This window comes from Paeniglutamicibacter sp. MACA_103 (assembly GCF_045798555.1).
GTDB lineage: Bacteria > Actinomycetota > Actinomycetes > Actinomycetales > Micrococcaceae > Paeniglutamicibacter.
The window spans coordinates 1-56,322 of the sequence record NZ_JBIXLN010000012.1; the positions used below are offsets into that span (position 1 = coordinate 1).

A 56,322-nucleotide genomic window follows, 5' to 3' on the forward strand; every position below is an offset into this window, starting at 1 on the left:
CGGGGCGGCCCTGGTGAAACTAGCTGCTGATGTCGGACTTCGTGATGCGGCCGCCCGGGCCGCGGGAGTCGTCCCCGGCCTCCTTGAGCTTGGCGCGGATCTCCTTGGGCAGCGAGAAGAGGATGTCTTCCTGGGCCGTGGTGACCTCCTCGACGCTGGCGTAGCCGTACTCGGCGAGCAGTGCCAGGACGTCGCGCACCAGGACCTCGGGCACCGAGGCGCCGGAGGTCACCCCGACGGTGGCCACGCCCTCGAACCAGGTCTCGTCGACCTCCGAGGCGTAGTCCACTCGGTAGGCGGCCTTCGCGCCGTATTCCAGGGCCACCTCGACCAGGCGCACCGAGTTCGAGGAGTTCGAGGAGCCGACCACGATGACCAGCTCGCTCTGCGGGGCCACGGCCTTGATCGCGGCCTGGCGGTTGGTCGTCGCGTAGCAGATGTCGTCGCTCGGCGGATCCTGCAGCTTCGGGAAGCGGGCGCGCAGGCGGCGCACCGTCTCCATGGTCTCGTCGACGCTCAGGGTGGTCTGCGAGAGCCAGATGAGCTTGTCGGGGTTCTTGACCTCGATGGTGTCTGCCTCGTCGGGGTTGTTCACGATCTGGGTGTGCTCCGGCGCCTCGCCGTAGGTGCCCTCGACCTCTTCGTGGCCTTCGTGCCCGATCAGCAGGATCTCGTAGTCGTCCTTGGCGAAGCGCACCGCTTCCTTGTGCACCTTGGTCACCAGCGGGCAGGTCGCATCGATGGTGCGCAGGTTCCGGTCCTCGGCGGACTGCACGACGGCCGGGGAAACGCCGTGGGCGGAGAAGACGACCAGCGCGCCCTCGGGCACCTCTTCGGTTTCCTCCACGAAGATCGCGCCGCGCGCCTCAAGGGTGGAGACCACGTGCAGGTTGTGCACGATCTGCTTGCGCACGTAGACCGGTGCGCCGTAGTGCTCCAACGCCTTTTCCACCGCGATGACTGCTCGGTCGACGCCTGCGCAGTATCCGCGCGGGGCGGCCAGCAGGACATTGCGCTCGCCCTCGATGGGCGCCGCGGCGGCGATTTCAGCCGGTGTGCGACGGGTGCGCGGGATCTTGGGCATCGGAAGGGAGACCTGAACGGTGGAACTGGTAGCCATGGGTCCAAGTCTACTGGGGCGCGCAAAATCGGGGGTGGGGATTCCGCCACCGGCCTAGCGGCGTCGTCGGCCGGTCCGCTGCCCAAGGACCGCGTGCAACAGCGAGGCGATGGCGGCGATGTTGCGCAGGGGTGTTGGGATTCTCACGTTGCTCCTGTCGGTTCGGCGCCGGGCCGCGGTGCGTCTGCGCCCGGCGGAAGCGTTTTGTCCCCCGTTGCTGGTATCAATGGGTGTTGGTGTAGTTTCGAATCCCGGCACCAAGGAAGGCGCGCACCCACGTGGATCAAGCACAAGAAGCACAAGGTTCGCTGCCGCGCACCGCCGCGGCCACCACCCCGCAAAACCCCTGGCCGCTGCGGGTGTTGAGCGAAAAATTGAAGCAGCACATCGAGAACTCCCCCGAATCCTGGGTGGAGGGCCAGCTGCTGGAGGCGAATGTCCGCAACGGCCACGCCTACCTGACGCTGCGCGACGTGGATGTCGACTACTCGTTCTCGGTGACGGTGTGGGCCTCGGTGATGCGCTCGCTGGACACGCCCCCGGAGGTCGGCTCCCGCGTGGTGGCACGGGTCAAGCCCAGCTTCTACGCCAAGACCGGCAGGCTGTCCCTCAACGCCTCCGACCTGCGCCCCGTGGGGCTCGGCGACCTGCTGGCCCGCCTGGAACGCCTGCGCCGCTCGCTCTTTGACGAAGGCCTCTTCGACCCTGCGCGGAAGCAGCGGCTGCCGCTGCTGCCGGGCCGCATCGGGCTGATCACCGGGCGCGACTCGGACGCGGAGAAGGACGTCGTCCGCAACGCCACGCTGCGCTGGCCGGCGGTGGCCTTCGACATCCGCAACACTGCGGTCCAGGGAGTCAACGCCGTCGGCGAGGTCATGGCCGCGCTGCGCGAGCTCGACGCGAACCCGGACGTCGAGGTGATCATCATCGCCCGCGGCGGCGGCGCGCTGGAGGACCTGCTGCCGTTCAGCTCCGAGGACCTGGTGCGCGCGGTCGCGGCCTGCAGCACCCCGGTGATCTCCGCCATCGGGCACGAGGCGGACCGGCCGATCCTCGACGACGTGGCCGATGTCCGCGCCTCGACCCCCACCGACGCGGCAAAGCGGGTGGTGCCGGACCTGGCCGAGGAGCTGGCCAACCTGGCCCAGGCCCGGAACCGGCTGGACCGGGCGGTGCGGGGGAACGTGGAACGCGAGACCCAGCGCATCTCCGCGCTGCGGGCCCGCCCCGTGCTGGCCAACCCCGGCTCGATGGTGCAGGTGCGCCGGGAGGACGTCGTCCGGCTGGCCCGACGCAGTACCCTGGCCATGCGCACCTCGCTGGCCCGCGGCCACGACTCGATCGCGCACCTGCGCGCCCAGGTCCGCGCCCTGTCCCCGCAGCAGACCCTGGACCGCGGCTACGCGGTCGTCCAGCTGGACTCCGGGGACATCGTCCGCTCCGCCGCCGACGCCCCCGAGGGCAGCAGGATCCAGGTGCGCCTGGCCCGCGGCCGCCTCGCCGCCACCGTCACCCACAGCCACACCCCGGAAGAAGGAAACACCCCATGAACCCCGAAGCAGCAAATTCCGACATCGCCGCGCTGAGCTACGAACAGGCCCGCGAGGAACTGGTGGCCGTGGTCGCCCAGCTCGAGGCCGGGGCCGCGACCCTCGAGCAGTCCCTGGCCCTGTGGGAGCGCGGCGAGGCGCTGGCCGCCCGCTGCGAGGCCTGGCTGCAGGGCGCCACCTCGCGCCTGGATGCCGCACGCGGACCCGAGTCCGAATAGTCCCGCACCGCACGCCCGGCTCCAGGCTCCCGGCACCCGGGCACCGGGCACCCGGGCGCAGCGGGCTAGGACGCGGCCAGGCGCCTCTTTTGTTCGGCCACGTCGAAGTCGGCGGCCGGCCACTGTGGGTCGATGGCCTTCAGCGCCTCGGCAAGCAAGGTCGCCACGGCCAACCGGGCGTACCATTTCCGGTCCGCGGGAACCACGAACCACGGCGCGTCGGGCATGTGGGTGCGCCGGATCGCGGTTTCGTAGGCGTCCATGTAGTCCGCCCACACCTCGCGCTCATCGATGTCGGCGGGGTTGAACTTCCAGTGCTTGTCCTCGCGTTCCAGCCGCTCGGCCAGGCGCGCGCGCTGCTCGTCCTTGGAGATGTGCAGCATGACCTTGATGACGGTGGTGTCCTTGTCCGCCAGCTGCGCCTCGAAATCGTTGATGGCGCCGTAGCGGCGCTCGATCTCCTCGGCCGGCGACAGCCCCCTGACCTTGTGGATCAACACGTCCTCGTAGTGCGAGCGGTCGAAGACGCCGATGAAGCCGGGCCCGGGAAGCTGCTTGTTGATGCGCCAGAGGAAGTCGCGCTTGGCCTCCGCGGCCGTGGGTGCCTTGAAGGCGTGGAGCTTGACTCCCTGCGGGTCGACGGCGCCGATGACATGGCGCACGATGCCGCCCTTGCCCGCGGTGTCCATCGCCTGAAGGATCAACAGGACCTTCTGCGGGGCGCCCGCACGCGAGGCGGCAAACAGGCGCTCCTGCAACTCGCCAAGTTCGCGGCCCACCGCGACCAGGTCCCGGGCTCCGCTGGCCTTGTCCCCCGTGTAGCCGGGGGTCGAGGACGGGTCGATAGCACCCAGCTCGAAGTCCGCGGAGGCCGCAAGCGCGGACCGCGCGGCATCGGCAAAGGAAACGGGGCGTGACTTGGATTTCTGCTTCTTGCTCATGGTTCCAACCTTCAGGCTCGGGGTTCGTGGAAATCAGCGTACGGCATGGGCATTAACAATCGGCGCGCTGCCCCGCCGGCGGAGCGCCAGGCGTTGACCTGCCCGAACCCATCTTCGTTGTGCCCGTAGCGCGCGTTGCGTGCCCCTTGCGGTCCCCCGCCGCCTGCGCACCGGTCCCACGGCCCCGGGCGCCGGCCGGGATGGGCGCGCCTCGGTGCGGGCACGCAAAAGGGCGCGCCCATCCCGGCTCCCTGGGCAGCCCAGGGGGTTGGGGACGAACGCGCCCGATGTCCCGTGCGGTGGCATGGGACCGCCGGATGCCGTTAGACGGCGATCTTGCCCTCGCGCAGGTCCTCGAGGAACTCGGCGATGCGGCCGATCGCGTCCTGCAGGTCGCGCACCGCCGGCAGGGTGACCAGCCGGAAGTGGTCCGGGGCGACCCAGTTGAAGGCGGTGCCCTGGGTGACGAGCATCTTCTGCTGCTTGAGCAGTTCCAGGGCAAAGTCCTCGTCGTTGTGGATCGGGTACATCTCACGGTCCAGCTTCGGGAACAGGTACATGGCGCCCTTGGCCTGCTGCACCGAGACCCCCGGGATCTCGTTGAGCATCTTGTAGGCGATGTCGCGCTGTTCCTTCAGCCGGCCGCCGGGCAGGATCAGGTCGTTGATCGACTGGTAGCCGCCCAGCGCGGTCTGGATGGCGTGCTGGCCCGGCACGTTGGCGCACAGGCGCATGTTGGTCAGCAGGTTGATGCCCTCGATGTAGTCGCTGGCCAGGTGCTTGGGTCCGGAGATGGCCATCCAGCCGGCTCGGAAGCCGCAGACCCGGTAGGCCTTGGAGAGCCCGGAGAAGGTCAGCACCAGCACGTCGTCGGCCAGCGAGGCGGTGTTGATGTGGGTGGCGTCGTCGTACAGGATCTTCTCGTAGATCTCGTCGGAGAACACGATCAGCTTGTGCTTGCGGGCCAGCTCCAGGATGCCCTCGAGCGTGGCCTTCGGGTACACCGCGCCGGTGGGGTTGTTGGGGTTGATCAGCACGATGCCCTTGGTGCGCGGGGTGATCTTCGCGGCCATGTCCTCGAGGTCCGGCAGCCAGCCCTCCTCCTCGGTGTTGAGGTAGTGCACCGGGGTGCCGCCGGCCAGCGAGACCGAGGCGGTCCACAGCGGGTAGTCCGGGGCCGGGATCAGCACCTCGTCGCCGTTGTTCAGCAGCGCGTTCAGGGACAGGGTGATCAGCTCGGAAACCCCGTTGCCTAGGTACACGTCGTCCACGCCGATGGTCTGGATGCCGCGGGTCTGGTAGTACTGCGAGACCGCGGTGCGGGCCGAGAAGATGCCGCGCGAGTCCGAGTAGCCCTGCGCGTTGGGCAGGTTGCGCATCATGTCCACGAGGATCGCGTCCGGGGCCTCGAAGCCGAAGGGCGCGGGGTTGCCGATGTTCAGCTTGAGGATCCGCTGGCCCTCCGCCTCCATCCGCTGGGCGTGTTCCAGCAGGGGCCCGCGAATGTCGTACAGGACGTTGTGGAGTTTCGTGGACTGCTTGAATTCTGGCATGCTCTTACTTTCTCATTTTGGGCCGCGTGCGCGCTGGCACTGTGAGCAAGGCAACTCGGGCGGCGCCCCGAGTGTGAAGCCCTGGCGTCATCATGGCACGGCGACCAGTGACTTGTCGGCCAGCCAGTCCGCGGCGGCCTTCTTCGGGTCCAGCGCGTCGCGGCCGGAAACCATGCGGTTAAGCTCCAGCAGGTCCTCCTGCTTGAGCGCGGCGCTGAGCTTGTTGACGGCCTTGATCGCGTCCTGGCCCACCCCGTCGGTGGTGATCAGCGGGGTCAGCGCCTGCGGGGCGAAGAGCGCGCCGGCGTCTTGCAGCACCATCAGGGCGTTGTCCGGGATCCCGGCGTTCTCCAGGGTGGTTGCCTGCACCTGGACCGCGTCGCTGATCACCGGCAGGACACCGCGCACCTGCTCGTCGGTGAGCTCGGCGACGGACTTCGGGGTGCAGTCGGCCTTGGCCGACAGCTCCGGCACGAGCGAGGCCTTGGCCGCACGGGAGATCCCGAATTCCAGCCGCGGGCACAGCGCACCGAGCTGGTCGATGCCCGTGAGCTTTTCGCGCGCGCTGGTGGCGGCGGTGACGACCAGGGTTCCGGTGCGCTCCGCCTCGGCGGTGTCCAGCACGGCGAAGCCCGTGGGGGTCAGCTCGTGCAATTGCTTGGTCGTGGCCGCGGCCTGCGATGCCCCGGCACCGGAGGCCGTCGGCGTGCTTGCCGATTCACCCGCCGCGCCCTGCGCGCCGGGCAGCTTGCCCAGCGCGGCGAGCAGTTCGCTGGAACCGGCCACGGCGACGTCCGCCCGGCCCGCCAGGACCTCCGCGATCGGATCGGCGGCGGGCGGGGCCAGGCGCGCGGCGACCCCGGCGTCGGCCAGGACGTCCCGGTAGGCGTGGCCGAGGGCCTGGGAGGTGGCATCGGGCCGCTGCACGAGCACCAATTCGCGTTCGGTCTGCGCCTGCGAGGTGTGCACGTCGGTGCCCGAGGTGCACCCCGCCAGGGCCAGCAGCAGGGCGCCGAGCCCCAGGAGGCGAAGCCCGCGCAATCCCCGGGGCCGGGTGTTTTCCGTCATTTGGTGCTTTCCTGGTGGAGGTTTTCCCGGTACAGCTTGATGGCCGCATCCACGCGCTCGACGCGGTTCAGCGCGGCAACCTCTTCCAGCGGGAACCAGGCCGCCTGGCTGGTGGTGCCGCCGGCCTCGTGGCGCAGCGCCCCGCCGGTGACGGTGGCGGCATAGAGCACGGCCACCGTCTGCATGGGGTATTCGGTGCCGCTGTAGCGCTTGTGCGCCGGGATCAGCCCCGAGTCCACGGAGAGCAGCGAATCGATCCGCACCCGGTACCCGGTTTCCTCCTCGACCTCGCGCACCGCGCCGGCATCGATGGCCTCGCCGAGTTCCACGCCCCCGCCGGGCAGGGTCCAGCGCGGCACAAATCCGGCATCGCGCTCGCGCATGTCCCACAGGGCCAGCAGGATTTCTCCGTCGCGGATCACCACGCAATAGGCGGCAAGCCGGGTGTCGAAGCCGCGGTGTGCCTGGGGTTCGGGGGTAGTCATGGAACCATTTTAGGGTGTGCGGGGTCGTTCCCCGGGCTCCAAATCTCCCGAAGCGGGCGCAACTGTGATGGAATATCAGCATGGCACCTTCAGCTTTTCCGCAACAACCGGTTGAACTTGACGCCGTTGACCGTCGAATTATTCAGGAATTGGTCGATGACGCACGCATAAGCAACGCGCTGCTGGCGCAGCGCACCGGCATCGCCCCGTCCACGGCGCTGCTGCGCACCCGCGCCCTGGTGGAACGCGGGGTGCTCACCGGCTACCACGCGGAGGTCAGCCTTCCGGCGGTCGGGCGCAGCGTGCAGGCGCTGATTTCGGTGAAGCTGCGGGTGCATGACCGCGTGCAGATCGATCGCTTCACGCAGAAGATGCCCCGGTTGCCCGAGGTGCTCTCGATGTTCCATGTTTCCGGCGCCACCGACTACCTGCTTCACATCGCGGTGAGTTCCACCGAGGCGCTGCGCGACTGGGTGCTCGACAACCTGGCCACCGACGAGTCCGTGGGCCACACCGAAACGACGCTGGTCTTCGGCCACCACAAGGGCCTGGGCGGGCCGATCCCCGAAGACCCGGAGAACTAGCCGCGCAGTTCCGGCCGGGCGGGTGGCGTTGCGGGGGGCTCCGGATCAGGCGAACGCGTCGGCGCGCCGCACCAAATCCCGCACGGCCAGCAACCGGGCCTCGGCCACCTGCTCCCAGGTGTCGTTCCCGAGGCCGCGGGACCCGGCAATCAGCGTCAGCGCAACCGCGGCTGACCTCGCCCACAGGGCACGCGGGTCGACGGTGCGTTCAAAGACCCGTGCGAAGCGCTCCAGGGCCGCCCCGGCACCCTGGTTCTTCTCGCCCAGCGACGGCAGGATCGCCAGGTGCCCCAGCAGGCAGGCGAGGTCATCGACCCGGTACCCCGGCCCCAGCGAGTCCAGGTCGAGCAGGGCGCTGATCTTCCCGGAGCTCAGCAGGATGTTCGCGTCGTAGAAGTCCCCGTGGGCCGGCACTTGCTCCCCGCGGTCGGAGGCGGAAAGGTGCGCCGTGATCCGCTGCACCAGCGCCGCCAGTTCCTCGGCGCGCCGCGGCAGGGCCAACGTGGCAGCCTGCAGGTAGCGCTGGATCGAATCGCTCCAGGCGCGCCTGGCATCCAGCTGCATCACGCCCGGGGGCAGCGCATCGAGCAGGGCGATGAAATCCTTCGGGTCCAGGTCGGCTCCCGCGTGCGGGCGGAGAGCCGCGCCCAGGGATTCGCCGCGCCCGGCCTCCAGCGCCAGGATCCCGTCGCTGCGCGGGGCTAGCGTGGCGGGGACCGGGATCCGGGTCCCGTCCAGCAGCCGGTGGCGCAGGCGCAGGCCGGCGATCGCGTCGGGGCGTCCCACCTTCAGGAAGATCGTGCGTTGGAGCTGCAGCGGACCGCGCGTGGTGAAGGTTGCCCGCAGCACCGCGCGGCGCAGCGGCCGGTAGGCGATGGTCTTCAGCGCGGTGAGCCGCTCGCCCTCGCCCCAGGTTTCCTGCACGTAGGCCCGGTCCGCGGCCAGGGCCAGGTCGGGCAGCAGCGGGTCGCGCGGGTGGATCCAGCCGCTGACGGTGGTTCCCGGTTCCCCGGTGCCCGTGCCGACCGATGTGGCGGCGACGCCCGGGATGGTGATTTTTTCGGTGGTCGCGCCCAGCTCGTTGAACCCGGTGCCCGCGGGCATGCGGTACATGGCACTGATACCGGCTCCGGGCCGGTGCTGGATGCGCAGCCGATTCGCGTCGTAGTCCCAGCTCCCCGCCGGGACGCTGCCGCCGAGTCGGCGCACCAGGTCCGGGATCGCGGCCGCCAGCGCGGCAAGCTGCGCCGCATCGGCGGGACCCGGTGCGCTGGCGGTCATCGGATGGGAAGGTTTCGCCGGTTAGGCGCGGCGGCGCTGCATGACGTCGTCGAGATTGATGCGGTCGCCGGCGGCCTCGGCGCGCGGTGGTCGGGCGACGGGTGCCTCCGCCGTTGCGGGCTTCAGCACCGGTGCACTCTTCCCGGCGACGGGAGCCGGGGCGATGGACGGTGCCTCGGCGGCCGGGGCGAGCGGGATCGCCGGCAGGGCGGAGATGTCCTGCGCCGCGCCGGTGCCTTCGGCGCCTGCGGCCTCGGCCAGGCGGGCGGCGGCTTCCTGCGAACGCAGCGACGCACCGGTCGAAGCCTTCAGTTCGGCGCTGGCCTGTAGCGGTGCCGGGGCCGGGCGCTGTGCGGCATTGGCCACGACGTACTGCGGCAGCGGGACCTGCGTGGGTTCCCATCCTTCGGGGCGCTGCACCGCCGCTCCCTTGTGGGCGATGCGCAGTGCCTCGGCGCGCAGCTCCTGGACGGTCAGGCGCGGGGCACGCTTGTTGGAGTCCGGCTGGGCGTCAAAGACCACGGCGGTCTTCCGGACCGGCTCGGGGCTCGGGGTGCGACCGGTTTCCATGGCCAGGGTCCGCGTCGTTTCCAGCCGCTTGAGCAGCTTGCTGCGCCGATCGCGCACGGCCAGGCCGCGCAGGGTGGAGAAGCTTGCAATGGCCAGAGCCAGGGCCACCAACGGCACCCAGCCGGAGAACACGCCCGCCAGGGCGAGCACGCCGCCGATGGGCAGGGCCAGCACGGCGAGGCAACCGAGCAGGGCAACGGCCAGGCGGTCGTAAAAAATGCGCAAGGGTGGCTGCCCCGTCGAGCTGGACTCGACTGAAGCGTTGGATGCTACCGGTGCCATGTTGCTCCTCCGTCGGCTGGCGACTGACTTCTCCTGCGGATCCGCCCGGCCCTGCACTGAAATGGCCGATTTACTCCGTCGTGGCGTTTCCATTGCCGTGCAGCTCCCCCCGGCGCAGGTTCGCCGCCGGAATTTGTTGCCAATGTGAAACGTCCACGTCAACCACATTAAGCATGCATGTGCGCACGATGCCGCATTCAACCCGGTGTGTCCGGCAATACTCTGGGCAAATTTGCGATATTGCCGATTTTCGCCCTGGTGTTTCGCGCTATTGCGTCCTGGCCAGCCAGCGGTTGAGCATCCCCTCGGGGACCTCGGCGGCCGTCAGCGCGAAGCTGCGGTGGTCGGCCCACTGCCCGTTGATGTGCAGGTAGTCCTTGCGCAGCCCCTCGTCGCGGAAGCCGAGCTTTTCGACAACGCGCAGGCTGGCGTCGTTTTCCGGGCGGATGTTGATCTCGATCCGGTGCAGCCCCATCGACTTGAAGCAGTGGTCCACCGCCATGGCGACGGCCTCCGGCGCGATCCCGGTCCCGGCGTGGCCCATATCGACCCAGTACCCGATCGAACCACTGCGTGCGGCTCCCCACACGATGGAGGAGACGGTCAGCTGGCCGACGATCGGGGCGCGCTTGGAGTGCAGCGAGGGCAGCGTGATGGCCCAGGGCAGGCACTGCCCCAGCCGCGCCGTGCGGTTCTGGACCGAGACCATTTGCCCGAAGTCCGCCGGGTACCCGGTGCCCTCGGGCAGGGTCGCGTCCCAGGGGGCGAGCCACTGGTCGTTGGTGCGGCGCAGATTCATCCATTCCGCCTTGTCACGGCGGCGCAGGGGGCGCAGCAGCAGCCGCGGCCCGTGCACGCTGACTGGCCAATGGCGGTCAAATTCGGACATGTAACCAATCCTATCGATTCCACGGGTTCCCGACTGCCGCTGTCCTGCCGCCGCGGTGGCGCCTCGGTGCCGGCAGACCCCGCAGGCCGCGTCGGCGCTGCCGGGCACCGCACCCACATGGTGTCTAGACTGTGGAGCGTGAGCGAGATGAACATCAAGGACGATGCACGGAACCAGTTGCGCGCGCGCCGCCGTGCCATGGGACCGGCCCTGCGCGAGTCGGAAATGGCGATGCTGGCCGGACACCTGCTGCCGTGGCTGGGGCAAAACGCGCCGCGACGGACCCTGACCTGCTTCCTGTCCTACGGCACCGAGCCGCCCACCGGCCCGCTGCTGGCCGAACTGCACGCCGCCGGCTACACGATCTACGTCCCGATCTGCGAACCAGAGCGGCGCCTGTCCTGGACCCGGTGGTTCCCCGGCGTGGCGATGGCCCGCAGCGCCGTCGGGCCGATCGACGAACCGGTGGGCGAGCGCTTTGGCCCCGAGCTGATGGCCGAGATCGATGTCATCCTGGTGCCGGCCCAGGCAGTGGATGAAAACGGGGATCGGCTGGGGCAGGGAGGCGGCTACTACGACCGCTTCATCCAGTCCCTGACGGACCCGGCGCTGCGTCCGAAGCTGCTCAGCATCGCCTTCGAGCACGAGTTCGTGCCGGCCGGCCACTTCCCCGTCGAACCCTTCGACCAGCGCGTCGAGGCGGTCGCGCTTCCCTCCGGGGTGCGTAACCTCACCATGTAGCCGCGGGAGCGTACGTTAGAATTGGTGTAAGCGGATGCCTCTGGCGCCCGCAATCCCCTCTTCAACCATCGCTTGTCCGGGTGATCCGCCGCGCCGCTTGGTGCTCCGGCCCGCGGCCAGGCACGCAATGCCCGCGCGAAAGGATCAATATGCCTACCTATGTTTATGCCTGCAAGGACTGTGGCCATGCCATGGAGGTTGTCCAGTCCTTCAGCGACGAGGCACTGACGATCTGCCCCGAGTGCCAGGGTGCGCTGCGCAAGAAGTTCAACAGCGTCGGCGTGGTGTTCAAGGGCTCCGGGTTCTACCGCAACGACTCGCGTTCGACCACGAGCTCCAGCACCCCGGCCGCCAGCAGCAAGGTTTCCGCTTCGGCGTCGACCTCCGCGTAGCGACTGCCCCCGGGCGGTTCGGGCAGTGCACTTCCTCGCACAGGCCCCGCAGGGGCATTCCGTATGACCGTCTCGTCATGGGCTCCATCCGTTTGGGTGGGGCCCATGAGTTGCTTAAGGCATGACTCTTTTCCGCCGTACCGATGTTCCGCGCCCGGCCTTCTCCGCCCGGGGTCCCCGCCGTTCTGGCAGGGAGCTGTTTGCCAAGTACCGCCGGCACCTGGCCGCGGCGCTCGCGATGCTCTCGCTGGCCTTGTCCCTGGCGTTCCTCGCCCCCGCGACCGAAGAGCGCATCGACGTGCTGGTGGCCGGCCGGGACCTGCCCGTCGGTTCCCTGCTGCGGCCGGAGGACCTGCGCAGCCAGGCGGTTCCACGCTCGCTGGTGCCCGAGGGCACGTACGGGAACCAGCCGCCGGCCGCCGGCTCGAGGCTGGCGATTCCCGTCTTGGCCGGGACCCCGGTGTTTCCCACGATGGTCATCGGCCCCGGCCTGTTGGCGGGCCTGGAGCCGGGCTCCGTTGCGGTGCCGCTGCGCCTGGACGACGAGCAGACCGCATCGCTGGTGCGCGCCGGGCAGCGCGTCGATGTGGTGCTGACCGAGGGCAACGGGTTTGAAACCAAGCTGGATTCGCGGGTGTTGGCCCGTGCGGTGCCGATCCTGTGGACCGCGGCCCAGGACCAGCCCGACGGGCAGGGACCGTGGAGTGTTTCGACCGGGTCCGGGCAGGGCGGCTTGATCGTCGTGGGGGCCGGGGCGGGCAGTGCCGAGCAGCTCTCGACCGCGACGCAGCGGGGCAAGGTGTCCGTGGTGCTCGTCAACCCGTAGGTGCGTGCGGCGCGCCCGCGTCCTGCTGCAGGCCGCCGGAAAGCGGTGGTCCGGGGCGGATGGCCGCGTGCCTGTGGATGGCGGCCGGATGGCTGCCGGAAAGCGGTGGGAGGCTCAGTCCCAGTGCGGCGGCCGTTGGGACTTCAGCCAGTCGCCCAGGTCGTCCTCGGCGTCGCCCCAGCGGCGGGGGTCGTCCTCGGCGGCCTGCTGGTCGAGGACCGGCTTGGCCTTCCGGTCGTTGGGCGCCTTCCGCTCGTGGGCGGTGCGGGGCTTGTCGTCGGATTCCCCCGGTGCCGCAGCGGTGCCGGGCACCGCAGTGCCGGGTGCCGCATCGGCATCCGTGGACGGGCCCGGCGCGGTCCTGCCGGCGCCGTGGGGCAGCTCGAAGACACCGACCAGCGTCGAATCGCTGACCTGTTGCGGTGGTGCGGTGAAGCGCCGCGGCTTCCTTCGCCGCGGTGCCTCGGGTTCACCTGACATGGCTACGCATCGGCCAGGTCGGACTCCCGGCTGCCGGTGGCCGGCGAACCGGTGGCGGACGTGCCGGAGCCCGTGGATCCGCCGCGGGCGGTGTCGTCGCCGGAGCCATCGAGCCCCAGGAATCCCGCCAGTTCGTTGGCGACCTTGTCGGGGTCGGAGAACACGTCGATGGTCCACAGCGGCACATAGCGCCAGCCCAGGGCCTCGAAGAGCTGCGGACGCAGGCGGCTGCGCTCGCGCACCGAGAGTTCCCGATAGCCCTGCGTGCCGTCGTACACCACGGCCAGCGGCACCGCGGTGCCGTTGCCGGTGACATCCACCGCGTGGGCGGCGATGTCCAGCACCCCGCGGTAGTGCTGGGTGACAATGGCACCGCGCTCGGCCAGGCGTGCCATCAGGTCGGTGACCAGCGGGTCCTGCAGCGGCGTGGTGGTCGCGGACATGCCCGAGTCCCCGCCGAGCACCCGGCCGAAGAGCTCCAGGAAGCGGTAGGCGCCGAAGCGCATGCGCGCCAGGTCCATGTCCTGCGGGCGCAGCGCCGAGACCAGCACCATGGACTCCCGGGCACGGGTCACCGCGTTGACGAACAGCTCGTCGCCGCCGGGCTGCGACAGGGCGCCGAAGTCGTGCACGGTCTTGCCGTGGGTGGTGCGGCCGTAGCCCAGCGACAGGATGATGGCATCGCGCTGCAGCCCGGCCAAGCGGTCGACGCTGGTGACCAGGAAGCGTTCGGAGGCGGCACGGAAGTACTTCGTCGCCCACGGGTGGTTGGGCAGCTGGACGCGGATGCCCTCGGCGATCGCGGCGGCGTGCCGGCGGCTGCCGGCGATGACGGCCAGGGTCTTGTCCCCCCGGCGCGAAAGGTGCGTGAAGACCAGGTCGACGACGCGTTGGACCTCGGCCACGGTGGTCTCGACGGATTCGCCGTCGGCCCCCAGGGACCCGGTGCCGTCCATCACGTACTCGGCCTTCAGCGCCGGGGTTCCGGCGCCCAGCGAGCGGGCGGCCGGCAGCCGGGAGAGCGAATCGGCGTAGAAGTCGTGCGAGAGGGACTCGGTGAGCCCCTCGTCGATGCCCCGGTAGGCGGTGGAGAGCCGGATGAGCGGCAGCACCTCCTGGAGCGTCTCCATCGCGGAGATCGGCGCGGACTCGATCCGCGTGTGCGCCGTGGGGTCCACGGAGACCTCGAACGGGTTCGGGGCACCCATCATGGTGTCGCCGAACGCAATGACCTGCTTCGAACGGGAGATCGAGCCCAGGACCGAGCGCAGCGAGAGCGAGTCGGAATCCAGCAGGATGACGGCGTCGAACTCCATTCCGTCGGGCACCGTGGCGGGGATCAGCAGCGGGGAGCCGACCCATACCGGGCACAGCGAGTTCAGCAGCGAATCGCCCAGGGTGGCGAGATCGGCGACCGTCGGTTCCCCGTCCTTGAGCATGGCCCGCAGTTCGCGCGATGCCGCCCGGTGGTCGGCCAGCGCGGCCTTCCACGCCTTGGCCAGGGCCCAGCGCAGGCGCGAGGCCCCGGAGGAGACGTGCGCGGAGTCGGCCAGCCGGTAGTCGGCCTCCAGGCGGCGCAGCTTCTCCCCGTCGTTCATCGCCAGGAAGTCGTCGCCGGAGATCATGGCCTCCAGCGCGGACTGCCACCAGGCGAGGTCCAGTTCCGCGGCGACGGCCTCGGGTGCGACGTTGCGGGCCCGGAAGTCGTCCATGAGCTCGCCCAGGCCGTGCTCGGTGAGCTGCTCGGTGAGCAGCGTGCGTTCGGGCAGCTTCTCCAGTTCGCCCTGGTGCTTCAGCAGCTCGTCCATGCGGCCCTGGAGCGTATTGATGGGTTCGTCGCGCAGCGAGCGGCCGGCGGATTCGGGCAGCAGTGTGGCCAGCTTGTCGATGCGCGATCCGGCGTCCTGGTAGCCGGCGTTGACGTCCAGCAGCCCGGCCGGGACCATCGGGTGGCGCTGGGAGGTGGCGTGGTGGTGCCAGGCCAGGTGCTGTTCCTGCACGGCCTCGAGCGCGGACTGCAGGTCCGAGACGTGCACCCCGGGGCGCACGTAGTCCTTGGCGACCTTGCGCAGCCGCGAGCGGGTCATCGAGCTCATCTCGATGCCCCGTTCCCGGCGCCAGGAGGAGGAAGCGGTGGCGGAGATCAGGTCCTCGACGGACTTGTCGAAGATGTCCGACTCGAACTTGTCCAGCGAGCCGCGCACGGCCACCAGCAGGTCCAGCTGCTCGCCCCACTTGTTGTAGGAATCCGCCAGGCGGATCTCCGAGTGCGCGGCGACCTTGAGCATGTGCTCGCGCAGGATCGGCAGGTCGCGTTGCAGGCCGGTGACCAGGTCCAATGCGGTGTCGGTGTCGCGCTTGTTGCGCAGCCGTGCGCCGTACCAGGGGCTGGATTCCGACGCCTTGATGAACGCGCCGAGCTCGGCGGCGCGCTTGAGCTGCTCGGCGGTGGAGGTGCGGCTGGTGATCGAGTCGAGCACCGAGCGCTTCAGGCGCACCGTGGTGGCCGGGGCAGGGCTCAGCGCGGTGAGCCGGGCCAGTTCCTGCATGGCCCGGTACGGCGAGCAGCCCCAGCGTGCGCGGGTCGAATGCAGCGAGCGGACGTGGTCCAGCAGCGCGTGGCGGTGTTCGCGCAGGGACGCGTGCAGCTTGCCCAGCTGCGGCTCGGTGGCGCGCTCGTTGCGCAGGATCGCCCGGGTCAGCAGCTCGCGCAGGGCGTCGGGATCATCCTCCGGGGACAGCAGCAGCGCGGTCCCGGCCAGGTCCAGCCCGGCGAAGCGGGCCACGAATTCCTCGGCGCTGGAGCGCCGCTCGGCCACCACCAGCACGCGCTTGCCCGCGGAGGCGAGCACGCCGGCGGCGTTCAGTGCCGTCTGGGTCTGTCCGCTGCCGGCCGGGGCGCTGACGGCCACCGACTCCCCCGCCTCGACGAGGTCGAGGACCGCCTGCTGGGACTCGTCGGCATCCAGCAACAGCAGCTCGTCGGCGGGGTTGCGTTCGTCGCTGCTGCGCGTCGGGCGCGATTGACCGGCCCGGGCGGTGCCGCCGGTGCCCGTGGCGCGATCTCCGCGGTTGAGTTCGGCCTCGAAAAGCTTTTCCAGCACCGGGTGCTTCATGTCCATGCTGCCGGGGTCGGCGGGGTCGGCCAGGTCCGCGAAGGTGGAGATCAGCAGGCGGTGGGCGATGACCATGCCCGAGACGTCCGCGACCTGGGTGCGCAGCGCGTCCATCGCGCGGGTCGGGTCGAAGCGGGCGATGGAGTAGGCGGCGGCGTTGATGGCCGCGACGTCGATGTTCTGGTGGTGCTGGCGCTTGAGGTAGCGCAGCAGGGCGGGCGAGAACTCGGCCCGGCCCATGAGCTGGATCTCGAAGTCGTCCTGGTCCTCGCGCACCGAGAGCACGATGCGACCGAGCATGATCGGCGCGTTGAACTGCTCGCTGCGGCCCTCGTGGACGGCGCGCCAGTTGGCCTGGCCCGCGGAGAGGTAGCCGACGTCGATGCCGCGCTCGTCCCAGAGCTCGCGGATCTTGGAGCGCAGGGCGTCGGCGGTGCGGCGGGCCGAGTCGTATTGGTCCGAGTCGCGCAGCAGCGTGGAGAGCCGGGTGCGTCGTCCGGCCAGGAACTGGGCCAGCCCGGAGGGGTGGGCATGGGTGATGTCGATGCTGTTGGACACCGAGGGGGCGAACCGCAGCAACGTGTCGGTCCCCACCCCTGGGCCCAGGGAGTCAACCCATGTGGAGACCAATTCATCGCCGTGCTGCTGGTGCTCTGTCACCATACCGTCCCTTCACCTCTTGCCTGAATGCTGCCGCACCCGCGTGACGCGTTGCCGCGCGGATACATTCAGCCCTTACCAACCTAGTCCAAAACGGGCGTGCGATGCCGAACCAAAACACGTTGGGCACGGGCCTCTTGCGCTGCGGAGCGCCTGCCGCCGCCTCGCGGGGCGATGTTGCGCGCGCCCGGGCCTCCGCGGGGCCACGTTCAGGTGAACGATGTGGGCCCGGCGGGTGAACGGCGGGCGCTCGATCGATCGCATCGGCGCCGCCGCGACCCGGGGCGCTCCTGCCCCGCGGGGCACGCACCTTTCCGAAAACAGTTCAGGGGGAAGCCCGCATAGGCCTCCCCCTGAACTTTGCCGCCGGCGCGTCTACGCCGTCGGGCTTACTCCCATTCGATGGTTCCCGGTGGCTTGGACGTCACGTCCAGCACCACGCGGTTGACCCCGTCGACCTCGTTGGTGATCCGGTTGGAGATCCGGGCCAGCAGGTCGTAGGGCAGGCGCGACCAGTCTGCGGTCATGGCGTCCTCGGAGGACACCGGGCGCAGCACGATCGGGTGGCCGTAGGTGCGGTGGTCACCCTGCACACCCACGGAGCGCACGTCGGCCAGCAGGACGACCGGCATCTGCCAGACTTCCTCGTCCAGGCCGGCCGCGGTCAGCTCGGCGCGCGCGATGGCGTCGGCCTTGCGCAGCAGTTCCAGGCGTTCCTCGTTGACCGCACCGATGATGCGGATGCCCAGGCCCGGGCCCGGGAACGGCTGGCGCATGACGATCTCGGCCGGGAGGCCAAGCTGCTTGCCCACGGCGCGGACCTCGTCCTTGAAGAGCGCGCGCAGCGGCTCGACAAGCTCGAAGTCCAGGTCCTCGGGCAGGCCACCCACGTTGTGGTGGCTCTTGATGTTGCTGGCGCCTTCGCCTCCGCCGGATTCGACGACGTCCGGGTACAGGGTGCCCTGGACCAGGAACTTCACCGGCTGGCCGGAGTCGGCAGCCTCGGCGAGGATCGCGGTCTCGGCGGCCTCGAAGGCGCGGATGAATTCGCGGCCGATGATCTTGCGCTTGGTTTCCGGATCCGTCACGCCGTCAAGGGCGGTCAGGAAGCGCTCGCGCTCGTCGGCGATGTAGAGCTTCGCGCCGGTGGCGGCGACGAAGTCCATCTCCACCTGTTCCGCTTCGCCTTCGCGCAGCAGTCCGTGGTTCACGAACACGCAGGTGAGCTGGTCGCCGATGGCGCGCTGCACCAGGGCGGCTGCAACGGCGGAATCAACGCCGCCGGAGAGCCCGCAGATGGCCCGGCCGTCGCCGACCTGGTTGCGGATCTTTTCGACCTGCTCGTCCAGGATGTTGGCAGCGGTCCACGACGGGGTCAGGCCCGCGCCGTTGTAGAGGAAGTTCTCCAGCACGGCCTGGCCGTGGGCCGAGTGCTTGACCTCCGGGTGCCACTGCACGCCGTAGAGGCGCTTGGCCTCGTTGGCGAAGGCGGCAACGGGTGCGCCGGCGGTGGTGGCCAGGACCTCGAAGCCCTCGGGGGCCTTCGAGACGGAGTCCCCGTGGCTCATCCAGACGTTCTGTGCCTCGGGGATGCCGGCCAGGATGGAGCGTGCCGCTCCGCTGGCGGTGGCATCGGTTGCACCGTATTCGCGCAATCCGGTTTCGGCGACGACGCCGCCGAGGGCGTTGGCCATGGCCTGGAAGCCATAGCAGATGCCCAGGACCGGCACACCTGCCTCAAAAAGGTCGGCACCGACGCTCGGGGCACCGTCGGCGTAAACGCTCGAGGGGCCTCCGGAGAGGATGATTGCCGCCGGGTTCTTGGCGAGAATCTGTTCGGTGGTGAAGGTATGCGGGACGATCTCCGAATACACGTTGGCTTCGCGTACACGCCGAGCAATCAGCTGTGCGTACTGGGCCCCGTAATCGACGACCAGAACCGGCTGTTGCTCTGGGGTGCTGGGAGTGTTGGTCACGCGCCTAAGCTTAGCCGCCCGGAGAGCCCGCTTGCATCTTCAACCGGCCGAGCGTGACGCAAACTACTTTGACGGTGCCGTCGACCGCGTCACGTGGGCCCGCGAAGCGGCGTGCCGCGCACCTTCCTCCGGTTGGCCGCGGGCGATGCGGCGGGTGGGCAGGCGTGCGGCTTCCGTCCGCGGGCGAAGCCCGGCAGCTTAGTCGGTGAACATCGGCGGGGTGTATCCGGCGGTGCGCAGCTCGGGGTGCCAGTGGAGGTTCCGTTCCGGGTCCCCGCGGGGCTGGCCTGCCCGTGCAATGACGTAGGGTATCCCGTTGACCATCCGCAGGGTGATCAGCCCGGCATGGACCATGAGGTGGTGATGTTGGCACAGGCATGCGCCGTTATCGACACTGGTCAGCCCTCCTTCGGTCCAGGGCTTCACGTGGTGGGCCTCGGACGTGGAGGCCGGGCGGTGGCAGCCGGGGATCACGCAGCCGCGGTCGCGGAGGGCGATGGCCTTGCGTTGGGCGGGGGTGAAGCTGCGGACCTCGCGGCCCAGGTCCAGGATCTCCCCGTCGGAGCCGAGCACGGCCGGCAGGATGTCGCCGTTGCAGGCGAGGCGGCGGATGTTGGCGGCGGAGATCGGGCGGCCGTGGGCGGTGATCCCGGCGTCCTCGCACTGGCCCAGCAAGGCGCGGTAGCCGATCAGCACCCCGACCTTCACTGGCATCCCGCCGCTTTGCAGGGGCGCGGAGCCTGAGAGGGCCCCGGAGACCGCGGCGAGGACGGCGTCGAGCAGAAGCTGCGGGGACGTGCGGGAAGCCGCGTCCGAAGACGAGGCCCCGGGGACGACGGAAGCAGGCGCGCCGCAGTCCAGTTCGCTCAGGGGCGCCAGGGCCGGGTCGATGCCCGGGGCCAGGGCCCATTCCGGGGCCGGAAGGCCCGCGGTTCCGGGGGCCGGTGAGCCCTGTGCGTTTTCCGCGGCCGGACCGGGGACTGCAGGGACCGCGGACGCCGTGCCCGGGCCCGAAGGCGGTCCGGCGGTGGAAGCGGAGGCGGGCGGGACCCTGTCGGAGCGTGGGTTGGTCCAGGCCTCGGCGAAGGCGAGGAGCGTTTCGGAGTCGATGGGGTCGCAGCGCAACAGGTACTCGTCGCAGCCCTCGCGGTAACCGCGGTAGACCATGCCGCGCTTGGCGCGGATCTCCTCGTCGGTGATCGGTGCGCCGTTCTCCTGGAGGTAGGCCGTCCAGTCCGACAGCGCCTTGTGGCAGCTGCGCGGCGGCGCCGTGCGCGCCTCATGGGCCAGGGATTCCTCGATGGCGGTGTTCAGGTTCGCCGCGTCGGGCCGTTCGGCGATGCGCGGCTGCAGGGACTCGAGGCGGCCGGCCAGCTGGGCCACGGTCCCCACGTCCGCGCTGCCGTCAGCCGCGGTGCCGGCCAGCACCGGGAAACTCGGCGCCGCACCCGGGGTGCCGGTGCCGGACTGTCCGGGTTGCGCGGCCTCGTCCCCGTCGGCGGGAATCGGCGATGCCGGGGCAGGGGCGGGGGCGATGAGCAGCCGGGCACCGGTCAGCCGGCTGCGGGCCTCGGTCGCGGAGATGTGCAGGTGCGCTTGCAGGTACTCGGCGGTGTTGCGGTGCACGGCCATGCCGGGGACGAAGCGCTCGGGCGGGGCCGCTGCGCTGCCGTCGGCCAGGGTCCGGGGATCGGCGGCCAGGTCGTCGATGGCGGTGGCGGTTTCCGGGTCCAGCCGGTGGATGCCGGTCGCGTCGGCCTGGAACGTCGCCTGCAGCTGGGCGTAGCCGATGGTGCGCCGGCCGTGCTCGAGCAGGCCCAGCACCATGGCACTGGAGGCCGCGTCGAGCCCCATCCCGCCAGCCCTTTGCGCGGCGGCGCGAAGCGCCAGCACCGCGGTGGCCAGGTCACTGACCGCGGTGTCGGTGCGTGCGTGCCCCCTCGGGGCGATCGCTGCGGCGGAAGTCCTCATGCTCCGAGCATGCGCCGCCCACCACCCGGGCCGCTGCCGAAACGGGGAAATGTGGGGGAAAGTGGGCGCGGGCAAGTGGGCGCGGGCACCTGAAGCGGAAACGGCGGAGGCTTGCGGGTCCCCCGCAGGCGAAAGGGGCGGCCTTCGGATGCGCCGGTGCGCATGCGAAGACCGCCCCCGTGGGGATCGCCGGATCAGTACCGCTTGGCGGCCTGCGGGTGGGAGGCCAGCTCGGCATCGACCTCGCCGTGGACCTTCTTCTCCATGAAGAAGGAGAGCAACGGCACGACGCCGCCCAGGGCGATGGTGATGAAGCGGCTGAAGGGCCAGCGCATCAGGGACCACAGGCGGAAGTCGGCCAGCAGGTAGACGACGTACATCCAGCCGTGGATGATCAGGATGGCTAGGGAGACGTTCACGCCGCCGGCGATGTCCGCGCGGTTGACCAGGCCCACGGCGTTGGAGCCGCCGTCGAGCAGGGTGCCGCCGATGAAGAGCTCCAGGCCGGCGAAGTACTTGACGATCATTTCGGCGCAGAGCAGCAGCAGCATCACGCCGGTGGCGTAGGCCAGCACCTTGTAGAAGGTGGCGGCGGAACGGATCTGGGAAGGCGTTCCGGCAAAGCGGCGCACCTTGGGGGCGGGGTTTTCTTCGGTCACGACTGGTCCTTGTGTTGGGATTCGCGGGGCTGGGTCTCGCGGGTCTGGGTTTCGAGCTGGGAGTCGGTGGTCGGGTTCTCGTGGTTCAGCTGGCGCTGGTACACCGTCGCCGGGTCAAGGCCGGCGGCCAGGGCTGCGGCGTCGGCGATGTCTTCCTGCTGGCGGCGGAAGTCGTCGGCCACCAGGCGGTACCAGAGGAAGACCGCGAAGCCGGCGAAGACGACCCACTCGATGCCGTAGAAGATGTTCAGCCAGTTGATCTGGCGTTCCTGGGGCTGCGGGCCCACGGTGACCGGGACCAGCCCGGTGGCGGCGGCCGAACGGTCCGCCCCGTCGGCTCCGGCCACGGTCGAGGCGACCACGAAGCCGCTGTAGGAGGGCACGTCCCACACGTTGATCAGTTCGGCCACCGACAGCGAGGCGTAGGCGCCCTGGCCTGCGTCCTGGGAAATGGGCGCCTCGGTGGGCAGCAGGCGGCCGGTTATTTCCAGCGTGCCGGTCGGTGCCGGGGCCGGGGCCGCGTCGTCGGGCTGCCAGCCGCGCACCACCGGGATGGTGTTCCCGGCCGGGGCGCCGTCGACCTTGAAGGCTGCGACGACCCAGTAGCCGGTCCGCGAATCCTGGAGGCGGTTCTTCACCAGGACCTGCTTGCCGGGCAGGAAGCTGCCGGCGGCGGAGACCATCTGGTCGGCGTCGCGGGCCATCAGGTCGGTGGCGGGCTGGTGGTGGTCGGTGAGCGGGACGACGCGTTCGGTGGTGGTCACCGGGGGCGGCGCCTCGGTCTGGGAGCGGTTGAACTGCCACTGGCTCAGCAGGACGAAGCCGGTGGCAACAACGAGGGCGCCGACCAAGGCCAGGATCCAACGGGGTTTGAGGGCAGTTTTCAGCACAGTACAACCGTACTTCGATTGGGTGTAGAAGAGCCAATGGAACCAATTGTGGCAAGCGGTCGTTCGCGCCGGTGCCCGCCGCCGCGAGTGCCCGATCCGGGTGCGCGTTTCCGGCACCGGCCTGGGGCGCGGGCGCGGCCTTCCAGTGGTCCGCCAGCGGCGCCGACGTGGCGGGGATTACATCCGCGGACGGCGGTGCGCGAGGTGCGCGGCGCGGGGGCGTGGGGGCGGCAGCATTGCCGCACCCTGCCTCAGACCGTGGAAAAGTCGACGGTGGAGTTGATCAGCTCGGCGATGACGCCGGCGTCGTTGGCGCGGCGCAGGGATTCGCGGAAGGACTCCTTGGCCAGCGAGCGGGCCAACGCGGCGAGCATCATCAGGTGCCCCGAATAGCTCGAGGCAGGGGTGGCGAGCAGCAGCACCACGTGCGCGGCGCCGTCCTTGGCGCCGAAGTCCAGGCCCTGGCCGTAGGCCATCACCCCGACGGCGATGCTGGGCGCCTGGACGAAGGAGCTGCGCGCGTGGGCCAGGCCGATGCCGCCGGGAAGCCCGGTGGCCAGCTGGTGTTCGTGGCGGTGGACATCGGAGAGGAAGCCGGGCAAATCGGCGATCCGGCCGTCGGCCAGGAGCCTTTCGGCCAGGACGGCAACGGCCTCCTCGCGGGTGGGTGCGGCGAGCTCAAGGACCACCATGGCCGCGGTGGTCAGCTCTGGTGTGTCCTGGCCTGCAGGCGTCGGCTGGGTGGGAGTCATGGCATCGATTCGAAAGGTGGCGAACTGTAGAAAAGGGCGTCGCGCGCAGGGTGCGCCCCCAGGTTTTCAGCGTACACGGGCCCGCACCCGGCACGCAGCCGCACCCAACGGGGCATCGAAGGGGTGTCGGCGCCGGCGCCGTGCGGCGGCCGGGATGCGCACAGACGCACAACGACCGGGCCCGTTCCGCCGCTTGCCTTGGGCAAGCGCGGATCGTACCCGGTCGTCGTCGGCGTTGGGTGCTAGTCGGCCTCGTAGGGGGAAACCACGACGTCGACGCGCTGGAATTCCTTCAGGTCCGAGTAGCCGGTGGTGGCCATCGAGCGGCGCAGCGCGCCCACCAGGTTGGAGGTTCCGTTGGTGTGGTGCGAGGGGCCGAAGAGCAGCTGCTCCAGGGGTGCCACGGTGCCGACCTTGACCCGGTCCCCGCGCGGGTTGTTCTCGTGGGTGGCCTCCATGCCCCAGTGCCAGCCGGCTCCCGGTGCTTCCTCGGCGCGGGCCAGGGCGGTGCCGAGCATCACGGCGTCGGCGCCCATGGCGATGGCCTTGACGATGTCGCCGCTGGTGCCCAGGCCGCCGTCGGCGATCACGTGCACGTAGCGTCCGCCGGACTCGTCCAGGTAGTCACGGCGTGCCGCGGCCACGTTGGAGATGGCGGTGGCCATCGGCGCGTGGATGCCCAGCGCGCGGCGGGTGGTGCCCGAGGCCCCGCCGCCGAAGCCGACCAGCACGCCGGCCGCGCCGGTGCGCATCAGGTGCAGCGCCGGGGTGTAGCCGGCCGCGCCGCCGACGATGACCGGGACGTCGAGCTCGTAGATGAACTGCTTGAGGTTCAGCGGCTCGTGGTTCTTCGACACGTGCTCGGCCGAGACCGTGGTGCCGCGGATGACGAACACGTCGACGCCGGCGGCCAGCACGGTCTTGTAGTGCTCCTGGGTGCGCTGCGGGGTCAGCGAGCCGGCCACAGTCACCCCGGATTCGCGGATCTCGGCCAGCCGCGCGGCGATCAGCTCGGGCTGGATGGGTGCGGAGTACAGCTCCTGCAGCCGTGCGGTGATGGCCGGGTCGAAGTGCCCGCCGTTGGCGGACTTCAGCACGGCGATCTCCTCGAGCACCTTGGCCGGGTCCTCGTAGCGGGTCCAGAGGCCCTCGAGGTTCAGCACGCCCAGGCCGCCGAGCTTGCCCAGCGCGATGGCCGTCGCCGGGCTCATCACCGAGTCCATGGGCGCGCCCAGGATCGGGGTCTCGAATTTGTACGCGTCGATCTGCCAGGCAACCGAGACGTCCTGCGGGTCGCGGGTGCGGCGGTTGGGGACAATCGCCACGTCGTCAAGGGAGTACGCCTGGGCTGCGCGCTTGGAGCGCCCGATTTCAATCTCGTAAGTCACCGCACCACCCTATCAGCCCGGTGGCGGGGGCCGGTTCCCGCCGAACCGCCTCCGGTCCCGTGTGACGTGCCCCGCCGGCGCGCGCAGCCCCCGCGGCGGGGTGCTCAGTCGCCCAGCGTGCCCAGCGTGTTGGCCAGCACCGTCGCCGCGCGTTCCTCGGCCGCGGCGATGACCTCGAGCTGGTCGGCCAGCGTCGCGAAGTGCGCCGAGCGGGCCTCCGGGTCGATGGCGGGGTCGATCAGGTCGGTCAGGACAATCCAGTCCTGGGCCAGGTGCGCGTAGTCGGCCGCGTGGGCGGCCAGCGGCGCGAGCCCGGGCAGCGTGGCGGCCTCGGTGAGGAAGTCGGCGTATTGGCCGCGCAGCGCGCCGAGCCCGCCGAAGCGGGTGTCGGTGAGGAAGCCGAGGACCTGGCCGAGGCCCGATTCCAGGCGCGCGGGCTCGGCGAAGATCCGCGTCCAGCCCTTGGCGGTGGTGGTGTCGCGCAGCTTCTCGGCCCAGTTCTCCATGCCCGCCACGCCGAAGTTCTTGGCGAAGTGCGCGGGGATGCCCTGAAGCTCGAGGGTGCCCAGCAGCCGCCCGGTGGTCTGCGCGACGGCGGCGCGGACGTTGGCCGCGAGCTGCTGCGCGTCGGGGCCGGTGCGCGCCGGGACCCAGGCCTGCCAGTGCTTGTCCTTCTTGCGCCGGGCGCGGGCGAAGGCCAGGTCTTCCGGGCAGATCGGGGTCAGCGAGCCGGAGCCGTCGTCGATGAGCAGGTCGTCCCCGTGCTCCCCGACGACGACCAGGTCGATGGAGTCCGATTCCTCCACGGCGTCCCCGTCGACCCAGGGCAGGGCGGCGACGGAGGCGCGGACCACCACGGCGCGGCCGGCATCGAGCCCGGCGTCCAGGTACTCGGCGGCCAGGCGCGCGCTGCCGGTGGTGCGCTCGGACACGGTGGCCCCGCAGCGGGCCAAAAGGTTGGCGGTGTACGGCTCCGGGTGCGCCCGGGTGACCACGGTGGCGGTGGTCATTTCCTCGTAGACGAAGGTGAAGGCCATGAAGCCGATGCCGCCTGCCAGCCCCGCCAGCAGCGTCTCGGACAGCGGCTCGCCGGTCAACGGGTGCACCACCCCGGCCTGGGTGAGCACGCGGTGCCAGAGCCCGGCGTCGTACTGGACGACGTTGCCGGGGGCCGGGTACTCGGGCAGCTCCGCCTCTTCGGCCGCCATGGCCGCGGCGACGGCGTCCTCCGCGCTGGCCGGGCGGTTGGGCTTCGCGGAGAGGATCGCCTTGCGGGCGGTGGTGTAGCTTTCCCCGGTGCGTTCCATGCGGGTGCGGACAAGCTTCTTCAGGTTCTTCGGTTGGGCCACGGTGTGCTCCTAAATGTGTTGCGTGTGCGCGCAGGCGCGGGTTTCTCCCGCACGCCGGGGAGGGCAGCGCCAGTGACACATTCTACGTGGGGTCACCGGGCCAGGCGCGCGCCGGGCCAGGCGGCGCGCGCGTCCCGGACGAAGCCCTTCTCAGGCCGGGCGGAGGGCCACCAGCAGCCGTGGCGCCAGCGCACCGGATTTCACCGCCGCCGCCACGTGGCCCATCCTCTCCTCGAGGTCCGTGCCCAACAGGACCTGCGCCGCCAGCAGCGCCGGGGATTCGCGCCGGGCGGCGGCCTCGCCCATGTACTTCAGCACCGCGGTGGTGCGGTCGATGTTCCCGGTGAGGTTGAATCCCGCGGCGCGCAGGTGGTTGGCGTAGGCCTCGGCGGATTCCACGTAGGAGGAGGACGCCGCATCGGCCCACGGCACCGGGTAGTCCAGCTCGTTGGTGCCCATCAGGTCATAGACCCCGAACACTCCCCCCGGGCGCAGCAGCCGGTAGACCTCGCGGAACACCGCCGGCTTGTCGGCGAGGTTCATGCCCACGTGGAGCATGGTGGCCGCGTCGAAGGAGGCCGGCGGCAGCGAGGTGTCCTGCCCCGGGGCCAGCACCATGGTGATGGACCCGGCCATGAGGCAGGCCAGGTTGAGTTCGCGGGCCAGATCCACGAACTCCTGGGTCACGTCGACGCCGGTGACCACCGCGCCGAGCCCGGCAAAGTGGCGGGCGGGGCCGCCGATGCCGCTGCCCACGTCCAGCACGCGGGTGCCCAACCCGATGCCCACGGCACGGGCCACCTCCACGGTGGCCTCCCGGCCGCCGGTGTGGAACTGGTCGGCCTCGCCCAGATCCGCCGGCCGCAGGACCTCGGGATCCAGGCCGGCGGCCCGCAAGGCCGCATGCAGCCGCTCGCGCAGGTTCCCGGTGGTGTACCGGCTGATGGATTGGTCGATGTCGCTCATCACGGGCTCCTTGCGACGGCTGGGCGTCTCCCGCGTCCCGCGGCGCGGTGCACCCATGGTGTGTCCCCATGATAGGCCCGGGGCAACGCGGAGTCACCGGTGGCCGCCCACCTCATTCCGGACGGTTTCGGCGGGCGGGGGCTCCGGGCGGCCGGTCGCCACGGCCTGGCCCGCGGCCGGGGCCCAGCACCAGGCGCGACAGGGCCCGGCGGTCAACGACGTGCGGTTCTCCGGCGGCCAGCCAGTCGCCCACCTCGCGCAGGGCCATGTCCGCCGTGACCAGCCGCGGGAGCTCCGGCGGGGCCTGGTTGTTGGTCAGCATTTCGTTTCCGTCGCTGGAGTGGAACACCGTCCAGCCGCGCACCTGGAGCTCGGGAAACATCCGGCGATACCCCTGGAGGGCCTGCGGGAAATTGTTTTCGAGTTCCGCCGGCGCGCGGCCCGGCAGCCTTCCCACCACCCGGCCGTGCCACCAAAGGTACTGGCCGCCCGGGCAATTCACGGAGTCGAGAAGGGCCAGGCGGTTGCCGCACAGCACGCCGTGGCCCACCCGCGGCAGGCCGTCGCCGGACCATGCCAGCGGGTGGATCGTTCGGCTGCCGGGCAGGCGGTCGAGTCTAGCCAGCAACTGCCCGGTGAGCACTTCCTCGATGCGCGGGCCGTCGGTCCCGTCGCCGTCGCCGCACTCCCAGAGCGTGCGTTCGCGGATCTCCGCCTCATCCAGCAGCGCCCCGCCCCGCGGGTGGCCCCGCCCCGCCGTCGCCCGGACGGTCTCGATGCCCAGCAGGTAGGCGGCCAGCCAGGCAATCGGAACGGGGTTTGCCCCGGGCCCGCCGGCGAGCGCCGGGAGAAGGATTCCGCCGGCATAGGCGAGGAACAGGATGTAGGGAACCGCAGGCCAGGGTCCCGGGGCGCCGCGTGCCCGCGCCCACCCGCCGAGGAGCGCGGGCACGGGAACCAGGAGCAGCAACAGCAGCGCGGTTGCCGCCGGTGCCCGGCTGCCTGCCGTGGCGTGTGCGGCGGGCACGCACGCCAGCACGGTGACGATGCCCAGCAACAGCCGGGCCAGCATCCGGGGCGCGGCGGATCGGCCGCGCGGGGCCTGGCGGAGGTGCAGGGGCGGATAGTCGCGGTTGTGCCAACCCATGGAGGCCAGCCGGATGTCGCTGCGCGCAAAGACGTCGTGCCCGGCCAGGCGGGTGGGATCCTGCCGGGCAAACCACCGTGCGTTGGCCCGGGCGGCGGCTTCCCGGCGCGCCCTGGACTCGTCGCGTTCGCGTTCCCGGGCGATGGCGTCGGCCGCCGCGGCGCGCGCCCGGGCCTGCACCCGGGCGGACTGCACCCGGCGTTCGGCTTCCGCCGCCCCCGCGCCCCGCGCAAGGCGAGTGTCTTCGGCGGCGCCCGCGAAGGCCGCGTCGCCGCGCGTCCCGGAACCCGCGGCGATGCCCAGGCCGAGGGTTGCATCGTAGGCGGCACGCAGCTTCGCATCCTGCAGGACCCGCAGGGCCTCGTTCAGCGCCTTGGCCTTCGCCTCGCTGCCGGTCGCCGCGTCGGGATGGTGTTCGCGCATTTGCGCGCGGTGCGCCGCCCGGATCACCGCCAGCGGCGCCGAGACCGCGACCCCAAGCACCGCGTAGTGGCTGGCCCCGTTCACGTTCCAGCACCCCGTCGGCCAACGATTCCCCCCTGGACCATGACGCCCCCCATCCCCCGTCGGCGGTCCCCAAGACCGGCACGTTGCATCCGTGATGTTCACCCGAACATACCAATATGCGGTCGGTTTTGGCAGGGGTCGGGCCGTTCCTTGCCCCGCCCTGGCCTTCCCGGCGTCCGCCTACGGTGCCGGGGCCGCTGCAGGGGTCCCGGCACAGGGGCGTGCGCGGCGTTGACCCCGGGGCGGGCGGGGCGCATACTGGCGCCGTGGCCACCCGAATTTCGCAGCTGTTGAACCAGTCGTTGCCCACCCTGAGGTACGAACCCACCGCCAAGCGGGTCCGGGCGAACCTGGGCGGGCAGCCGGTCCTGGACACCACGCGCGCGCTGCTTCTCTGGGAACCGCGGCGCATCGTTCCGATCTACGCCGTGCCGGAAGCAGATGTGCTGGCCGAGCTCGCCGAGTCCCGGGCGGAGGTGGCCGGCGCCCCCGAGGAGGCCCAGGTCCTGACCCCCGACGACGCCTTTGCGCTGCACACCGCCGCCGGCACCGCCATGGACGTCCGGGTCCCCGGGCACACGCTTGAGGCGGCAGCCTTCCGGCTGGCGGATCCCGACCTGCCGGGCATCGTGCTCCTTGATTTCCGGGCGTTCGACTGGTTGGAGGAGGACCAGCCGATCCTCGCCCACCCGCGCGACCCGTTCCACCGGATCGACATAGTCCCCAGCAGCAGGCATGTCCGGGTGGAGTTCGAGGGCATGCACCTGGCCGACTCGGCGCACCCGGTGGTGCTCTTCGAGACGCACCTGCCGCCGCGCTACTACCTGCCGCGCGCGGACGTGGCGTGGGATGCGCTGCTGGCCACCGCGCGCACCAGCCAGTGCCCCTACAAGGGAACCGCCAACTACTGGGCGCTGGCCAGCGGTGGCAGGGAGGTGGCCTGGAGCTACCCCGACTCGCTGCCGGAGTCCGCCGCCATCGCCGGGCTGGTCGCCTTCTACAACGAGCGGACCGACGTCATTGTCGACGGGCACCGCCTGGCTCGTCCGGATTCACCCTTCCGGTGATTGCGGCGCGGCCCGGCCGGACAGTTACCCCGGACCCTCGAGCCCGATGCGGAACCGGCGCTCGAGCAGCGGCGGGGTGAAGCGCAGGTCCTGCTTGCTCGCCCCCGTGTCCTGCCATCCATGGCGCACGTACAGGTCGGTGGCCCGCCGGTTCCCGTCGGCCACCCAAAGGTAGGCCTCGGAGTATCCCCGCGCACGCAACCGCCCGGCCGCCTCGCGTAGCAGCAGGGTTCCCAGCCCGCGGCCCCAGCAGGCCGGCAGCAGGTTCAGCGCATAGAGCTCGCCGGTGCCCCGGGCCGCCTCGTCGCGCGGCGCACCGAATTGGCAGAATCCCACCACGTCCCCGTCCACCACCGCGACGATGGGGCGGGAAGCGGATTCCCCGGCCAGGGTCCGGGCCCAGCGCCCGGTGATGTCCTGCGCGTCCATCGCGTCCAGGAACCCGGCGTCGATGATGCCCGCATAGGCGGCGCGCCATGCCTGGACCAGTGCCTCGGCGATGGCCGAAGAGTCGGCTTCGAGGGCATCGCGCACCTCGACGGCGGGTGGATTCGGGTTCGCGGCGGGCTCCATGGACGCAATCCTAGCGCCGGGCAGAAAGGGAAACGGCAGGGCCCCGCCGACGTGTCGGCGGAGCCCTGCCCGGAGCGCGCGCAGCTTGGGGTCTGCGGCATATCTCCCGTGGAAGAAACTGGTACTTGGGGGTGGCCAGTTTCCTCCGAGCTTGGTCCCGCGCTGGGGGGTGGCAGAACCAAGGAAATAATTCTAACCTACCGAGCGTCAACCTCTGCAAATTCCCGGGTCACACATGACATCCACGGCGGAGAACGTGATGCGGGCCCGCATGGCAAAGGCCCCCGCGGTTTCCACCTCGTGGGGGCGGGAACCGCGGGGGCCTTCACACAGCCGGTGCCTTAGCGCGAACGGTAGTTCGGCGCCTCGACGGTCATCATGATGTCGTGCGGGTGCGATTCCTTCAGGCCCGCGGCGGTGATGCGCACGAACTTGCCGCGGTTCTTCAGCTCGGGGATGGTGCGTCCGCCGACGTAGAACATGGTCTGGCGCAGGCCGCCGACCAGCTGGTGTGCCACCGCGGAGAGCGGACCGCGGTACGGGACCTGGCCCTCGATGCCCTCGGGGATGAGCTTCTCGTTGGAGGGCACGTCCGACTGGAAGTAGCGGTCCTTGGAGTAGGAGGTGTTCTTGCCGCGGGTCTCCATGGCGCCGATCGAGCCCATGCCGCGGTAGGCCTTGAACTGCTTGCCGTTCATGAAGACCAGGTCGCCCGGGGACTCGGCGGTGCCGGCCAGCAGGGAACCGAGCATGACCGAGTCGGCGCCGGCAACCAGTGCCTTGCCGATGTCGCCGGAGTGCTGCAGGCCGCCGTCGGCGATGACCGGCACGCCGGCCGGGATCGCGGCCTTGGCTGCCTCGTAGATCGCGGTGACCTGCGGGACGCCGACACCGGCGACGATGCGGGTGGTGCAGATGGAGCCCGGGCCCACGCCGACCTTGATGGCGTCGGCGCCGGCGTCGATCAGTGCCTGGGCGCCCTCGCGGGTCGCGGCCTGGCCGCCGATGACGTCCACGTGTGCGGCCGCCGGGTCCTTCTTCAGGCGGGCGATCATGTCCAGCACACCCTGGGAGTGGCCGTTGGCGGTGTCGACGACCAGCACGTCCACGCCTGCCTCGATGAGCTTCATGGCGCGGTCGTAGCCCTCGCCGAAGAAGCCGACCGCGGCGCCGACGCGCAGGCGGCCCTCGTCGTCCTTGGTGGCCAGCGGGTACTGCTCGGCCTTGTCGAAGTCCTTGACGGTGATCAAGCCCTGCAGCACGCCGGCGTCGTCGACCAGCGGAAGCTTCTCGATGCGGTGCTTGCCCAGCAGCGCGATGACCTCTTCGCGGGACACCCCGACCTTGGCGGTGATCAGCGGCATGGCCGTCATGGCCTCGTAGACCTTGGTGGTCATGTAGTTTTCGCGCGGCACGAAGCGGGTGTCGCGGTTGGTGATGATGCCCAGCAGCTTGCGGTTCTCATCGACCACCGGCAGGCCCGAGACGCGGTAGTGCGCGCACAGGTCGTCCCATTCGGCCAGCGTGGCCCCCGGGTTGACGGTCACCGGGTTGGTGATCATGCCCGATTCGCTCCGCTTGACCTGGTCCACCTGGTTGGCCTGGTCCTCGATGGACAGGTTGCGGTGGATGATGCCGATGCCGCCCTGACGGGCCAGGGCGATGGCCATCGGGGCCTCGGTCACGGTGTCCATCGCGGCGGAAAGCAGCGGGATGTTGATGTTGATCCGCTTGGTCAGGCGCGTGGTCGTGTCCGCCTCGGAAGGGATCACATCCGTCGGGCCGGGGAGCAGCAAGACGTCGTCGTAGGTGAGGCCTTCAAAGGCAAATGGGTTGAACTCAGTCACGGGGGACCTTTCACGCGCGTGCGGGGATTGGTTACATCCTAGAACGCTTCACCCCCAAGCGACATTCCCGCGTGCTTGGTGTGGTGAACGCAACTCCCCTGCGGCGTTGCGCCTACCCTGCGAGCGCCCGCCGTTCGGGCCGGAATCCCCACGACGCCCGGCGCCCGCGCAGGGCGTCGTGGGCGAACAATACGTATCCGGCGAGCATGATCAGCGCGAACGCGACCAGCGGCCACGCGGTGTTGAGCATCAGCACGATGCCCAGGTGCAGCCCCGCCCCGACCAGGAACGCGACCGGCCGCAGCACGGGGATCCACAGGGCCACGCAGAGGAACAGCTCCGCCGCCACGCTGCCGAGCGCCAGGAGGGGAAGCAGCTGCGCCGACACCGGGACCCAGTCGCGCAGGTGGTGGCCGATGACCTCCCCCGAGAGGTACTGCTCGTTGACCTTCGAGATGGCCGTCCACGCATAGACGGTGGTGATCTGCGCCTTCACCAGGAATGCCGGCCAGTACGGCACCTGCACGGCCCGGTTCCACGCCCCCGGCTTCAGGGTCAGGCCTGCCCCGCTGAAGCAGAGGTAGAGCGCGACCAAGGCCAGCAGCACCAGGTGGTTGCTGAACGCCTGCTCGTCCGCCGCAAGGGCCGCCACGGAGGTGGCAAAGATGAGGATCAGCGGCAGGCGCCCGGCAATGCCCAGGACCGCGCCGAGGCCCGCCACCATGGCAACGGCGAACATTCCCAGCACGGCCGATTGCCCGATGGGCGGCAGCGCCTCGAAGTAGGGCAGTTGCAGCCGCGTGCCGGTGGAGACCCGGCCGAGCGTCTCGAACCACTCGGTGGCCACGATCAGGGAGGCGAGCCCCACGAGGATCCTGCCCATGGCCAGGGGCCGGGCGTCGATGGTGCGACTCAGGATCGGAAGCATTCGAATACCTCCTCGCGTGCCGGGGTTTCGTTCCACAGGCGCACGCTCACGGCATCAGTCCGGGTGTTGCAGAGGAATTCGGCCGCGGGGGCGAAGTAGTCGATCTCGATCCGCAGGCCGGAGACGACATCCCGCAGGGAAACCTGCTCCGTCGTCCCGTCGGCGGTTCTCACCTCGGCCTCGGGCAGCGACACGTAGCGGGTGTACATGTGCCAGCCGAAGCGCTGCGGTCCCTCGCCGCCGGCGGCCAGCATTGGCCCGAGCATCATCATTCCCGCGGCGACGGACACGACGATCCCGCGCAGCAGAAGCCTCGCTCGCGTGGGCGGCGACGCGCCCGTGCCTACCCTGTCCGTGCCGCCTTTGATGCTCGCAGCAGTTACCGGTGCAAATTCCCCAACATCCCCCAATGCCATTCTCGGAGTCTAGCCCCCTCACGAGGGATTCGTCACGCCCTGATGTAGATCGCGGTGGCCCGCGAGGAGTCCACCCCGGTCTGGCTGATCGACTGGATCATGTACCAGTAGTAGTGCCCGAGCACCACGCCGGTGTCCAGCCAGGACTGGGCCGAGGTGGTGCGGCGGCGCACCGCGCGCAGGTAGGTGGCCGTCGACTGGATGTAGGGGACGACGGAGCCGGTGGATTCCCAGCGCCAGATGGCGATGAGCTTGAGCGGCTCGCCGCTGGAACTGGAGGTCCAGCTCAACCGAACCCCGGTGCCTTCGCGCACGGCCTTGGTGATGGTCGGGGTGTAGGGGCGGGTGGCGAACAGCTCCGGGTAGGGCACCGGCAGCGAGGGCCGCGCGTAGTGGCGGGCCTTGAGGATCCCGATGGCGTTGAGCTTGTTCGCCCGGAACGCGGTGGTGTTGTAGTAGGCATGCCCCCGCACCGCGGGCACCGAACGGCACTTGGTGATGTGGTCTCGCAGCTCATTGGGGTCCTGCCAGGCGGGCGTGTTCGGGTCCCCGACCTTGTAGGCGGCCTCCCCGGTGTACAGCTTGACCTTGGTCCCGGCGACCTGCTTGGCCCACCAGTCGACCAGCACGTTGTAGTTGGCCACCGTGTAGCCCTGGTACCAGTACAGCTGCGGGGCGATGTAGTCGACCCAGCCCTCCTTGACCCAGCGCCGGGTGTCGGCGTAGAGGGCGTAGAAGCTTTCCAGCCCGCTGGTCGCCGAGCCCAGGGAGCTGGAGGAGCTGTTGGCCCAGATGCCGAAGGGGCTGATGCCGAACACGACCCGCGGCTTGGCCGCCCGGATCGCGTTGTGGGTGTCGCGCACGAACACGTTGATGTTGTTGCGCCGCCAGCTGGAGATGGAGGTGAAGGAGCCCTTGTAGGTGTTGTAGGTCGAGGAGTCCGGGATCGACTGGCCGGCCACCGGGTAGGGGTAGAAGTAGTCGTCGAAGTGCACCCCGTCCACGTCGTAGCGCTTGACCATGTCGATGACCACGGAGCGGATGTAGTTGCGCACCGCGGGGATCCCGGGGTTGTAGTAGCGCCGGCCACCGTAGGCGAAGGACCAGCTCGGGTTCAGCCGCGCCGGATGGCTGGCCACCAGCGACGTCAGCGAGGTGTCCATGGAAACCCGGAAGGGGTTGATCCAGGCATGCAGGGCGATGCCGCGCTTGTGCGCCTCGGAGATCGCGTAGGCCAGCGGGTCGTAGCCCGGTGCCTTGCCCTGGGTGCCGGTGAGGTACTTGGACCATGGCTCCCCGAGGGTGGAATTCCACATCCTGTCGGCGGCGGGACGGACCTGCAGGAACACCGCGTTGAGGTTCCGCGACACGGCCAGGTCCAGGACCGAGCGCAGCTCCGCCTGCTGGGTTGCCACGGACAGCCCGGCCTTGGAGGGCCAGTCGATGTTCACCACGCTGGCGGTCCACAGCGCACGGAACTCGGTGCGCGGGTAGGTGGCGGAAGTGAAGGTGTTGCGCGAGGAGATGGTGTAGACGTGGTTGCGGACCACCGCCGCGGCGGCCGGTGCCGCCATGAGCCCGGGCCCCAGGGCGGCGCCGGCAAGTGTTGCCACGGCCGCGGAGAGCACCGCCCGCCGGGTCACGGGATTGGCAAGGGCAAGGGACGAGGGTGCCATTTCCGTTTTCATGGCGGGGACTCCGATGGTGCGCGAGTGGGCACGGCCGGGCTGGATCGAACGACCGCTTGGAGGCAACGCTACGCCGCGTCCGCACGCCCGAAAAGGCCTGCGGCATTACGCTTGCGCGGCACTTTGGCCAAGGATTGGTGGAGGGGGAAACCAGCGTGGCCCGGTGCCGTTGCGGCGGAAGACCTCAGCGCTTTTCCCCCAGTGCAGCGAAGAAGCGCTTCTCGAATTCCGCCGCCGTCGTCCTCGCAAAGGTGCTGGTCAGGTGCGACTGGTCCATGTAGACCAAGACGTTGCCGATGACCGGCCGGCAGATCCCGTCGGGGCAGAGCTGGTCGGTCATGTCCATGGTGGAGAAGCCCTCCCCCAGGGTGCCGCCGTCCACCAGCGGATCCAGCGGCGAGGAACCGGCCATGAGTTCGGAAACCGGCGCGCTGCACTGCTGCGCCTCGGCCCCGAACCTGTCCACGCAATCGGGCACGGGAGTGGTGAAGCGCGGGGTGTCGCGCAGCGCCACCACCGGGATTCCGGCAGAGAGCAGCGGGCGGATCCCGGCCTCGTAGTCGGGCACCACCTTCTCTTGCTCCCCCGCCGTGTGTCCGTGCTGGTCCGGGCCCAGCGCGGTGAAGGATCCGAGGGTGATGACCGCATCGGGGTCGGTCTCAAGCACGTACCGGCCGGCGGCCGCATTGAAGGCCCCGCATTCCTCGCCGCGGGTCTCGGAGGGCCCGCCGAAGCGGCACGACGGCTTGGTCAGCAGGATCCAGCGCCAGCCCTGCTTTTGCGCCATGGCATCCACGGCGCCGCTCCAGTGCTGGGCGTGGGAATCCCCGAGCAGCACGACGGTCTTCTCCGCCTTCGGGTTCCCGCCCTGCTGGCAGTACTCGATGGCGGGCGATGCGGGGGCCCACGCACCGGCGCAGTCGGCGCCGAAGTTCGACCATTCCTCGTCGAGCTTGGTGGTCAGCGGGACCATGACGGCCTCTGAGCTGGGTTCGTGCCCGAACCCGGGGTCCAGGATCGCCGCGCCGGGGTTCTCGACCGGTGCCTGGGACGCGGCCCGCAGTTCCTCGGCGGCGACCCGGTGTTCCCAGCCGCCCAGCGGGGCAAGCACCAGCGCGAGCAGCACCGCAATGCTCAGTCCCGCGCGCCGGCGCTTGGCCGAGAGCCACTGCCAGGAACGCATGGGCGATTCGACGATGCGCGTCGTGGCCCAGGCCAGCAGCAGCGACACCAGCATGATCCCCAGCCCGGCACCCAGGGAGATGCGTTCGCTTCCGGATTCGACCAGGAAGAAGACCATGACCGGCCAGTGCCACAGGTACAGCGCGTAGGAGACGTTCCCGAGCCAGCCGAGGGCCGGTGCGGACAGCACCCGCTGCACGCCAAGGCGGTGGTTGGGGGCCATGATGACGAAGGCCGCGGCGAGCGTGGGCCACAGCGCCAGGTAGCCGGGGAACTCGTGCTCGACCTGCAGCAGCATGCCGCAGGCCAGGATCGCGGCCAGGCCCAGCCACCCCAGGGACACCATCAGTGCCGTGGGGAGCCTTTGCAGCCAGGGCAGGAAGATGGCGATGAGCGAACCGAGCGCAAATTCCCAGAGCCGGGCACCGGTGTCGAAGTAGGCCCACTCCTGTGCGGTGGCGGTGGCGTGGATCGAGTAGGCCAGGGAGAGGACGAAAACCAGGCCGAAGAGAGCTCCCATGGTCATCCGGTAGCTCAGCGCGGGGAGCCTGGTGGCCAGCGTCTTCCACAGGAGCATGCCCGCGGCCAGCAGCAGCGGCCAGAGGATGAAGACCTGTCCCTGGATGGACAGCGACCAGAAATGCTGCAGCGGGCTGGCCGTGGCGTGCTCGGCAGCGTAGTAGTCCACCGAGTCGCGGGCAAGCTGCCAGTTTTGTGCGTAGAAGAGGCTGGCGGTGATCTGCTCCATGATGGAATCCCAGCGTGCCTTGGGCAGCAGCGCGACGCTGGCCGCGATGGTGGCCAGCAGGACCAGGACCGCTGCGGGGAGCAGCCGGCGGAAGACGTTGAGCCAGTAGGCCAGCAGGGCCAGCGGCCGACCGCCTTCGACCTTGCGGACGAAGGCGCCGGTGAGGAAGAACGCGGAGAGCAGCAGGAACACGTCCACGCCGCCGGATACCCGGCCGAGCCAGACGTGGTAGACCATGACCAGCACGACGGCCAGCGCGCGCAGGCCCTGGAGTTCGGGCCTGAAGGCGGATGCGGGTCTTGCGGCAGCTACTGGACTCCGCCCTGCCACGCCAGGCGCAGGAAGGGAAATCGACATCGGTACATCCTGAAAATTGACAGCGTCCCACACCCGGAACGTTGGGCATGGGCATCCAACGTTACCAAAGCCCGTTATCGTTTCGTTACAGCTGGTTCCCAGCCTCGAGGTGGCAAACGCCAAGCGCCGCCGGCCTCCCGGCCTCCAACCCCTGGGGGCGGAAGCCTGGCTGCCGGCGGCGCTTGGTGCACTGCCACGCGTGGTGCGTGTTAGTGGCCGTGTCCTGCGTGCGAGTCCGCATCCCCGGCCGGCTTTTCGGCGACGAGGGTTTCGGTGGTCAGCACCAGGGCCGCGATCGATGCAGCGTTGCGCAGCGCCGAACGGGTGACCTTGACCGGGTCGATGACACCGGCGTTGATCAGGTTCTCGTACACGCCGGTCAGGGCGTTGAAGCCCTCGTTGGCAGGCGATTCGGAGACCTTGGCGGTGACGACGTAGCCGTCGAAGCCGGCGTTCTGGGCGATCCAGCGCAGCGGCTGGACCAGTGCCCGGCGTGCGATGGCGACACCGGCAAGTGCGTCGCCGGTCAGGGCGAGCACGTTGGCGTCGGTGTCCAGCACGGCAAGGGCGTCAACCAATGCGGTGCCGCCGCCGGCAACGATTCCCTCTTCGAGGGCCGCGCGGGTGGAGGAGACTGCATCTTCGATGCGTGCCTTGCGTTCCTTCAGCTCGACCTCGGTGGCTGCGCCGACCTTGATCACGCCGATGCCGCCCGAGAGCTTGGCGAGGCGCTCGGAGAGCTTCTCGCGGTCCCACTCGGAGTCGGTGCGGGTCAGTTCGGCCTTCAGCTGCGAAACGCGGTCCGCAACGTCCTCGGCCGTGCCTGCGCCGTCGACGATGGTGGTCGAGTCCTTGGTGATGGTGATGCGGCGAGCCGATCCCAGCACTTCGAGGCCGACCTGGTCCAGCTGCAGCCCCAGGTCCGGGGAGACAACCTGTGCGCCGGTGAGGATCGCGATGTCCTGCAGCATGGCCTTGCGGCGGTCGCCGAACCCCGGGGCCTTGACGGCCACGGCGTTCAGGGTGCCGCGGATCTTGTTGACCACGAGGGTGGAGAGGGCTTCGCCCTCGATGTCCTCGGCAACGATGAACAGCGGCTTGCCGGCGGCCAGCACCTTTTCCAGCAGCGGCAGGAATTCGGCCACGGTGGAGATCTTGCCGGAGTTGACCAGGATCAGCGCGTCCTCCAGAACGGCCTCCTGGCGCTCCGGGTCGGTGACGAACTGCGGGGAAAGGTAGCCCTTGTCGAACTGCATGCCCTCGGTGACAACCAGCTCGGTGGCGGTCGTGGAGGATTCCTCGATGGTGATGACGCCGTCGGTGCCCACGGTTTCGAAGGCCTTGGCCAACAGCTCGCCGATTTCCTCGCTCTGGGCGGAGATGGCTGCCACGTTGGCGACCTGCTTGCCCTCGACCGGAACGGCGTTTTCCTTCAGGCGCTGCGCAACCGCCTCGACGGCAACCTCTATGCCGCGCTTGATTTCGCCCGGGGCGGCACCCGCGGCAACATTGCGCAGGCCCTCCTTGACGAAGGCCTGTGCGAGCACGGTGGCGGTGGTGGTGCCGTCGCCTGCAACGTCGTTGGTCTTGGTGGCGACTTCCTTGGCCAGCTGTGCGCCGAGGTTCTCGTACGCGTCTTCCAGCTCGATCTCACGGGCGATGGTCACGCCATCGTTGGTGATCGTCGGTGCGCCCCAGGCCTTTGCCAGCACCACGTTGCGGCCGCGCGGGCCGAGGGTCACCTTGACGGTGTTTGCGAGCTTATCAATGCCCGCTTCGAGGGCGCGTCGCGCCTCTTCGTTAAAAGCTAGCTGCTTTGCCATGTCTTGCTCCTTATAAGCTACATAAAGCCCCGGCCAGGGGGCCGGGGCTTTATGAGGAAAACTACTTTACGACGATGGCCAGGACGTCGCGTGCCGAGAGCACCAGGTACTCTGCACCGCCGACCTTGACTTCGGTTCCGCCGTACTTGGAGTAGATCACGACGTCGCCTTCGGCTACGTCCACGGGGACGCGGTTGCCGTTGTCATCGACGCGGCCCGGTCCAACTGCTACGACCTTGCCTTCCTGCGGCTTTTCCTTGGCGGAATCAGGGATGACCAGACCGGAAGCAGTGGTGGTTTCTGCTTCGAGCGGCTGGACGACAATGCGGTCCTCGAGAGGCTTAATGGAGACGGACATCGTCTCTCCTTTGCGTGAGTTACCAATGGTTTACGGGCCGTTCGGGTGGTACCAACCGTCGTCGCGGTGCCAGCTGGCGAATTACCTCAGGCTTTCAGCACTTGTCGGGATCGACAGGCGCCACCAATGACTCTAGGCAACCATTAGCACTCGGTCAAGGCGAGTGCTAATTGAGTCGTTTTTTACGCGCTCGGCGCATCGGGTGCGGCGGGCTTGGAGACGTCCGGGAAGAGGGCCTTCAGGCGGGCCTCCGCGGCTTCGGTGGCGGCCGCGGCGGCCTGCTGGTTGGCCTCGGTCACCGCGGCCAGCATCTCGGCCCGCTGGATCTTGATGCCGCGGGGCGCATCGAAGCCGATCTTGATCGAATCGCCCTTGACATCGAGGACCGTCACCACGATGTCCTCGCCAATCAGGACCTGTTCTCCGACCTTCCGCGTAAGTACCAGCACCGCACAATCATAACCCGGCGCCCGCCGTCGCTACGGACGGGACTAGGCGCCCGGGCCCCTGGCCTCGAGCACCGGGAACCCCAGCTCCCAGACCGTTTCCGGGGTCAGCGTCTCCTCCGCGTGCAGGGACACCACGGCGTAGATCCCGTGTCCCGCGGCGACGGCGTCGACCCAGGCGGCGGTGTCCTCGGCCTTGCGCCCGGCATCCACCGCCGCCCACAGCTGGTCGGGCGCCAGCACCTCCAGCAGGTGCAGTTGCGCCGGCAGTCCCAGCAGCGGATTGAGGGCCACCGAGACCAGCAGGGGCACACCCTGGGCCACGACGTCGGCGCGGGCCTTGAGGATGCCGCGCCGATCGAGGATCGGCCTGCGGGCCAACGACTGCGTATCGAATTTATGGGCCAGCTCCCCCGCGTTGCGCCGCAGCGCCGTGCCGTCATCCAGTTCCGCGGCGGCCATGCCCGCGTCTCCCCACAGCCCGATGACCACGACCAGGTCCCCGGGGCCGGCCAACGGCGAGGGAACAACGTCCCGCCCCGGCGACGCGGCTCGCCGGGCGCGATCGCCCGGGTTGCCGGCGCCGGAGCCGGAGGCCGGTGTCCCGGCTACACGCGAACCGGTGGCCGGTTCCAGGGCAAAGGCCTGGCTGTCGAGCAGGCGGGCGAAGTCCGGCCGTCCGGGCAGCGGCGGCAGGTCCTCCGGATCCTCGAAACCGGTTGCCTGCGGGGCGAAGCGCAGCTCGGCGGCGTCCGCGCGCGCCAGCAGCCCGTCGATCCCCTCCGCCACCAGCGGGGAATCCGGTGTCAGGGTGTTGGACGAATAGGTGCCGGATGCAGGGGTCGCGGGTTTCGGGGACGCGGGTTTCGGGGACGCGGGCGTGGGCGGCGCGGGGGCCGGTGCAGGTTCGAGGGCACGGTGCATTTCCGCGCCCGCCTCCGGCTCCAGCACACGGCCGTGCGGCGCGTGCTCGTCGGGCACCTCGATGATGGCCTCGAGGTGCGTCTTGGCCAGGAACCCGCCGATGCCGCCGACGGTGACCCGCTCGGCCGAGACGATGCGGGCGTGCCGCCCGAACTCGGCGATGGCCCGCTCGTGGATCTCCACCAGGTTCGCACCCTCAAGCTGAAAGCGCATCGGCACCGCGCACCACCCCCACGGTCTCGATCTCGGCCCCGCCCGCGGTGGCCTCCTGGTAGGAGAGCACCGGGATGGAACCGGGCGCGGCGCCCAACAGGCGGCGCACCGCCGGGCGCAGCGCCGGGGCGCAGACGAGCACCGCGGACAGGCCGCGGGTTTCCAGGTCGCCGGCGATCTGCTTGGCCGAGGCAAGCACCGACTCCAGCCGCTGCGCATCCAGCATGATCTGGGTGCCGGCCTCCGAGGGACGCAGCCCCTCGAGCATGCCCTGTTCCAGGACGGGATCGATCATCACCACCCGCAGCGTGTTTCCTTCCAGGTAGCCGGCGGCGATGGCCGGGCCCAGCGCGGTGCGGGCGGCCTCGATGAGCCCTTCCGGGTCGGTGCTGGCCTTGGCGCGCAGGGCCAGGGCCTCGTAGATGCGCCCGAGGTCGTTGATGGGCACGCCCTCGACGAGCAGGCCCTGCAGCACGCGCTGGACCTCCGCCAGGGACAGCGGGGAGGGCACCAGTTCCTCCACGGCCGAGGGGTTGGTTTCGCGCACCGCGTCGGTGAGCACCCGCACATCCTCCCGGGTGAGCAGCCTGGCGGCCTGCGCGCTCACGATCGAGGACAGGTGGGTGACGATCACCGAGACCCGGTCGATGGTGGTGGCCCCGGCCATCTCGGCATTGTGCCGCAGCTCGGCCGGGACCCATTTGCCGGCCAGCCCGAAGACCGGCTCCACGACCGAGGCCCCGGGCAGCGACTCCAGGTGCTCACCCAGGGCCAGCACCTTCCCGCGCGGGGCGGTGCCGCGCCCGGCCTCGACCCCGGCGATCCTGATGGCGTAGGTGGCCGGGGGCAGGTCCACCGAGTCGCGGGTGCGCACCGGCGGCAGCACGATGCCCATTTCCATGGCCGTGCGGCGGCGCAGCGCGCGCACGCGGGCCAGCAGGTCGTCCCCTCCCCCGTTGACCACGTCCACCAAATCCGGTGCCAGTTGGATCTCCAGGGCGTGCACCCGCATCTTCTCGATCAAATCCTCCGTGGTTTCGTTCGGCACGACCGCGGCCTCGTTCTGGCGCGCCACCTGGGCCCGGGTTTCCTCCTTGGCCAGGTTGGTCTTGATGCGCTGCGCGGTGAGGATCAGCAGGGCGCCGATGAGCATGAAGGGCAGCTTAGGCATTCCGGGCACCAGGGCCAGGGCGATGGCCGAGGCCCCGGAGATCAGCAGCGCGGTGCGCGACTGGGCCAGCTGCTTCGAGGCGGTGGAGCCCATGTCCGCCGAGGCGTTGGAGCGGGTGACGATCATGCCGGTGGACACGGCCATGAGCAGCGCGGGGATCTGCGTGGCCAGGCCGTCGCCGATGGTCAGCAGCGCGTAGGTGTTCAGCGCCTCGGAAATGCCCATGCCGCGGGAGATCATGCCGATGGCGATGCCGCCGACCAGGTTGATGATGATGATGATCAGCCCGGCGATGGCGTCGCCCTTGACGAACTTGGAGGCGCCGTCCATGGCGCCGTAGAAGTCGGCCTCGGCCCCGACCTCGGCGCGGCGTTCGCGGGCCTGCGTGTCGGTGATCAGCCCGGCGTTCAAATCCGCGTCGATGGCCATCTGCTTGCCCGGCATCGCGTCCAGGGTGAAGCGCGCCCCGACCTCGGCGACGCGCTCGGCGCCCTTGGTGACCACCACGAACTGGATGACCACCAGGATCAGGAAGATCACGCAGCCGATGATCAGCGAGCCGCCCACGGCAATGGACCCGAAGGCGGCGATGACCTCCCCGGCGTACCCGTTGCCGAGCACCAGCCGGGTGGAGGCGACGTTCAGGCCCAGGCGCAGCAGCGTGGCGACCAGCAGCAGCGAGGGGAAGACCGAGAAGTCCAGCGGCCGCTTGACGAACATGGTGGTCAGCAGGATCACCAGGGCCAGCAGGATGGACACGGCGATCAGCACGTCCAGCAGCGGCGCGGGGACCGGGACCACCAGCAGCATGATGATGCCCACCACGCCCAGCGGCACGGCGATCTTGGAGAGGGAAGCGAATTTCATTCGGTCTTGCTCCTTGGGACTCGGCGGTTGGCCGGAGGTCGGGCGGTGGTCGGGGTGGGGACCGTGGAAAAGCGTGGGGGCCGGTGCGCCATGGTCTTCATGTCGTGCCCGCCCGTCGTCCGGGACCGGCCGGCTGGGGGCCGGGCACGGTGTGGACGCCGGCGGCGGTGCCGCGGGCCTTGAGCGTCATCACGAAGGCCAGGACGCGGGCCACGTCGTTGTAGGCATCGGCGGGGATTTCGTCCCCGATCCCGCAGACCTCGTGCAGGTTCCGGGCCAGCGGCACGTCGCGGACCATGGGCACGCGCTTGTCCGCCGCTTCCTCGCGGATGCGCGTGGCGATGTTCCCGGCGCCCTTGGCCACCAGCCGCGGCGCGGACTTGCCGGGCTCGTAGCGCAGCGCGACCGCCACATGGGTGGGGTTCACGACCACCACGTCGGCGTCGGCGATCGCCGCGATCATCCGGTTGCGGCTCATGGCCATCTGCCGGGCCCGGCGCTGGGACTTGATCAGCGGGTCGCCGTCGGTGCGCTTGTTCTCGTCGGTGACTTCCTTGCGCGTCATCCGCGTGTGCTTGCGGTTCCGGCGCATGACCACCAGCACGTCGACGGCCGCCAGCACCAGCCCGGCGATGACCGTGGCCCGGATCAGGGAGGTGGCGCCGTCGGAACCGGCGGACAGCAGCGAGGCCAGCGGCAGCGACCCGGATTGCAGCAGCAGCGGCATGAGCGAGGCCACGACGAACCAGAGCACCAGGGCGATGACGGCGACCTTCAGCAACGCCTTGAGCCCCTGCCAGAGCGCCTGGAGCCCGAAGACCCGTTGGATGCCGGTGATGAGGTTCAGGCTGGCGGGATCCAGCGTGAACTTCCTGAAGTTGATGCCGCCCTGCAGTGCGGCGGTGGCGACCACGACGATGAGCACCACGACGAAAAGCGGCAGCAGCGAGGAAGGCAGCGACCCCAGCCCGGTGCCCAGCGCGTCGAGTGCTGCCGCGGGGTCGGGCTCGGCGATGATCCCGCGCACCGCCTCCAGCTGCATGCGGCCCGCGCGCTCGGCGGCCACCAGCAGCCCGGGCAACATCAGCGCCGCGGCGCCGATGCCCAGCCAGGCGGCCAGGTCCTGCGAGCGGCTCGTCTTGCCCTTCTCGCGGACCTCCTTCATGCGCTGTTGTGTGGCCTTCTCGCTGCGCTCCCCCGAATCCTGGCTCACGGGCCGCCCACCCCCGACAGCAGGGACAGGGCGTTGCGCACCAGCGAGGAGACCAGCGCTGGCAGCACCACGAACACCGTGCCGGCCAGCGCGAGGGTCAGCATGATCTTCAGCGGGAAGCCCATGGCGAAGGCGTTCAGCGCCGGGGCGGCGCGGGTCAGCAGGCCCAGGCCGATGTCGGCCAGCACCAGCACCACCAGCAGGGGACCTGCGATCTGGACGGCCGCCACGAACATCTCCCCCACAGCCCCCACGAGGGATTGCGCCACGTAGGGCAGCCCGATCCCGCCGCCCAGCGGGATGACGGCGAAGGAGCGGAACAGCCCGGCGAGCACCAGCTGGTAGCCGTCGGAGGCCATCAGCAGGGCCAGTGCCGCGAAGTGGAAGAAGCGGGTGAACTGGGCGCCGTTGATCATGGACTGGGGATCGAAGCCCTGGGCCATGGCGAAGCCGCCGAAGAGGTCGATGAGGCTGCCGGCCGACTGGATGGCGGAAAAGACGACCATGACCATGAACCCCATGGCCGCGCCCGCCACCAGTTCGGCGACGACCGCGCCCAGGAACGGGCCGGTGTCCAGGGACTCGTAGCCGGCCCCCAGCCGCGGGGTGACGGCCAGGGCCAGCCCGATCCCGAGCATGCCCTTGATGCGCAGCGGGATGGCGTTGTGCGAGAAGGGCGGGGCGATGACCAGGAAGGCGGTGACGCGCACCGCCGCGAGCATCATGACCTCCAGCCAGGGAAGCGGCACGGTGGCCAGCATGCTTAGCCGCCTCCCAGCAGGGCCGGGATCTTCTCGAAGAGCTCGTGGGTGAAGAGCACCATCTCGGCGATCATCCAGTGCCCGCAGACGAGCAGCGCGATCGCCACCGCGGCGGCCTTCGGGACGAAGGAGAGGGTGATTTCCTGGATCTGCGTCATTGACTGGAAAAGCGAGATCGCGAAGCCCACGACCAGCGAGGTGATGAGCACCGGGGCCGAGAGCTTGGCCGCGACCACCAGGCCGGCGAGCCCGATGTCCAGGACGGCATTTGGATCCATTTTCCTAGCCGCCGATCCGGTAGGAGCCGATGAGAGCGGTGATGACCAGGGCCCAGCCGTCTACCAGCACGAAGAGCAGGATCTTGAAAGGCAGCGAGATCATCACCGGCGGGAGCATCATCATGCCCATGGACATCAGCGCCGAGGAGACCACCAGGTCGATGACCAGGAACGGCACGAAGATCACGAAGCCGATGATGAAGGCGGCGCGCAGCTCGGAGATCATGAACGCCGGGATCAAGGTGGTCAGCGCGACGTCCGCCGGGGTGGCGGGGTTGGGCAGTTCCGCGGCGCGCGTCATCAGCGCGATGTCGGCCTCGCGGGTGTGAGCCAGCATGAATTCGCGCAAGGGCACCACCCCGACCTCGAGCGCCCGGGTCAGGTCGATCGAGCCGTCCAGGTAGGGCTGCACGCCCACCTCGTTCATGGAGGCAAGCACCGGGGCCATGATGAACAGCGAGAGGAAGAGCGCCAGGCCGGCGAGCACCTGGTTGGGCGGGATGGTGGGCAGCGCCAGGGCGTTGCGGGTGAAGGCCAACACCACGAAGATCTTGGTGAACGAGCTCATCATCAGCAGCAGCGCGGGGGCCACCGAGAGCAGGGTGATGGCGATGAGGGTGACGATCGCGGAGCTGGGGGTGCCGTTGGGGCCGTTGATTTCCACCGACAGGCCACCGTTGTCCCCCGGGGTCCCGGGGTCGATGGGCGCGGCAAACGCGGCCGGCGTGCCGGCGAACACGAAGAACGCAAGCAGCGCCAACAACAACCCGGCGAGCAGAGCCGGCCGGGTGCTGAACGAGACGACGGGGCGAAAAGTGTTCATGCGCCGCGTCCCTGGCGCACAGCGGCGACGGCCCGGCGCCAAGTGTCGGGGGAAAGGATCGAACCGGCAAGCGCACCCGTTGGAGCAACGGAAATCGCCGGCGATGCCGGGGCGCTTGGCGCGGCCGCGCCGGGGTGCGGTCCGTCCGTGACGGATTCGCCCACGCGTGGGTCATGCGCCGCCACGGTGCCCTGCCGCACGGCATTCAGGCTCGCCGCGAAGGCGCGCGAGCGATCCGCCATGGTGGCGGGTGCAGGCACCTGCCCCAGGGCATCGGGGACCACGGGTTCGGGGGCCTCGAAGGAATCGAGCACGCTGATCGAGGACTCGGCCACGCCCAGCAGGTAGCGCCGCCCCTGCACGTCGAGCAGCACCACGGAGGACTTCGGGCCCAGTCCCTGGCGTTCGACGACCGACAGCTGCGAGGCACGCGGGGTTCCGAAGCGCGTCAGCACCCGCTTGCGCAGGTAGAACAACAGCCCGAAGACCGCCGCGAGCGAGACGACCACCCGCAGCACCAAGAAGAAACTTTCCAAGACTAGGCCAGGCCCTCGTTCACGTCGAGGATCTGGGTGATCCGCACCCCGTAGTCCTGGTCCATGACCACGACTTCGCCCAAGGCGATGAGACGCCCGTTGAGCAGGATGTCCGCCGGTGCCCCGGCGGAGCGGTCCAGCTCCACCACGGCACCGGGTTCCAGGCCCAGCACGTCGCGCACCGACATGCGCGTGCGCCCGATCTCCACCGTCAACGCCATTTCCACGTTGTTGATCCGGCCCAGGCGGCTTGCCACGTCCCCGCGCCCCTCTGCACCGGAACCTGCAGCCGGCCGGGCCGTCTCGTTGTTGCGGATGCGGATGGCGAAGAAGCCGATGTCCTCCCCCGCGCTGCGCAGTTCAAAGCACACGGTCTCCGCATCACCCAGCATCGCATCGGCACGCACCGCCGAATCGGTGGAGAGCACACCCGCGCCCAGCACGCCGGTTGCGGCCTCAAGCGCGGGGCGCAGGATGTCCGCAGCCGAAACCAGCGAACCTTCTCCGCCCGGGGCGCCGCCCAGCAGCGGGGCCGCCACGCAGAGCAACACATCGGCGGAGAGCTGGCCGACGAAGCCGGCCGCAACCAGCTCGCCGTGGCCCTGGAGCATGGAAGCGTCGCGGGTGCCCGACTGCAGCACGGCGGTGACCGGGGAGGTGGTGGGCAGCATGCCGGCCAGCGCCTCGGCGGCCGCCGAATACAGCGCCGTCGAGTGCAGGACCGGGGTGGATGTTGGTTCGGGGCTCAAGAGGGACTCTCCTCGGTAGAAACGACGACGGCGGCGATCCGGCCGCTGCGGGTGCCGGCCGCGGCGGTGCCCAGGCGGCGCCCGTCGACGGACAGCTCGAAGGGCCGGTGGACGGGGTGGGGCAGCGGCAGCACATCCCCCACCGCCAGGTTCAGGATGGTGCCGGGGGTGACGAAGGCGGGCCCGAGGGCGAGGGCCACGTCCACCGGGACCCCGGCGAGCGCCTCGGTGAGCAGCTCGGAGGCGTTCTCCACCGGAGTGCGCGGGTTGGTTTCCCCCAGCTGCGGCAGCAGCATGTCCGCCGGCACCGCGACCGAAGCCAGGGTGCTGCGCTCGCCCACGCGCACGCGCAGCCAGGCCGCGATGACGATCTCGGACTTCGTGGCGGCCTGCGCGAACTGGGAATTGTGGTGGATTCCGGCGACCATGAGCTGTTGTTGCAGCAGGGCACCCAGGGAGTAGTGAAGGTCCTCGAGCGCCTCGTCCATCAGCCCGCGCACCAGGGTCTGCTCGATGCGCGTGTACTTGCGTTCGGGAACGTCGGTGGCGGTGGGGCTGCCCAGCATGTGGGAGATCCAGTTCAGTGCGTCGGCTGCGGGGAACTGGATGACGGCGCGCGCGCCGTGCCCCTCGGCCTCGCAGAGCACCATGGTGGTGGCGGGAGGCAGCCCGGCGACGTAGTCGTCGTAGGACTGCATCTGCACGTATTCGAGGGAGACCTGCGACATGAGCCGGATCTTGGCGGTCAGCTGGGTGCCCCATTGGCGGGCAAAGGTCTCGAAGGCCAGCTCGAGCACGCGCGAATGTTCGCGGGCAAGCGTCGTGGGCCGGCGGAAGTCGTAGACCACCGCGGCCGCGGGGTCTGGAAGTGTTGGGTTGGGCGCACCCGCACCGGGGTGTCCCGCAGGCAGGAGCGTCACGGGCACCACTATCGGCAGGCGATGGCCGGTTGGTTAGCGCAAATGGACAACTTTCCGCCCCGTTGTGCGCACCCACCAGCCATCAACGGTTGACTAGGGAGTTTGCGACAAAAGGTCCCGGACCGATTCGGGCTGGTTGGAGAGCACCACGATGTCGACGCGGCGGTTCAGCGACAGGTCCTTGTTGCCGGGCACCGGCCGCGCGTCCCCGTAGCCGACGGAGGAGATCCGTGCGGCCTTCACTCCCCCGTCCTCGACCAGTGAGCGCAGCACGCCGGTGGCGCGGGACGCGGAGAGTTCCCAGTTGGTGGGGTACGGCTCGACCGGGCGGCGCTCGTCCGCGAAGCCCTCCACCTCAAAGTACCGCTTGGTGGGGGCCAGCACCGGGGCGATGGCGTCGATGATCTCGCGGGCGTTGTCGGTGAGCTCGGCGCTGTTGGGCACGAAGAAGGTCTCCGCGCTGACCAACCTCACGGTCAGACCCCGGTTGTCGATGGAGAAATCCGCCGCCCCGGCATGGCCGGAGTCCTTCAAGCGCTTTTGGATGCGTTCCTTGAACTCAAGGAGCTCGGCCTGCTCGTCCTGGGCCAGGGCGAGCAGCGCCTCCTTGGTCTGCCCGTCGATCTGGCTGCTGGCCAGCAAGCCCTCGGTGCCCACCAGCTCGGGAGGGACCACGATGCCCTCCGCGGTGTCGGCGGTGATGCTTTGCTCGGTGCCGAAGCCGGTGGCCAGGGAATTCTTCAGCTTCGTGTACTTGTCCTGGTCGACGGTTGACATGGCGAAGAGCACGATGAACAGGCACATCAGCACCGTGACCATGTCCATGTACGAGGCCATCCAGCGCTCGTCCGGGCCGTCGTGCCCGGACTCGGCCTGTTTGCGGCCCTTGCGGCCACCGCGCCGACGGCTGCTGCGGCCCCCGCTCACGCGGCTTCCTTGAAGTCATCGAGCACGGCCCCGACCTGCGAACCTTTTTCCTTGCTCTTGCCCAGGGCGTGGGGCGGGACCATGGCCCGCAGCTTCTCCTCGAGCAGGATCGGCTGGCTTCCGCCCTGGATGGCCAGCACGCCTTCCATGGCCAGCGTCATGCTGTCGATCTCGAGTTCCGAGAGCCTGCGCAGGCGCGAGCCGATGGGCAGCCAGATGAAGTTGGCCGAGACCAGTCCCCACAGGGTGGCCACGAAGGCTGCGGCGATCATGTGGCCGAGCTCGTCCGGCTTGGAGAGGTTTTCCAGCACGTGGGTCAGCGAGACCACGGTGCCGATGATGCCCACCGTGGGGGCGTAGCCGCCCAGGGTGGAAAACCACTTGTGCGCAATGGCGTCGGTGCGCTCGCGGGTGGAGATCTCGTCCTCGAGTTGGTCGCGCAGCTCGTCCCCGTCCATGCCGTCGGCCATGGACTGCAGGGCACGGCCCAGGAACGGGTCCTTGGTTTCCCTGGCCTCGGATTCCAGCGCCAGCAGGCCTTCCTTGCGCGCCAGTTCCGCGAGCTCGACGAGCCGGGTGATCAGCTCGCCCACCGGGGCGATCTTGCCGCGGAAGGCAGAAGGAAGGGACTTGAAGGCGATGAGCGTGTCGCTGATGGTGCCGCTGGCAATACCCACGGCGATGGTTCCGAGGAACACGATGATCATCGGGGCCGGAAGGAGGATCGATGAGACGGAAGCGCCCTCCATGAAAAGCATGGTGAACATGGCGCCAAAGGCCAGCAGGAGGCCAATGATTGTTGCTGGATCCACGTGGGGCGTCCTCTTATCGGTGCGTCAGGGGCGGAACGGACGGTTGCCGCGGCTCGTTGTGCCGCGCCAGCGAGACCACCCGGGCACGATATCCCGCCACCAGGGCAATGACTTCTTCCATGGTTTCGGTGACCACGTATTTGGCCCCGTTGACCATGAACACCACGGTGTCGGGGTTTTCCTGGATCCGCTCGATGAGGTCGGCATTGATCGCAAAGCGTGTGGCGTTGAGCCTGGTTACAACGATCATTGAAGCACCCCGTTCTTTCACAGGAGCACTCTCGGCAGAAAGGGCCGCCCCGTTAGCCAACGGGGCGGCCCTTTCCCGGTTCCCAGGGGGAACCGCACTCGATGTCGTTCGAGTTGACGGCGGAGGTCTTACCGGAGCCGGAACCTCGGAACCCGGCCGACCCTCACCACGTTGACCCGGCAACCCGGATCCATTGCGAGCCTTATTGCTACTTGCCCAGGACGTTCAGGTCCTTGCCCTTCGTTTCGGTCACGGTGAACACGGTGGCAATGGAAATCACCAGAAGTGCCATCGTATAGATCGGGAAGAAGTTGAACGACGCCGAGGCCGCCCAGGTCTGGACATAGGGAGCGGTGCCGCCGAACGCGGCAACCGCGAAGGCGTACGGGAATCCGATGCCGGAGGTCCGGACCTCCGGCGGGAACAGCTCGGAGAACAAGGCAGGCATGATGGCCAGTGCACCGGCAAGAAGTGCCGACATGATCGAGACGCTCAACAGGAGCACCATGAAATCGTCGCGCAGCCACAAGGTCATCGGGTAGTACAGCACGAGTGCGCCGGCCGCGCTGATGAGCATCACCGGCTTGCGTCCGATGCGGTCGGAGAGCATGCCCCACAGCGGCAGGACGGCAATCAAGACGATGTTGCCGATGACGCCGGCCCAGAGGGTAAGGCCCCGATCCATGCCGAGCTGGGTGTTCGCGAAAGTCGGGGCATTAATGGCCCAGGCGTAGTAGGCCACGGTGAGCCCGATGGTGAGCCCGATGACCTGCAGCGCAGCCCGGCGGTGCTCCCAGATCTGTGCAACGATATTCCGCTTGCGGCTCGCGTTGCCCTTTGCGACCTCCTTGAACACCTCGGATTCTTCCATGTTGCGGCGCAGGTAGAGGGTGTAGAGACCGGCGACGGCGCCGAGCGCGAACGGAATGCGCCAGCCGAAGGAATCAAGCTGCGCGGTTGTGAGCGTCAGGTTGAGGATGGCGGCGAGCAGGACGCCAAAGAGGATGCCGGTCGTGCCCGAGACGTAAATCCAGCTCGACCACAGGCCGCGATGCTTGCGCGGCGCAACCTCGGAGAGGAAGACCTGAGAGGCCGGAAGCTCGCCGCCATGCGCCAGTCCCTGCAGCAGTCGGGCCAGCAGCAGCATGAGCGAGGACCATGCACCCATGGTCTCGTAGTCGGGCATCACGGCAATCGCGAGGCTGCCGAAGGAGGCGAGCAGGATCGCGAGTGTCAGTGAGAACTTGCGGCCCTTGCGGTCACCGATCCATCCGAAGAGGAAGCCGCCAAACGGGCGCGCGATGAAGCCAACGGCGAAAACGGCCAGCGCCGAGAGCAGCGCGGAAGTCGGGTCGTCGTTGTTGAATGCGTGAGCGGCGATGTAGACCGCAAACGAGGCGTAGACGTTCCAGTCGTACCATTCAAGAAGGTTACCCATGCCGATGCCGACAAGGTTCTTCCTCGTCGTCCGGCGGCTTTGCTCCGTTGTGCGCTCATTCACGGCGTGGGAGTTGATGGAGCTCATTTGGTTGCTTCCTGTTTCATGCTGGCGGCGGACAGCGCTGCCAGCCGGCGGTGGGCCAGGGTCGCCATCAGCGCGGCGCCGTCTTTCAAGACGTCGTCGGCAAAGACTGCCTGGGGTGAATGGTTGTCGGGCAGCTCTTCGACGTCGACGCCCGGCCGGGCCGCCCCGAGCGGGATGAAGACGCCCGGAACCTGATCCAGCACCTTCGAAAAGTCCTCGGATGCGCTGAGCGGGTATTCCGGGTCGATGAGGCGTTCGGCGCCGAAGAGTTCCCGCACGGTGTCCGCGACGATCTCGGATTCCGCCGGATCGTTGTGGGTGACGGGGTAGAGCAGCCGGTAGTCGACGTCGACCTCCACGCCGTGCGCGTCCGCGATGCCGCCCAGCACCTCGGGGATCGAGGTGTTCATGAGCATGCGGTTGTGCGTGCTGAAGGTACGCACCGTCGCCTTGATCTCAACGCTGTCGGGGATCACGTTCTCGACCTCGCCGCCCCGGATCATGCCAATCGACACGACCACGGGATCGAAGGAGTCAAACCGGCGGGTGACCATGGTCTGGAGTGCGAGCACCATCGTCGCCGCGGCGGTGACAGGGTCCGCCGCGCGGTGCGGGGCCGAACCGTGTCCGCCGCGCCCGCGCACCGTGATGAGCACGGTGTCGGAGGCGCTCATGATCGCGCCCCGGCGAACCATGAAGGTGCCCTGCGGGATGCGTGCCGAGAAGACGTGGAGCGCAAAGGCGGCGGAGACGCGGGTGCCGGAGGCGTCGAGCACTCCTTCTTCGATCATCAGGCGGGCCCCGTCGTGGCCTTCTTCGCCGGGCTGGAACATGAATACCACGTCCCCGGCCAGGTTCTCGCGGTTTGCGCTGAGGAGTTCGGCCGCGCCGAGCACCATCGCCATGTGGGCGTCGTGCCCGCAGGCGTGCATGGCCCCGGTTTCCTCGGAAGCAAACTCGAGGCCGGTTTCTTCCGCGACGGGGAGCGCGTCCATGTCGCCGCGCAGCAATACAGCTGGCGCGTGCCCCTGGGCTGCGGCCTGGCCCCTCAGTACGGCAACGACGGAACTGCAGGCGGCGCCCACGGTGACCTCGAGCGGCAACTCGGCCAGTTTGTCGAGAATGCGCTGTTGCGTCCAGGGAAGATGGAGTCCCACCTCGGGGTGGCGATGCAGCTCGTGTCTCAGCGACACAAGGTCTGCCTCGATCCGAGCAGCCTGTTTCAGGTAATCCATATCGGCTATCCTCACGCTGTTCAATTTCTGCTCAGATCAGTATAGGCGCGTTGAAACTCGTGCAGATTAGCCGAGGACTATCCATCAATATTGATCATTTCTCCGAAGATTTTGAGATATCCTTGCACACAGATGAAGATTTTGTGTGCATCCATGCATTGGAAGTGAGCGCACCCACACCACTCCCCGGAACACGGAGGCCCCGAATGGCCCTTGCCGAAGACCTTGAATTGCTCCACGCATTGCAGATCGCTCCGCGCGCCTCATGGCGTTCCCTGGGAGCAGTGCTTCACCGTTCCCCTGCGGTACTCGCCAACCGATGGCAAGAAATGACTGATGCCGGACTGGCATGGTGCACTGCGGTTCCCTTCGGCGAGGGCAGCCCCGGCGTTACCGCGTTTATCGCGCTGCTCAGCGAACCTGGCCATCAACAAACCCTGATTGACCAAGCGGTGCTGATCCCGGAGGTCATTTCGATCGAGGTGCCGGCCCGGCGCTGGGACCTCATCCTGACGGTGCTGGTGCCCGACATGGAGGTGTTCCTGCGTTCATTGCAACCGCGAATCGCAGGCCTTGACGGCCTGACCCGACACGAAACAATCCTCTGCACACGCAGGCACTTCGGGGGACATGAATGGCGGCTTAACGTTCTCGACGGTGCGGCGCGTACAGCGCTGCAACTGCAAAGCGGGGCTTCCGCCGAGGATGGGAAGGGGATCCGCGAGGAGGACCGAGCACTCATTCCCTTGTTGTTTCGCAACGGACGGGCAAGTGTCACCGACATCGCCGGAGAACTCGACACGCACGCAAGCACGGTATCCCGGAGGCTGAACCGTTTCCTCTCGGACCCACGGATAACGCTGCGCTGTGATGTGGCGCCAGAACTCGTCGGCCAGCCGATCAGTTGCCAGTGGTTCTGCTGGCTTCCGCCGAATCAGCACGATGCCGCCGCCGAAGTGCTGCGCTCCTTGCCCGACCTGCGCTACTGCTCCTCGACAACGGGCCAAACGAATTTCACCTTCGTCCTTTGGGTCAAGTCGCCCGAGGACATCTTTGAAATCGAGCGGAAAGTCGTCGAAAGGATTGAACACCTGACCATCTCCGAGAGTTCGGTGACCGTCAGGTTCATCAAGCGCATGGGCTGGAGACTTGATGACCGGGGGCGGCGAACCGGCGAACCGGTGCTCCCGATGTTCATGTCCTGAAACGACCGGGTTACTTGGTTCGGTACTTTCACAGGCCTGATCCAGCCTATTTGTGAAGTACATGGGGCGGCGCCGTTAGCCAACGGCGCCGCCCCATGTTTTGCGCCGGTGGCTACCTCTTGAGGTTGGCCAGTTCCTGGAGGACCTCGTCGCTGGTGGTGATGATGCGGGCGTTCGCCTGGAAACCGCGCTGGGCGACGATCAGGTTGGTGAATTCCTGGGAGAGGTCGACGTTGGACATCTCCAGCATGCCGCCGGAAATGGTGCCCATGCCCGGATCCCCGGGGGCGCCGTATTCAATGGCGCCGGAGTTCGCGGTGACGGTGTAGCCGGAGCCGCCCGTCTTCTGCAGGCCCGCGGGGTTGGCCACGGTAGCGAGCGCGATCTGCGCGATGGCCTGCTGGGCGCCGTTGGAGAAGGTCCCGGTCAGCGTGCCGTCCGATCCGAGCGTGTAGGATTCCAGCGTTCCGGCGGAGCGGCCGTTCTGCTCCGAGATCGAAACGGTCTTCAGCCCCGCAAAGCCGGTGACCTGGGATAGGTCCACCGCGATGCCTCCGACGTTCAGGGGGCCGCTGGGAGTCAGGGTACCGTTGGCGTTCTGCGTCAGGGTGATGTTGCTCGGCGCCCCGCCGTCAACATCGGCCGCCACATTCCAGCCGCCTGCGGTACGGGTGAAGGTCATGGCCAGGGTGCGGCTGGTTCCGTCCGCAGCAAAGACTTCCTTGTCCTGGACGACGGAGTCTCCGACGGCCGTTTCCTTGGGCAGGTTTCCGGCGAGCGCCGCGGCGTTTGTCGCCGTGGCCGGTGCAACGAGGTCGCGCGGCAGGGCGATGTCGGTCAGCGCGCCTCCGGTGGCCAGCTGGCCGCCTTGCGCCATCCAACCCTGCACGATGCCGCCGTCGGGGCTGGTCAGCCGGCCGTTGGCATCGAATTCAAAGGCTCCGGCGCGGGTGAGCGAGGTGGCGTTTCCGGAACGGGTGGCGAAGAATCCCTCACCGGCGATCATCATGTCCGAGGCACGGCCGGTGCTCTGGGACGAGCCCTGGCCGAAGTTGGTGGAGATGCCGGCGACCTGCACGCCGAGGCCGACCTGGGCGGGATTGCGTCCGCCGGCGTTGTCGCCCGGGGTCGTGGCGCCTTGGGTCATCTGGGACAGGGTGTCCTGGAACTGGACGGAGGAAGACTTGAAACCCGACGTGTTGACGTTGGCAATGTTGTTGCCGGTGGTGTCAAGCATGGTCTGGTGGGCGCGAAGACCGGAAATTCCTGAATACAGTGAACGAAGCATTGGGGGTGTCTTTCTGCGTAGGAGGAAATTGGGTGGAACAAGAAAACTAAAGGTAGGCGCCTAGGCGCCAATGGCATTCGGTTCGGTGGTCTCGGACTCCGGTTCCCCGCCCTCGGGCGGGGTATCCGGGGTCGTGTCCTGCTCCGGATCGGGAACCGGCGCGGCGGGTGCCGCGATGCCGATGATCTGCGCATAGGGGATTTGCTGCTCCCCCACGGTGACCACCGGTGATCCCTGCGCAAAGGACACCGCGGTGACCACCCCGGTGATCGGAGGTTCCCCGACCGTGGTGATTTCCCTGCCGATCAGGGAGGACGCGGCCAGTCGCTGCTGGATGTCCAGCGAGGCTTCCTGGGTCGCGCTGAGCGTGTTCATGCGCTCCATCGAGGCCAGCTGGGTGGTCTGGGAAATCATCTGGTTGGTGTCCATGGGCGAGCTCGGGTCCTGGTTTGCCAACTGGGTGACCAGCAGGTGCAGGAACACTTCCCCGTCCATGCTCTGTTTGGGAGCGCGAACGGGCGCGGCGCTGGCACCGAATTGCGTCGCTTCGATGGGTGGCACTGTCATGGGGGTTTCCTTCCTAGGCCATCACGTCGAGATGGGAAGTGTCGTGCGGGGCCAGGGTGGTCTCCTGGCCCTGTGTTTCGGCTGCAAGTTCGTCGCGGGTGCGCAGCCCCGGAAAAGGGATCCCGGTGAAGGGACGCGCGTCCGAACCGCCTGTGTCCTGGTTGCCGGTGTGGCCTTCCGTTGTGGCGGAGGAATCCGCCCCGGTGGACAGTGTGATGGTTCCGGATCCCGAGGCTGCCAGTTCGCGGCGCAGTTCGGGCAGCA

Annotated in this window: 53 protein-coding genes (1 of these 53 only partly in view); 8 read left to right on the forward strand and 45 right to left on the reverse strand. The window is 69.2% G+C overall.

Features of this window, described 5'->3' with window-relative positions:
* Window positions 1-19: 19 nt before the first annotated feature.
* Entirely contained in the window at window positions 20-1,120 is a 1,101-nt protein-coding gene (locus ACIPVK_RS07495; protein ID WP_407611339.1) for a 4-hydroxy-3-methylbut-2-enyl diphosphate reductase, read from the reverse strand.
* Window positions 1,121-1,398: 278 nt separating this feature from the next.
* On the opposite strand from ACIPVK_RS07495, the gene xseA reads away from it, so the two are divergent.
* Together xseA and ACIPVK_RS07505 are read left to right on the forward strand one after the other, a co-directional pair.
* Window positions 1,399-2,670 carry an exodeoxyribonuclease VII large subunit gene (gene xseA, locus ACIPVK_RS07500; protein ID WP_407611340.1) on the forward strand — a complete coding sequence of 424 codons (1,272 nt, stop codon included), beginning with the start codon at window positions 1,399-1,401 and terminating at the stop codon, window positions 2,668-2,670.
* Window positions 2,667-2,888: an exodeoxyribonuclease VII small subunit gene (locus ACIPVK_RS07505; RefSeq protein WP_407611341.1), complete on the forward strand. Its 222-nt coding sequence runs from the start codon at window positions 2,667-2,669 to the stop codon at window positions 2,886-2,888. The genes xseA and ACIPVK_RS07505 overlap by 4 nt, the downstream gene beginning before the upstream one ends.
* A 65-nt stretch (window positions 2,889-2,953) precedes the next feature.
* Here the strand turns inward: ACIPVK_RS07505 and ACIPVK_RS07510 are convergent, their stop codons facing one another.
* The 4 genes from ACIPVK_RS07510 to ACIPVK_RS07525 all read right to left on the reverse strand — a co-directional run bounded on the left by ACIPVK_RS07510 (window position 2,954) and on the right by ACIPVK_RS07525 (window position 6,935).
* A complete protein-coding gene (locus ACIPVK_RS07510; RefSeq protein WP_407611342.1) occupies window positions 2,954-3,829 on the reverse strand; it encodes a PPK2 family polyphosphate kinase in 876 nt (291 codons plus the stop codon).
* 323 nt (window positions 3,830-4,152) lie between these two features.
* A complete protein-coding gene (locus ACIPVK_RS07515; RefSeq protein ID WP_407611343.1) occupies window positions 4,153-5,382 on the reverse strand; it encodes a pyridoxal phosphate-dependent aminotransferase in 1,230 nt (409 codons plus the stop codon).
* 90 nt (window positions 5,383-5,472) lie between these two features.
* Entirely contained in the window at window positions 5,473-6,450 is a 978-nt protein-coding gene (locus tag ACIPVK_RS07520; RefSeq protein WP_407611344.1) for a glycine betaine ABC transporter substrate-binding protein, read from the reverse strand.
* A complete protein-coding gene (locus ACIPVK_RS07525) occupies window positions 6,447-6,935 on the reverse strand; it encodes an NUDIX hydrolase (RefSeq protein ID WP_407611345.1) in 489 nt (162 codons plus the stop codon). Before ACIPVK_RS07525 ends, ACIPVK_RS07520 begins: the two co-directional genes overlap by 4 nt.
* A gap of 80 nt (window positions 6,936-7,015) precedes the next feature.
* Between ACIPVK_RS07525 and ACIPVK_RS07530 the strand changes: the two genes are divergently transcribed.
* Entirely contained in the window at window positions 7,016-7,519 is a 504-nt protein-coding gene (locus ACIPVK_RS07530) for an Lrp/AsnC family transcriptional regulator (protein WP_407611346.1), read from the forward strand.
* 45 nt (window positions 7,520-7,564) lie between these two features.
* Here ACIPVK_RS07530 and ACIPVK_RS07535 read toward each other — a convergent pair whose 3' ends face one another.
* From ACIPVK_RS07535 to ACIPVK_RS07545, 3 genes are all read right to left on the reverse strand, one after another.
* Window positions 7,565-8,800 (reverse strand): phosphotransferase, encoded by a 1,236-nt coding sequence (locus ACIPVK_RS07535; protein ID WP_407611347.1) that lies wholly within the window; start codon window positions 8,798-8,800, stop codon window positions 7,565-7,567.
* Window positions 8,801-8,821: 21 nt separating this feature from the next.
* Complete coding sequence (locus ACIPVK_RS07540; RefSeq protein ID WP_407611348.1) at window positions 8,822-9,652, reverse strand: hypothetical protein; 831 nt, start codon at window positions 9,650-9,652, stop codon at window positions 8,822-8,824.
* A gap of 268 nt (window positions 9,653-9,920) precedes the next feature.
* Window positions 9,921-10,541 (reverse strand): GNAT family N-acetyltransferase, encoded by a 621-nt coding sequence (locus ACIPVK_RS07545; protein ID WP_407611349.1) that lies wholly within the window; start codon window positions 10,539-10,541, stop codon window positions 9,921-9,923.
* A 147-nt stretch (window positions 10,542-10,688) separates the two neighbouring features.
* Between ACIPVK_RS07545 and ACIPVK_RS07550 the strand changes: the two genes are divergently transcribed.
* The 3 genes from ACIPVK_RS07550 to cpaB all read left to right on the forward strand — a co-directional run bounded on the left by ACIPVK_RS07550 (window position 10,689) and on the right by cpaB (window position 12,500).
* Complete coding sequence (locus ACIPVK_RS07550; RefSeq protein WP_407611433.1) at window positions 10,689-11,282, forward strand: 5-formyltetrahydrofolate cyclo-ligase; 594 nt, start codon at window positions 10,689-10,691, stop codon at window positions 11,280-11,282.
* Window positions 11,283-11,431: 149 nt separating this feature from the next.
* Window positions 11,432-11,674, forward strand: coding sequence for an FmdB family zinc ribbon protein (locus tag ACIPVK_RS07555; protein ID WP_407611350.1), 243 nt, complete (start codon window positions 11,432-11,434; stop codon window positions 11,672-11,674).
* A gap of 121 nt (window positions 11,675-11,795) precedes the next feature.
* Entirely contained in the window at window positions 11,796-12,500 is a 705-nt protein-coding gene (gene cpaB, locus ACIPVK_RS07560) for a Flp pilus assembly protein CpaB (protein WP_407611351.1), read from the forward strand.
* Between the two features lie 114 nt (window positions 12,501-12,614).
* Here the strand turns inward: cpaB and ACIPVK_RS07565 are convergent, their stop codons facing one another.
* The 11 genes from ACIPVK_RS07565 to ACIPVK_RS07615 all read right to left on the reverse strand — a co-directional run bounded on the left by ACIPVK_RS07565 (window position 12,615) and on the right by ACIPVK_RS07615 (window position 28,361).
* Window positions 12,615-12,980, reverse strand: coding sequence for a hypothetical protein (locus tag ACIPVK_RS07565; RefSeq protein WP_407611352.1), 366 nt, complete (start codon window positions 12,978-12,980; stop codon window positions 12,615-12,617).
* A gap of 2 nt (window positions 12,981-12,982) precedes the next feature.
* Entirely contained in the window at window positions 12,983-16,759 is a 3,777-nt protein-coding gene (locus ACIPVK_RS07570) for a DNA helicase (protein WP_407611353.1), read from the reverse strand.
* A gap of 386 nt (window positions 16,760-17,145) precedes the next feature.
* Window positions 17,146-18,732: a glutamine-hydrolyzing GMP synthase gene (guaA, locus tag ACIPVK_RS07575; RefSeq protein WP_407611354.1), complete on the reverse strand. Its 1,587-nt coding sequence runs from the start codon at window positions 18,730-18,732 to the stop codon at window positions 17,146-17,148.
* Window positions 18,733-18,930: 198 nt separating this feature from the next.
* Window positions 18,931-20,703, reverse strand: coding sequence for a DUF222 domain-containing protein (locus tag ACIPVK_RS07580; RefSeq protein ID WP_407611355.1), 1,773 nt, complete (start codon window positions 20,701-20,703; stop codon window positions 18,931-18,933).
* Window positions 20,704-20,897: 194 nt separating this feature from the next.
* Window positions 20,898-21,362 (reverse strand): DUF3817 domain-containing protein, encoded by a 465-nt coding sequence (locus tag ACIPVK_RS07585; RefSeq protein ID WP_407611356.1) that lies wholly within the window; start codon window positions 21,360-21,362, stop codon window positions 20,898-20,900.
* Entirely contained in the window at window positions 21,359-22,252 is an 894-nt protein-coding gene (locus ACIPVK_RS07590; RefSeq protein WP_407611357.1) for an SURF1 family protein, read from the reverse strand. Before ACIPVK_RS07590 ends, ACIPVK_RS07585 begins: the two co-directional genes overlap by 4 nt.
* A 251-nt stretch (window positions 22,253-22,503) precedes the next feature.
* The gene (locus tag ACIPVK_RS07595) at window positions 22,504-23,004 is read right to left on the reverse strand and encodes a PTS sugar transporter subunit IIA (RefSeq protein ID WP_407611358.1); all 501 of its coding nucleotides are present in this window, start codon (window positions 23,002-23,004) and stop codon (window positions 22,504-22,506) included.
* 242 nt (window positions 23,005-23,246) lie between these two features.
* Window positions 23,247-24,392: a GuaB3 family IMP dehydrogenase-related protein gene (locus tag ACIPVK_RS07600; RefSeq protein WP_407611359.1), complete on the reverse strand. Its 1,146-nt coding sequence runs from the start codon at window positions 24,390-24,392 to the stop codon at window positions 23,247-23,249.
* Between the two features lie 104 nt (window positions 24,393-24,496).
* Complete coding sequence (locus tag ACIPVK_RS07605; RefSeq protein WP_407611360.1) at window positions 24,497-25,741, reverse strand: DUF4872 domain-containing protein; 1,245 nt, start codon at window positions 25,739-25,741, stop codon at window positions 24,497-24,499.
* Window positions 25,742-25,891: 150 nt separating this feature from the next.
* Window positions 25,892-26,707 carry a class I SAM-dependent methyltransferase gene (locus ACIPVK_RS07610; protein ID WP_407611361.1) on the reverse strand — a complete coding sequence of 272 codons (816 nt, stop codon included), beginning with the start codon at window positions 26,705-26,707 and terminating at the stop codon, window positions 25,892-25,894.
* 112 nt (window positions 26,708-26,819) lie between these two features.
* Window positions 26,820-28,361, reverse strand: a complete 1,542-nt coding sequence (locus ACIPVK_RS07615) for a J domain-containing protein (RefSeq protein WP_407611362.1) — start codon at window positions 28,359-28,361, stop codon at window positions 26,820-26,822.
* Window positions 28,362-28,627: 266 nt separating this feature from the next.
* Here ACIPVK_RS07615 and ACIPVK_RS07620 point away from each other — a divergent pair, with 266 nt between their 5' ends.
* The gene (locus tag ACIPVK_RS07620; protein ID WP_407611363.1) at window positions 28,628-29,428 is read left to right on the forward strand and encodes a DUF427 domain-containing protein; all 801 of its coding nucleotides are present in this window, start codon (window positions 28,628-28,630) and stop codon (window positions 29,426-29,428) included.
* 24 nt (window positions 29,429-29,452) lie between these two features.
* Here the strand turns inward: ACIPVK_RS07620 and ACIPVK_RS07625 are convergent, their stop codons facing one another.
* From ACIPVK_RS07625 to ACIPVK_RS07735, 23 genes are all read right to left on the reverse strand, one after another.
* Window positions 29,453-30,001 carry a GNAT family N-acetyltransferase gene (locus ACIPVK_RS07625; protein ID WP_407611364.1) on the reverse strand — a complete coding sequence of 183 codons (549 nt, stop codon included), beginning with the start codon at window positions 29,999-30,001 and terminating at the stop codon, window positions 29,453-29,455.
* Between the two features lie 341 nt (window positions 30,002-30,342).
* Window positions 30,343-31,848 carry an IMP dehydrogenase gene (gene guaB / locus ACIPVK_RS07630; protein WP_407611365.1) on the reverse strand — a complete coding sequence of 502 codons (1,506 nt, stop codon included), beginning with the start codon at window positions 31,846-31,848 and terminating at the stop codon, window positions 30,343-30,345.
* A 112-nt stretch (window positions 31,849-31,960) separates the two neighbouring features.
* On the reverse strand, window positions 31,961-32,776 hold the full coding sequence (locus tag ACIPVK_RS07635; protein ID WP_407611366.1) for an HTTM domain-containing protein: 816 nt from the start codon (window positions 32,774-32,776) through the stop codon (window positions 31,961-31,963).
* Window positions 32,761-33,066 carry a hypothetical protein gene (locus ACIPVK_RS07640; RefSeq protein ID WP_407611367.1) on the reverse strand — a complete coding sequence of 102 codons (306 nt, stop codon included), beginning with the start codon at window positions 33,064-33,066 and terminating at the stop codon, window positions 32,761-32,763. Before ACIPVK_RS07640 ends, ACIPVK_RS07635 begins: the two co-directional genes overlap by 16 nt.
* A gap of 158 nt (window positions 33,067-33,224) precedes the next feature.
* On the reverse strand, window positions 33,225-34,880 hold the full coding sequence (locus ACIPVK_RS07645) for a glycoside hydrolase family 10 protein (RefSeq protein ID WP_407611368.1): 1,656 nt from the start codon (window positions 34,878-34,880) through the stop codon (window positions 33,225-33,227).
* Window positions 34,881-35,064: 184 nt separating this feature from the next.
* Window positions 35,065-37,167, reverse strand: coding sequence for an acyltransferase family protein (locus tag ACIPVK_RS07650; RefSeq protein WP_407611369.1), 2,103 nt, complete (start codon window positions 37,165-37,167; stop codon window positions 35,065-35,067).
* Window positions 37,168-37,376: 209 nt separating this feature from the next.
* Window positions 37,377-38,990, reverse strand: a complete 1,614-nt coding sequence (gene groL / locus ACIPVK_RS07655) for a chaperonin GroEL (RefSeq protein WP_407611370.1) — start codon at window positions 38,988-38,990, stop codon at window positions 37,377-37,379.
* 61 nt (window positions 38,991-39,051) lie between these two features.
* The gene (gene groES, locus ACIPVK_RS07660) at window positions 39,052-39,348 is read right to left on the reverse strand and encodes a co-chaperone GroES (protein ID WP_071213005.1); all 297 of its coding nucleotides are present in this window, start codon (window positions 39,346-39,348) and stop codon (window positions 39,052-39,054) included.
* A gap of 182 nt (window positions 39,349-39,530) precedes the next feature.
* Window positions 39,531-39,797: a carbon storage regulator CsrA gene (csrA, locus tag ACIPVK_RS07665; RefSeq protein ID WP_407611371.1), complete on the reverse strand. Its 267-nt coding sequence runs from the start codon at window positions 39,795-39,797 to the stop codon at window positions 39,531-39,533.
* A 42-nt stretch (window positions 39,798-39,839) separates the two neighbouring features.
* Window positions 39,840-40,931 (reverse strand): hypothetical protein, encoded by a 1,092-nt coding sequence (locus ACIPVK_RS07670; RefSeq protein WP_407611372.1) that lies wholly within the window; start codon window positions 40,929-40,931, stop codon window positions 39,840-39,842.
* On the reverse strand, window positions 40,915-42,969 hold the full coding sequence (locus ACIPVK_RS07675; RefSeq protein WP_407611373.1) for a flagellar biosynthesis protein FlhA: 2,055 nt from the start codon (window positions 42,967-42,969) through the stop codon (window positions 40,915-40,917). The genes ACIPVK_RS07670 and ACIPVK_RS07675 overlap by 17 nt, the downstream gene beginning before the upstream one ends.
* A 97-nt stretch (window positions 42,970-43,066) precedes the next feature.
* Window positions 43,067-44,182 (reverse strand): flagellar biosynthesis protein FlhB, encoded by a 1,116-nt coding sequence (locus tag ACIPVK_RS07680; protein WP_407611374.1) that lies wholly within the window; start codon window positions 44,180-44,182, stop codon window positions 43,067-43,069.
* The gene (locus ACIPVK_RS07685; protein WP_407611375.1) at window positions 44,179-44,943 is read right to left on the reverse strand and encodes a flagellar biosynthetic protein FliR; all 765 of its coding nucleotides are present in this window, start codon (window positions 44,941-44,943) and stop codon (window positions 44,179-44,181) included. The genes ACIPVK_RS07680 and ACIPVK_RS07685 overlap by 4 nt, the downstream gene beginning before the upstream one ends.
* Before the next feature lie 2 nt (window positions 44,944-44,945).
* A complete protein-coding gene (fliQ, locus tag ACIPVK_RS07690; RefSeq protein WP_407611376.1) occupies window positions 44,946-45,221 on the reverse strand; it encodes a flagellar biosynthesis protein FliQ in 276 nt (91 codons plus the stop codon).
* 4 nt (window positions 45,222-45,225) lie between these two features.
* Entirely contained in the window at window positions 45,226-46,044 is an 819-nt protein-coding gene (gene fliP / locus ACIPVK_RS07695) for a flagellar type III secretion system pore protein FliP (RefSeq protein WP_407611377.1), read from the reverse strand.
* The gene (locus ACIPVK_RS07700; protein WP_407611378.1) at window positions 46,041-46,580 is read right to left on the reverse strand and encodes a FliO/MopB family protein; all 540 of its coding nucleotides are present in this window, start codon (window positions 46,578-46,580) and stop codon (window positions 46,041-46,043) included. The genes fliP and ACIPVK_RS07700 overlap by 4 nt, the downstream gene beginning before the upstream one ends.
* A 2-nt stretch (window positions 46,581-46,582) precedes the next feature.
* Window positions 46,583-47,329: a flagellar motor switch protein FliN gene (gene fliN, locus ACIPVK_RS07705; protein ID WP_407611379.1), complete on the reverse strand. Its 747-nt coding sequence runs from the start codon at window positions 47,327-47,329 to the stop codon at window positions 46,583-46,585.
* The gene (locus ACIPVK_RS07710; protein WP_407611380.1) at window positions 47,326-48,249 is read right to left on the reverse strand and encodes a flagellar motor switch protein FliM; all 924 of its coding nucleotides are present in this window, start codon (window positions 48,247-48,249) and stop codon (window positions 47,326-47,328) included. The genes fliN and ACIPVK_RS07710 overlap by 4 nt, the downstream gene beginning before the upstream one ends.
* Before the next feature lie 93 nt (window positions 48,250-48,342).
* Window positions 48,343-49,176, reverse strand: a complete 834-nt coding sequence (locus tag ACIPVK_RS07715; protein ID WP_407611381.1) for a flagellar motor protein MotB — start codon at window positions 49,174-49,176, stop codon at window positions 48,343-48,345.
* Window positions 49,173-49,988 carry a motility protein A gene (locus tag ACIPVK_RS07720; protein WP_407611382.1) on the reverse strand — a complete coding sequence of 272 codons (816 nt, stop codon included), beginning with the start codon at window positions 49,986-49,988 and terminating at the stop codon, window positions 49,173-49,175. Before ACIPVK_RS07720 ends, ACIPVK_RS07715 begins: the two co-directional genes overlap by 4 nt.
* 13 nt (window positions 49,989-50,001) lie before the next feature.
* Window positions 50,002-50,238 (reverse strand): flagellar FlbD family protein, encoded by a 237-nt coding sequence (locus tag ACIPVK_RS07725; RefSeq protein ID WP_407611383.1) that lies wholly within the window; start codon window positions 50,236-50,238, stop codon window positions 50,002-50,004.
* 208 nt (window positions 50,239-50,446) lie between these two features.
* Entirely contained in the window at window positions 50,447-51,763 is a 1,317-nt protein-coding gene (locus ACIPVK_RS07730) for an MFS transporter (RefSeq protein WP_407611384.1), read from the reverse strand.
* Complete coding sequence (locus ACIPVK_RS07735; protein WP_407611385.1) at window positions 51,760-52,998, reverse strand: M20 family metallopeptidase; 1,239 nt, start codon at window positions 52,996-52,998, stop codon at window positions 51,760-51,762. The genes ACIPVK_RS07730 and ACIPVK_RS07735 overlap by 4 nt, the downstream gene beginning before the upstream one ends.
* A 206-nt stretch (window positions 52,999-53,204) precedes the next feature.
* Here ACIPVK_RS07735 and ACIPVK_RS07740 point away from each other — a divergent pair, with 206 nt between their 5' ends.
* Entirely contained in the window at window positions 53,205-54,203 is a 999-nt protein-coding gene (locus ACIPVK_RS07740; protein WP_407611386.1) for an Lrp/AsnC family transcriptional regulator, read from the forward strand.
* Window positions 54,204-54,315: 112 nt separating this feature from the next.
* Here ACIPVK_RS07740 and ACIPVK_RS07745 read toward each other — a convergent pair whose 3' ends face one another.
* The 3 genes in view from ACIPVK_RS07745 to ACIPVK_RS07755 are tightly spaced (at most 60 nt apart) and all read right to left on the reverse strand, a layout consistent with a single transcriptional unit that may run on beyond the window.
* Window positions 54,316-55,491 (reverse strand): flagellar hook protein FlgE, encoded by a 1,176-nt coding sequence (locus ACIPVK_RS07745; RefSeq protein ID WP_407611387.1) that lies wholly within the window; start codon window positions 55,489-55,491, stop codon window positions 54,316-54,318.
* A gap of 60 nt (window positions 55,492-55,551) precedes the next feature.
* Entirely contained in the window at window positions 55,552-56,058 is a 507-nt protein-coding gene (locus tag ACIPVK_RS07750) for a flagellar hook assembly protein FlgD (RefSeq protein WP_407611388.1), read from the reverse strand.
* 13 nt (window positions 56,059-56,071) lie between these two features.
* Window positions 56,072-56,322, reverse strand: the final stretch of a protein-coding gene (locus ACIPVK_RS07755; protein ID WP_407611389.1) for a flagellar hook-length control protein FliK. It continues 1,291 nt past the right edge of the window; only the last 251 of its 1,542 coding nucleotides appear in the window; the start codon falls outside the window, past its right edge — the gene reads right to left on this strand; it ends in the stop codon at window positions 56,072-56,074.

Excerpts from the sequence above, each read along its gene's own strand:
- ACIPVK_RS07495 (WP_407611339.1), bottom strand. The coding sequence starts at position 1,120 with ATGGCTACCAGTTCCACCGTTCAGGTCTCCCTTCCGATGCCCAAGATC.
- ACIPVK_RS07505 (WP_407611341.1), top strand. The coding sequence starts at position 2,667 with ATGAACCCCGAAGCAGCAAATTCCGACATCGCCGCGCTGAGCTACGAA.
- ACIPVK_RS07510 (WP_407611342.1), bottom strand. The coding sequence starts at position 3,829 with ATGAGCAAGAAGCAGAAATCCAAGTCACGCCCCGTTTCCTTTGCCGAT.
- ACIPVK_RS07515 (WP_407611343.1), bottom strand. The coding sequence starts at position 5,382 with ATGCCAGAATTCAAGCAGTCCACGAAACTCCACAACGTCCTGTACGAC.
- ACIPVK_RS07520 (WP_407611344.1), bottom strand. The coding sequence starts at position 6,450 with ATGACGGAAAACACCCGGCCCCGGGGATTGCGCGGGCTTCGCCTCCTG.
- ACIPVK_RS07525 (WP_407611345.1), bottom strand. The coding sequence starts at position 6,935 with ATGACTACCCCCGAACCCCAGGCACACCGCGGCTTCGACACCCGGCTT.
- ACIPVK_RS07530 (WP_407611346.1), top strand. The coding sequence starts at position 7,016 with ATGGCACCTTCAGCTTTTCCGCAACAACCGGTTGAACTTGACGCCGTT.
- ACIPVK_RS07535 (WP_407611347.1), bottom strand. The coding sequence starts at position 8,800 with ATGACCGCCAGCGCACCGGGTCCCGCCGATGCGGCGCAGCTTGCCGCG.
- ACIPVK_RS07540 (WP_407611348.1), bottom strand. The coding sequence starts at position 9,652 with ATGGCACCGGTAGCATCCAACGCTTCAGTCGAGTCCAGCTCGACGGGG.
- ACIPVK_RS07545 (WP_407611349.1), bottom strand. The coding sequence starts at position 10,541 with ATGTCCGAATTTGACCGCCATTGGCCAGTCAGCGTGCACGGGCCGCGG.
- ACIPVK_RS07550 (WP_407611433.1), top strand. The coding sequence starts at position 10,689 with ATGAACATCAAGGACGATGCACGGAACCAGTTGCGCGCGCGCCGCCGT.
- ACIPVK_RS07555 (WP_407611350.1), top strand. The coding sequence starts at position 11,432 with ATGCCTACCTATGTTTATGCCTGCAAGGACTGTGGCCATGCCATGGAG.
- cpaB (WP_407611351.1), top strand. The coding sequence starts at position 11,796 with ATGACTCTTTTCCGCCGTACCGATGTTCCGCGCCCGGCCTTCTCCGCC.
- ACIPVK_RS07565 (WP_407611352.1), bottom strand. The coding sequence starts at position 12,980 with ATGTCAGGTGAACCCGAGGCACCGCGGCGAAGGAAGCCGCGGCGCTTC.
- ACIPVK_RS07570 (WP_407611353.1), bottom strand. The coding sequence starts at position 16,759 with ATGGTGACAGAGCACCAGCAGCACGGCGATGAATTGGTCTCCACATGG.
- ACIPVK_RS07580 (WP_407611355.1), bottom strand. The coding sequence starts at position 20,703 with ATGAGGACTTCCGCCGCAGCGATCGCCCCGAGGGGGCACGCACGCACC.
- ACIPVK_RS07595 (WP_407611358.1), bottom strand. The coding sequence starts at position 23,004 with ATGACTCCCACCCAGCCGACGCCTGCAGGCCAGGACACACCAGAGCTG.
- ACIPVK_RS07610 (WP_407611361.1), bottom strand. The coding sequence starts at position 26,707 with ATGAGCGACATCGACCAATCCATCAGCCGGTACACCACCGGGAACCTG.
- ACIPVK_RS07625 (WP_407611364.1), bottom strand. The coding sequence starts at position 30,001 with ATGGAGCCCGCCGCGAACCCGAATCCACCCGCCGTCGAGGTGCGCGAT.
- ACIPVK_RS07635 (WP_407611366.1), bottom strand. The coding sequence starts at position 32,776 with ATGCTTCCGATCCTGAGTCGCACCATCGACGCCCGGCCCCTGGCCATG.
- ACIPVK_RS07645 (WP_407611368.1), bottom strand. The coding sequence starts at position 34,880 with ATGAAAACGGAAATGGCACCCTCGTCCCTTGCCCTTGCCAATCCCGTG.
- ACIPVK_RS07650 (WP_407611369.1), bottom strand. The coding sequence starts at position 37,167 with ATGTCGATTTCCCTTCCTGCGCCTGGCGTGGCAGGGCGGAGTCCAGTA.
- groL (WP_407611370.1), bottom strand. The coding sequence starts at position 38,990 with ATGGCAAAGCAGCTAGCTTTTAACGAAGAGGCGCGACGCGCCCTCGAA.
- groES (WP_071213005.1), bottom strand. The coding sequence starts at position 39,348 with ATGTCCGTCTCCATTAAGCCTCTCGAGGACCGCATTGTCGTCCAGCCG.
- ACIPVK_RS07670 (WP_407611372.1), bottom strand. The coding sequence starts at position 40,931 with ATGCGCTTTCAGCTTGAGGGTGCGAACCTGGTGGAGATCCACGAGCGG.
- ACIPVK_RS07675 (WP_407611373.1), bottom strand. The coding sequence starts at position 42,969 with ATGAAATTCGCTTCCCTCTCCAAGATCGCCGTGCCGCTGGGCGTGGTG.
- ACIPVK_RS07685 (WP_407611375.1), bottom strand. The coding sequence starts at position 44,943 with ATGCTGGCCACCGTGCCGCTTCCCTGGCTGGAGGTCATGATGCTCGCG.
- fliQ (WP_407611376.1), bottom strand. The coding sequence starts at position 45,221 with ATGGATCCAAATGCCGTCCTGGACATCGGGCTCGCCGGCCTGGTGGTC.
- fliP (WP_407611377.1), bottom strand. The coding sequence starts at position 46,044 with ATGAACACTTTTCGCCCCGTCGTCTCGTTCAGCACCCGGCCGGCTCTG.
- ACIPVK_RS07725 (WP_407611383.1), bottom strand. The coding sequence starts at position 50,238 with ATGATCGTTGTAACCAGGCTCAACGCCACACGCTTTGCGATCAATGCC.
- ACIPVK_RS07730 (WP_407611384.1), bottom strand. The coding sequence starts at position 51,763 with ATGAGCTCCATCAACTCCCACGCCGTGAATGAGCGCACAACGGAGCAA.
- ACIPVK_RS07735 (WP_407611385.1), bottom strand. The coding sequence starts at position 52,998 with ATGGATTACCTGAAACAGGCTGCTCGGATCGAGGCAGACCTTGTGTCG.
- ACIPVK_RS07740 (WP_407611386.1), top strand. The coding sequence starts at position 53,205 with ATGGCCCTTGCCGAAGACCTTGAATTGCTCCACGCATTGCAGATCGCT.
- ACIPVK_RS07745 (WP_407611387.1), bottom strand. The coding sequence starts at position 55,491 with ATGCTTCGTTCACTGTATTCAGGAATTTCCGGTCTTCGCGCCCACCAG.
- ACIPVK_RS07750 (WP_407611388.1), bottom strand. The coding sequence starts at position 56,058 with ATGACAGTGCCACCCATCGAAGCGACGCAATTCGGTGCCAGCGCCGCG.